Annotated in this window: 47 protein-coding genes (1 of these 47 running past the window's edge); 19 read left to right on the top strand and 28 right to left on the bottom strand. The window is 31.3% G+C overall.

Going from position 1 to position 57,671, the window contains the following annotated elements:
- Window positions 1–470, bottom strand: the 5' portion of a protein-coding gene (dapF, locus tag KA468_RS00930) for a diaminopimelate epimerase (RefSeq protein ID WP_291241078.1). 310 nt of this gene lie to the left of the window's left edge; 470 of the gene's 780 nt are visible here — the first part of the coding sequence; the start codon lies at window positions 468–470; the stop codon falls past the left edge of the window.
- A 244-nt stretch (window positions 471–714) separates the two neighbouring features.
- Here dapF and KA468_RS00925 point away from each other — a divergent pair, with 244 nt between their 5' ends.
- The 3 genes from KA468_RS00925 to KA468_RS00915 all read left to right on the top strand — a co-directional run bounded on the left by KA468_RS00925 (window position 715) and on the right by KA468_RS00915 (window position 4,356).
- On the top strand, window positions 715–2,100 hold the full coding sequence (locus KA468_RS00925) for a trypsin-like peptidase domain-containing protein (RefSeq protein ID WP_291241129.1): 1,386 nt from the start codon (window positions 715–717) through the stop codon (window positions 2,098–2,100).
- Between the two features lie 168 nt (window positions 2,101–2,268).
- Entirely contained in the window at window positions 2,269–3,717 is a 1,449-nt protein-coding gene (locus KA468_RS00920; RefSeq protein ID WP_291241077.1) for a glyceraldehyde-3-phosphate dehydrogenase, read from the top strand.
- A 234-nt stretch (window positions 3,718–3,951) separates the two neighbouring features.
- Window positions 3,952–4,356 (top strand): hypothetical protein, encoded by a 405-nt coding sequence (locus KA468_RS00915; protein WP_291241076.1) that lies wholly within the window; start codon window positions 3,952–3,954, stop codon window positions 4,354–4,356.
- A 49-nt stretch (window positions 4,357–4,405) separates the two neighbouring features.
- Here KA468_RS00915 and KA468_RS00910 read toward each other — a convergent pair whose 3' ends face one another.
- The 4 genes from KA468_RS00910 to KA468_RS00895 form a co-directional block, all read right to left on the bottom strand.
- Window positions 4,406–5,845, bottom strand: coding sequence for an amino acid permease (locus KA468_RS00910; RefSeq protein ID WP_291241075.1), 1,440 nt, complete (start codon window positions 5,843–5,845; stop codon window positions 4,406–4,408).
- A gap of 100 nt (window positions 5,846–5,945) precedes the next feature.
- Complete coding sequence (gene mltG / locus KA468_RS00905; RefSeq protein ID WP_291241074.1) at window positions 5,946–6,986, bottom strand: endolytic transglycosylase MltG; 1,041 nt, start codon at window positions 6,984–6,986, stop codon at window positions 5,946–5,948.
- 6 nt (window positions 6,987–6,992) lie between these two features.
- Complete coding sequence (locus KA468_RS00900) at window positions 6,993–7,517, bottom strand: GNAT family protein (RefSeq protein WP_291241073.1); 525 nt, start codon at window positions 7,515–7,517, stop codon at window positions 6,993–6,995.
- 58 nt (window positions 7,518–7,575) lie between these two features.
- Complete coding sequence (locus KA468_RS00895) at window positions 7,576–9,138, bottom strand: NAD(P)/FAD-dependent oxidoreductase (protein WP_291241072.1); 1,563 nt, start codon at window positions 9,136–9,138, stop codon at window positions 7,576–7,578.
- A gap of 95 nt (window positions 9,139–9,233) precedes the next feature.
- Here KA468_RS00895 and KA468_RS00890 point away from each other — a divergent pair, with 95 nt between their 5' ends.
- On the top strand, window positions 9,234–9,470 hold the full coding sequence (locus KA468_RS00890; protein ID WP_291241071.1) for a hypothetical protein: 237 nt from the start codon (window positions 9,234–9,236) through the stop codon (window positions 9,468–9,470).
- 75 nt (window positions 9,471–9,545) lie between these two features.
- Here KA468_RS00890 and recQ read toward each other — a convergent pair whose 3' ends face one another.
- Window positions 9,546–11,741, bottom strand: coding sequence for a DNA helicase RecQ (gene recQ / locus KA468_RS00885; protein WP_291241070.1), 2,196 nt, complete (start codon window positions 11,739–11,741; stop codon window positions 9,546–9,548).
- Window positions 11,742–11,862: 121 nt separating this feature from the next.
- On the opposite strand from recQ, the gene KA468_RS00880 reads away from it, so the two are divergent.
- The 5 genes from KA468_RS00880 to KA468_RS00860 all read left to right on the top strand — a co-directional run bounded on the left by KA468_RS00880 (window position 11,863) and on the right by KA468_RS00860 (window position 15,312).
- Entirely contained in the window at window positions 11,863–12,828 is a 966-nt protein-coding gene (locus tag KA468_RS00880) for a KpsF/GutQ family sugar-phosphate isomerase (protein ID WP_291241069.1), read from the top strand.
- Complete coding sequence (gene tatC / locus KA468_RS00875) at window positions 12,828–13,658, top strand: twin-arginine translocase subunit TatC (protein ID WP_291241068.1); 831 nt, start codon at window positions 12,828–12,830, stop codon at window positions 13,656–13,658. The genes KA468_RS00880 and tatC overlap by 1 nt, the downstream gene beginning before the upstream one ends.
- Window positions 13,658–14,011, top strand: a complete 354-nt coding sequence (locus KA468_RS00870; RefSeq protein ID WP_291241067.1) for a carboxymuconolactone decarboxylase family protein — start codon at window positions 13,658–13,660, stop codon at window positions 14,009–14,011. The genes tatC and KA468_RS00870 overlap by 1 nt, the downstream gene beginning before the upstream one ends.
- A 97-nt stretch (window positions 14,012–14,108) precedes the next feature.
- Window positions 14,109–14,879, top strand: a complete 771-nt coding sequence (lptB, locus tag KA468_RS00865; RefSeq protein WP_291241066.1) for an LPS export ABC transporter ATP-binding protein — start codon at window positions 14,109–14,111, stop codon at window positions 14,877–14,879.
- A 199-nt stretch (window positions 14,880–15,078) separates the two neighbouring features.
- Window positions 15,079–15,312, top strand: a complete 234-nt coding sequence (locus KA468_RS00860; RefSeq protein WP_291241065.1) for a DUF5808 domain-containing protein — start codon at window positions 15,079–15,081, stop codon at window positions 15,310–15,312.
- On the opposite strand, the gene KA468_RS00855 is transcribed toward KA468_RS00860, so the two are convergent.
- The 3 genes from KA468_RS00855 to KA468_RS00845 all read right to left on the bottom strand — a co-directional run bounded on the left by KA468_RS00855 (window position 15,305) and on the right by KA468_RS00845 (window position 17,654).
- On the bottom strand, window positions 15,305–16,147 hold the full coding sequence (locus KA468_RS00855) for a GH25 family lysozyme (protein ID WP_291241064.1): 843 nt from the start codon (window positions 16,145–16,147) through the stop codon (window positions 15,305–15,307). The genes KA468_RS00860 and KA468_RS00855 overlap by 8 nt on opposite strands.
- A 147-nt stretch (window positions 16,148–16,294) precedes the next feature.
- A complete protein-coding gene (locus KA468_RS00850; RefSeq protein ID WP_291241063.1) occupies window positions 16,295–16,882 on the bottom strand; it encodes a hypothetical protein in 588 nt (195 codons plus the stop codon).
- Window positions 16,883–16,919: 37 nt separating this feature from the next.
- Window positions 16,920–17,654 carry a CDP-alcohol phosphatidyltransferase family protein gene (locus tag KA468_RS00845; RefSeq protein ID WP_291241128.1) on the bottom strand — a complete coding sequence of 245 codons (735 nt, stop codon included), beginning with the start codon at window positions 17,652–17,654 and terminating at the stop codon, window positions 16,920–16,922.
- A 150-nt stretch (window positions 17,655–17,804) separates the two neighbouring features.
- On the opposite strand from KA468_RS00845, the gene KA468_RS00840 reads away from it, so the two are divergent.
- Both KA468_RS00840 and KA468_RS00835 read left to right on the top strand, forming a co-directional pair.
- Window positions 17,805–18,848, top strand: coding sequence for a PorV/PorQ family protein (locus KA468_RS00840; RefSeq protein ID WP_291241127.1), 1,044 nt, complete (start codon window positions 17,805–17,807; stop codon window positions 18,846–18,848).
- Between the two features lie 68 nt (window positions 18,849–18,916).
- Window positions 18,917–20,029 carry a DUF4105 domain-containing protein gene (locus KA468_RS00835; RefSeq protein WP_291241062.1) on the top strand — a complete coding sequence of 371 codons (1,113 nt, stop codon included), beginning with the start codon at window positions 18,917–18,919 and terminating at the stop codon, window positions 20,027–20,029.
- A gap of 61 nt (window positions 20,030–20,090) precedes the next feature.
- On the opposite strand, the gene KA468_RS00830 is transcribed toward KA468_RS00835, so the two are convergent.
- The 6 genes from KA468_RS00830 to ffh form a co-directional block, all read right to left on the bottom strand.
- Window positions 20,091–22,868 (bottom strand): bifunctional aconitate hydratase 2/2-methylisocitrate dehydratase, encoded by a 2,778-nt coding sequence (locus KA468_RS00830; protein WP_291241061.1) that lies wholly within the window; start codon window positions 22,866–22,868, stop codon window positions 20,091–20,093.
- A gap of 259 nt (window positions 22,869–23,127) precedes the next feature.
- Entirely contained in the window at window positions 23,128–24,081 is a 954-nt protein-coding gene (locus KA468_RS00825) for a MoxR family ATPase (RefSeq protein ID WP_291241060.1), read from the bottom strand.
- A gap of 44 nt (window positions 24,082–24,125) precedes the next feature.
- Window positions 24,126–25,508 (bottom strand): peptidylprolyl isomerase, encoded by a 1,383-nt coding sequence (locus tag KA468_RS00820; RefSeq protein ID WP_291241059.1) that lies wholly within the window; start codon window positions 25,506–25,508, stop codon window positions 24,126–24,128.
- An 18-nt stretch (window positions 25,509–25,526) separates the two neighbouring features.
- Window positions 25,527–27,497: a peptidylprolyl isomerase gene (locus tag KA468_RS00815; protein ID WP_291241058.1), complete on the bottom strand. Its 1,971-nt coding sequence runs from the start codon at window positions 27,495–27,497 to the stop codon at window positions 25,527–25,529.
- A gap of 158 nt (window positions 27,498–27,655) precedes the next feature.
- On the bottom strand, window positions 27,656–28,531 hold the full coding sequence (locus KA468_RS00810) for a tetrahydrofolate dehydrogenase/cyclohydrolase catalytic domain-containing protein (protein ID WP_291241057.1): 876 nt from the start codon (window positions 28,529–28,531) through the stop codon (window positions 27,656–27,658).
- A gap of 72 nt (window positions 28,532–28,603) precedes the next feature.
- A complete protein-coding gene (gene ffh, locus KA468_RS00805) occupies window positions 28,604–29,959 on the bottom strand; it encodes a signal recognition particle protein (protein ID WP_291241056.1) in 1,356 nt (451 codons plus the stop codon).
- Window positions 29,960–30,385: 426 nt separating this feature from the next.
- Here ffh and KA468_RS00800 point away from each other — a divergent pair, with 426 nt between their 5' ends.
- Window positions 30,386–30,889: a hypothetical protein gene (locus KA468_RS00800; protein WP_291241055.1), complete on the top strand. Its 504-nt coding sequence runs from the start codon at window positions 30,386–30,388 to the stop codon at window positions 30,887–30,889.
- 705 nt (window positions 30,890–31,594) lie between these two features.
- On the opposite strand, the gene KA468_RS00795 is transcribed toward KA468_RS00800, so the two are convergent.
- From KA468_RS00795 to argS, 10 genes are all read right to left on the bottom strand, one after another.
- Window positions 31,595–34,759 (bottom strand): S8 family serine peptidase, encoded by a 3,165-nt coding sequence (locus KA468_RS00795; protein ID WP_291241054.1) that lies wholly within the window; start codon window positions 34,757–34,759, stop codon window positions 31,595–31,597.
- A gap of 182 nt (window positions 34,760–34,941) precedes the next feature.
- Window positions 34,942–36,225: an NHL repeat-containing protein gene (locus KA468_RS00790; protein WP_291241053.1), complete on the bottom strand. Its 1,284-nt coding sequence runs from the start codon at window positions 36,223–36,225 to the stop codon at window positions 34,942–34,944.
- A gap of 331 nt (window positions 36,226–36,556) precedes the next feature.
- Window positions 36,557–36,748: a hypothetical protein gene (locus tag KA468_RS00785; protein ID WP_291241052.1), complete on the bottom strand. Its 192-nt coding sequence runs from the start codon at window positions 36,746–36,748 to the stop codon at window positions 36,557–36,559.
- Window positions 36,749–36,832: 84 nt separating this feature from the next.
- Window positions 36,833–37,291, bottom strand: a complete 459-nt coding sequence (locus KA468_RS00780) for a hypothetical protein (protein ID WP_291241051.1) — start codon at window positions 37,289–37,291, stop codon at window positions 36,833–36,835.
- A 47-nt stretch (window positions 37,292–37,338) separates the two neighbouring features.
- The gene (gene trxA / locus KA468_RS00775; RefSeq protein ID WP_291241050.1) at window positions 37,339–37,650 is read right to left on the bottom strand and encodes a thioredoxin; all 312 of its coding nucleotides are present in this window, start codon (window positions 37,648–37,650) and stop codon (window positions 37,339–37,341) included.
- Window positions 37,643–37,846: a hypothetical protein gene (locus KA468_RS00770; RefSeq protein ID WP_291241049.1), complete on the bottom strand. Its 204-nt coding sequence runs from the start codon at window positions 37,844–37,846 to the stop codon at window positions 37,643–37,645. The genes trxA and KA468_RS00770 overlap by 8 nt, the downstream gene beginning before the upstream one ends.
- Before the next feature lie 160 nt (window positions 37,847–38,006).
- Window positions 38,007–39,680 (bottom strand): MBOAT family O-acyltransferase, encoded by a 1,674-nt coding sequence (locus KA468_RS00765; RefSeq protein WP_291241048.1) that lies wholly within the window; start codon window positions 39,678–39,680, stop codon window positions 38,007–38,009.
- A 6-nt stretch (window positions 39,681–39,686) separates the two neighbouring features.
- Window positions 39,687–41,120 (bottom strand): GDSL-type esterase/lipase family protein, encoded by a 1,434-nt coding sequence (locus tag KA468_RS00760; RefSeq protein WP_291241047.1) that lies wholly within the window; start codon window positions 41,118–41,120, stop codon window positions 39,687–39,689.
- Window positions 41,113–42,570, bottom strand: coding sequence for a hypothetical protein (locus KA468_RS00755; protein ID WP_291241046.1), 1,458 nt, complete (start codon window positions 42,568–42,570; stop codon window positions 41,113–41,115). Before KA468_RS00755 ends, KA468_RS00760 begins: the two co-directional genes overlap by 8 nt.
- A 137-nt stretch (window positions 42,571–42,707) precedes the next feature.
- Window positions 42,708–44,516, bottom strand: coding sequence for an arginine--tRNA ligase (gene argS, locus KA468_RS00750; protein WP_291241126.1), 1,809 nt, complete (start codon window positions 44,514–44,516; stop codon window positions 42,708–42,710).
- Window positions 44,517–44,693: 177 nt separating this feature from the next.
- Here argS and KA468_RS00745 point away from each other — a divergent pair, with 177 nt between their 5' ends.
- Window positions 44,694–47,099: an outer membrane beta-barrel family protein gene (locus tag KA468_RS00745; protein WP_291241045.1), complete on the top strand. Its 2,406-nt coding sequence runs from the start codon at window positions 44,694–44,696 to the stop codon at window positions 47,097–47,099.
- 108 nt (window positions 47,100–47,207) lie between these two features.
- On the opposite strand, the gene KA468_RS00740 is transcribed toward KA468_RS00745, so the two are convergent.
- The gene (locus KA468_RS00740; RefSeq protein WP_291241044.1) at window positions 47,208–48,215 is read right to left on the bottom strand and encodes a 3-oxoacyl-ACP synthase III family protein; all 1,008 of its coding nucleotides are present in this window, start codon (window positions 48,213–48,215) and stop codon (window positions 47,208–47,210) included.
- A gap of 65 nt (window positions 48,216–48,280) precedes the next feature.
- On the bottom strand, window positions 48,281–49,204 hold the full coding sequence (locus tag KA468_RS00735; protein WP_291241043.1) for an ABC transporter ATP-binding protein: 924 nt from the start codon (window positions 49,202–49,204) through the stop codon (window positions 48,281–48,283).
- A gap of 173 nt (window positions 49,205–49,377) precedes the next feature.
- Here KA468_RS00735 and htpG point away from each other — a divergent pair, with 173 nt between their 5' ends.
- From htpG to KA468_RS00720, 3 genes are all read left to right on the top strand, one after another.
- Window positions 49,378–51,258, top strand: a complete 1,881-nt coding sequence (htpG, locus tag KA468_RS00730) for a molecular chaperone HtpG (protein WP_291241042.1) — start codon at window positions 49,378–49,380, stop codon at window positions 51,256–51,258.
- A gap of 83 nt (window positions 51,259–51,341) precedes the next feature.
- Complete coding sequence (locus KA468_RS00725) at window positions 51,342–52,424, top strand: hypothetical protein (RefSeq protein ID WP_291241041.1); 1,083 nt, start codon at window positions 51,342–51,344, stop codon at window positions 52,422–52,424.
- A 64-nt stretch (window positions 52,425–52,488) separates the two neighbouring features.
- On the top strand, window positions 52,489–53,361 hold the full coding sequence (locus KA468_RS00720) for a hypothetical protein (RefSeq protein WP_291241040.1): 873 nt from the start codon (window positions 52,489–52,491) through the stop codon (window positions 53,359–53,361).
- On the opposite strand, the gene KA468_RS00715 is transcribed toward KA468_RS00720, so the two are convergent.
- Window positions 53,348–55,468, bottom strand: a complete 2,121-nt coding sequence (locus tag KA468_RS00715) for a TonB-dependent receptor (RefSeq protein ID WP_291241039.1) — start codon at window positions 55,466–55,468, stop codon at window positions 53,348–53,350. The two genes, KA468_RS00720 and KA468_RS00715, sit on opposite strands and share 14 nt — an antisense overlap.
- A gap of 123 nt (window positions 55,469–55,591) precedes the next feature.
- On the opposite strand from KA468_RS00715, the gene KA468_RS00710 reads away from it, so the two are divergent.
- From KA468_RS00710 to KA468_RS00700, 3 genes are read left to right on the top strand one after another with little or no spacing between them, the layout of a single operon-like run.
- Window positions 55,592–55,993, top strand: a complete 402-nt coding sequence (locus tag KA468_RS00710; RefSeq protein WP_291241038.1) for a DUF2721 domain-containing protein — start codon at window positions 55,592–55,594, stop codon at window positions 55,991–55,993.
- A gap of 46 nt (window positions 55,994–56,039) precedes the next feature.
- Entirely contained in the window at window positions 56,040–56,936 is an 897-nt protein-coding gene (locus KA468_RS00705; protein ID WP_291241037.1) for a DMT family transporter, read from the top strand.
- A gap of 47 nt (window positions 56,937–56,983) precedes the next feature.
- Window positions 56,984–57,586, top strand: coding sequence for an alpha-ketoglutarate-dependent dioxygenase AlkB (locus KA468_RS00700; RefSeq protein WP_291241036.1), 603 nt, complete (start codon window positions 56,984–56,986; stop codon window positions 57,584–57,586).
- Window positions 57,587–57,671 lie beyond the last annotated feature (85 nt).

The raw sequence follows: 57,671 nt of genomic DNA, 5'->3' as shown, positions 1-57,671 counted from the left end.
TTTTTACCTGTGTTTTTTACATCAAAATCTTTTAAATCTGAAACTAATTGCACGTGATGAGGCGAACCTGTATATACAAAATCGTGTGTATTAAAATGCTTTACTTCTGATACATCAATCATTTGAAGTGCAATTAAATTGTTTTCAAATTTTGCAAAATGATAGCCGTCCGATGCTTCAAAATGAGCTTCGTTTTCGATGATACCTAATTGTTTTGCAAACGCCACTAAACATCGTCCTCCATTACCACACATAGTACTGGTGCTACCATCGGAATTATAATACACCATAGTAAAATCGTATTTTTTATGATTTTCTAATAAAATTAAACCATCGCCACCTATGCCAAAACGTCGGTCGCATAAAAATTCAATTAATTTGGTATTATTTTTGGGAAATGAATTGGTACGATTATCAATCATAACAAAATCGTTTCCTGTTCCTTGGTATTTGTAAAATTGTATTTGCATAGCACAAATATATTTATTTTTTTGCACAATATTGCATTAGGGAGTGCAGCGGCATCCTTTTTTATATGTTGACTGAGGTTCCCGAAGGCAACATATAAAAAAGATATAGCGGAAAGCCCGACCTGAAAGGAAATGCCCAAATACTAAAAAGTTGTTAAACATTGTTAATCGTTAGTTAAACGAGTTTGGATTTTTAAAAAACGTATTTATATTTACAGAGTAAAAAAATTAAAAAATGAACAAGATGAAAAATTTAGGAAGTCTATTTATTGTATCATTAATGAGTGGTGCCGTTACTTTGGGTGCCTATAAATTCATTGAAAACAGAAAAACTGAAAGTGATTCAATTATTACTACTTCGCCAAACTACAACAAAGCAGTGAGTTTTACTGGTGCAGAAAGTATTGATTTTACAACCGGTGCCGAAAAAGCCATTCATAGTGTGGTACACGTTAAAAATGTTTCTGTAAGGACTTACACCGATCCTTGGGCATCGTTTTTTTATGGCGGGGGTACGCAACAACACGAACAAATAGGTACTGGATCTGGAGTAATTGTATCTGAAGACGGGTATATTGTAACCAACAATCACGTAATACAAGATGCTAACGAACTGGAAGTGACTTTAAATAACAACAAAGCGTACAAAGCAAAATTAATTGGTACGGATAGCAAAATGGACATTGCCTTGCTAAAAATTGACGCTGATGAAAAGTTGCCATTTATTGTATTTGGTAATTCTGATAATATTAAAGTGGGCGAATGGGTTTTAGCGGTTGGTAATCCGTATCAATTGAATTCTACTGTCACTGCGGGGATTATTTCGGCAAAAGCCAGGAATTTAGATAAAGCAAGTATTCAATCGTTTATACAAACTGATGCTGCGGTAAACCCTGGAAATAGTGGAGGTGCTTTAGTGAATACGAATGGAGAATTGATTGGAATTAACACGATGATTTCTTCGCCAACAGGAAGTTATGCAGGATATTCATTTGCCGTTCCATCTAATATTACAAAAAAGATTATTGAAGATTTAATGAAATTTGGTAATGTACAACGCGGTATTTTAGGTGTTGAAGGTGGCGAATTAAATGCAGAAGCTGCCAAAAAATATGGAATCAAACAAACTGAAGGATTTTACGTAAACAAAGTCAATAAAAATTCTGGTGCTGAAAAAGTAGGAATTGAAAAAGGCGATGTAATTTTAAAATTAGATGATACTAAAATTGCTTCATCCGCAGAGATGGCAACAGTTATTAATACAAAAAGACCAAATGACATTGTTAAAGTTACCTTATTAAGAGATGGTAAAAACTTAGCTTTAAATGTACCGTTAACAAAAAAAGAACTAATTGCATACGAATTTAATGGTATTGAATTTGAAGAGTTAGATGCGAACGACAAAAAACGATTTAACTTAAAAAGTGGTATAAAAATTAAACAAGTAACCAATGAAGATTACAAGGAATATGCTGAATATTTAAAAGGTTCTATTGTAACGCAAGTGGATAATATGCGAGCCGTTGATATGGAAAGTGTTTCTGCTTATTTAGCAAAAAAAGAAGTAACCGAAAAAACACATTATCAAATTTTAGCAAAAAACGGACAGATCTATCGTTTCTTTCTATAAATAAAAATTTGAATGTTTATAAATTAGATTCGCAAAGTAATATTTATTTTGCGAATTTTTTTTGCTTTTTTTCTAAAAAATAATACGAAAAAAAAATCGTAAAAAACTTTACGAAAACGATTGAAATCTATACTTTTGCATGAAATTAGTAACACAATCTATATTTTCATGAACAACAACACCATTTACGAAAAAGAAATAGCTTTTCAGGCAGACAGAAGAAAAGCATGTGTAGAATTTGTAAAAATTATAAGCGATTTATGGTTTGACAAATCTATTGAATTGGTATTATTTAGAAATCAATTAATTGACAGAAATGTTTCTGACATTATCAACTTACACGAATATGCAGTTGCTTTTGTTGAAAAACCAATCAATATTTTTGATACTGTAGAAATTGCAAGAGCCATTGAAAATTTAGATTTACCACCATCTCGAATAGATATTGGAAAATTAACCTATGAATATCATTTGGAAGATGACAAATATAATGACGCTAAAGCATTTGTAATTGATAAATTAAAATACGCAAAAGATACTTCTGAAATTGTACCTAAAGATGTTGTTTTATATGGTTTTGGTCGTATTGGTCGTTTATTAGCTCGTGAAATGATGAGCAAAATTGGAAAAGGGCAACAATTACGTTTACGTGCGATTGTAACTCGCGATAAAAATGATGCTGTTTTATTAGAAAAAAGAGCATCATTATTACGATATGATTCGGTTCACGGAGATTTTGAAGGTTCGGTTTCTGCAGATCCAGAAAATAATGCCTTAATTATTAACGGAACAACTGTACATATTATTACAGCTAATTCTCCAGAAGAAATTGATTATACCACATACGGAATTAATGATGCTTTAGTAATTGATAATACTGGCGCTTTTACAACAGAAGAAGCGTTAGCCAGACACTTGACTTCTAAAGGCGCAGATAAAGTGTTATTAACCGCTCCAGGAAAAGGTGTGCCAAATATTGTTTATGGTGTAAATCACGAAGATTACAATCCAGATGAAGTAGCCATTTATTCTGCCGCTTCTTGTACAACAAACGCTATTACACCAATTTTAGCCGTTGTTGAAGAAACGTTGGGTGTTGTAAAAGGACATTTAGAAACCATTCACGCGTATACAAACGACCAAAATTTGGTTGATAATATGCACAAAAAATACCGTCGTGGAAGAGCTGCGGGTTTAAATATGGTAATTACAGAAACCGGCGCAGGAAGTGCCGTAGCTAAAGCATTACCAAGTTTAGCAGGAAAACTAACATCGAATGCAATTCGTGTTCCGGTACCAAATGGTTCTTTAGTAGTTTTAAATTTAGAGGTTGGAAGAGCTACTTCCGTAGAAGAATTAAACAATATTATGAAAACCTATGCTTTAGAAGGTAACTTAGTAGAGCAAATTAAATATTCGGTAAGCAACGAATTGGTTTCTTCAGATATTGTTGGAACGGCTCAACCTTCTATTTATGACAGTAATGCGACAATAGTTTCTGGAGATGGAAAAAATATTGTACTATATATATGGTACGATAACGAATATGGATATAGTCACCAAGTAATACGATTGGCGAAATATATTGCCAAAGTAAGACGCTATATGTATTATTAATGCTTAATTATTTATTATTTAATGCCTTTTCTAGTAGAAAAGGCATTTTTTTTAATATCAAAAAAAGTATATTCACAACAAAAAACACATATATTTAACAATTTAAAAACAATTTAGTTAAAATTAACATATATACATTAAATTGTTGTGATTTTTTTAACTAAAACTAAATTTCATACATCTTTTAGGCGTAATTTTATATTATAATAAAGTAACCACTAAATCTAATGTATTATGAAATGTTTTACAATTAGCATCTTATTACTTTGTAAAGTAATGTTTGCACAAGGAAATTTAGTTGAAACGTATAGCTACGGTCAAAACAGTATTGAAGTAATTTCAACATCTAATGAAGGTACAATTATTGTGAGTACTTTTAATGCTAAAATGAACATTAGGAAAGAAATTGCTGAAAAAATTCTTAATTTATTTATTGAAGATAAATTAAAAAGCAATTTCAACTATACTATTGAAGGAAGCGAAGTAAACGTTACTGGAAATTGTATAATTACCGTAAAAGACACTTTAACTTCAATTGATTTTTATTACGAAAAAGTAGAGTGGAAAAACGGAATTACTGAAATTTATATGGAACCAAAATTAAAATTACCTATTTCAAATGCATTAGCTAGAAATTAATTTTAATTTAAAAAGACCCAACCTATTTTGATAAGTTGGGTCTTTTTAATTATTCTTGTTTCTTTTGTGTGAGATAATAAATTGGTATCCCTAATAGCACTATAAACAAACCTAGTCCTGTGTTTTTAGTATCGTAAATTAATAATATAATACTAATAATTGAAATCAGTATTATATATAAAATAGGCACGAACGGATATCCAAAAGCTTTATAAGGTCTTGGTGTATCTGGTTCTTTTTTGCGAAGAATAAAAATTCCATAAATAGTTAAAACATAAAATAATAAGTTGGCAAAAGTAGCATACGTCAATAAATCGCCATATTTTCCTGACAAACATAATAGCGATGCCCAAATACATTGCATCCAAAGTGCTTTTTCTGGCACTTGATTTTTATTTAATTCTCCAGCGCTTTTAAAAAACAAACCGTCTTTACTCATCGCATAAAATAAGCGTCCGCCAGCTAATATTAAACCCGAATTACAACCAAAAGTAGAAATCATAATTAAACCTGCCATTATAAAAACGCCAGCATTTCCGAATATAACAGAAGCCGCACTCGCTCCTAACCTATCTTCATTCGCATATTTAATACCTTGTCCTAAAAAGTCATCGGCTAATGGATTTCCATTTAATGGTAATAATGAAAAATAAGCTAAATTGGCAAGTAAATAAACAATTGTGACAATTAATGTCCCTAAAAACAAACTCTTTGGGATGTTTTTCTGTGGCTCTTTAATTTCTCCAGCAATAAACGTAATATTGTTCCAAGCGTCAGAAGAAAACAACGAATTAATCATAGTGAAACCCAACATTCCAATAATTGCAAAGCCAGTCAAAACTTCTGTAGTAATTTCGCCATCAACAACAGTTGTTTTTGTAGCCGACCACATATCAGTAAAATTATTGGCTAATGTATCAGATTGTAAACCAACATATAAACCAAATACAATTAAAGCAAATAAAGCAAACAATTTAGCCGCCGTAAAAACAAATTGTAGATTTTTACCGCTTTTTACACCTTGATTATTAATTATTGTTAGCACAACAATACTCAAAATAGCTAACAATTGTTGATATTGAATTTTATAAGTACCAATTTCAAGCAATGTATCACTTAGAATAGGGAAGAAAATAGCGGTATATTTAGCAAAAGCAACTGCGACTGCTGCAATTACTCCAGTTTGAACCACTGTAAAAACAGTCCAACCATATAAAAAAGACATCATTTTGCCATACGCACGCTGAATATAAACATACTGTCCTCCGGCTTTTGGCATCATACCTGCTAATTCGCCATAACTTAATGCTGCGGCAAGCGTTAAAAATCCAGTTAATATCCAAGCTAATAAAATCCAACCTGCACCACCAATATCTCTTGCCATTATTGAGGTTACAATAAATATTCCAGAACCTATCATTGAACCTGCAACTAAACTTGTTGCATTTAACAATCCCAATTCTTTTTTAAATTCAGTTTTATTTTCCATATAAATTATAGTTTTGATAAAGATAAAAAAAGAAAGTAAGGAAAATAAAAAAAGGTGTAAAATTGTACATTCTACACCTTTTTCTAATTTACACTAAAAATTATCTTTTATAATTCTGCTTTTTTACCCAGTCTGCATATTTTGCGGCCACTTTTAAATGCGCATTATAATCTGTTGCAAATTCGTGATATCCAAATTTTTCCACACTGGCACAAAAATATAAGTAGTTGTGTTTTTCTGGATTTAAAACCGCATCAATTGCCGAAACATCTGGCATAAAAATAGGGCCTGGTGGCAAACCCGTGTTTTTATATGTATTGTAAGGCGAATTTACAATTAAATCATTATGCATTACGCGTTTTACTACTAAATTCCAATCATTTGATTTTTGTTTTAAAGCAAAAATTACGGTTGGATCGGCTTGTAATGGCATATTTCTGTTAAGTCGATTTAAATATACACCTGCTACTTTTGGTCTTTCATCTGCTTTTGCAGTTTCTTTGTGAACTATTGAAGCTAAAGTATACACTTGAGCTGGAGTTAAATTTAAGGCTTTGGCTTTCGCTAATCTGCCATCATTCCAAAATCTTTTATATTCTTTTGTAAGTTTCTCTGCAAATTCTTCAGGTGAAATGTTCCAATAAAATTCGTAGCTATTCGGAATAAAAAACGACATTACATTATCTTTATTTAAACCGTTTTCTTGTAGAAAAGTATCATTTGTGAAAATTTCATTCAATTTTGTAATATCTGGTTCAATTTGAGAGGCAATTCTCACAAATAAATCTTGAACTTTTTCTTGATTATTGAAAGCTAATTTCACAGGAGTATTTAATCGTAAGGCACGAACAATACTGAAACTGCTCATTCCTTTTTTAAGTAAAAATTTTCCTGATTTTACATTTGAATCATAATCTCTTTTTGAAGCGACCCAATCAATTTTGGATTGATTTTCAATATAAGGCGCTAATATTTTCTTTACATCTTCGTATTTTGAATCAGTTGGAACATATACAAAAACTTCCTCTTGTTCAAATTTTGTGTTACCTGTAAAGGCTTTATTTATTACATATCCACCACTAATAATTATAAGAGCCGCTCCTATACTTATAATTCTTAAAAATAATTTTTTCGCTTCCAAAATTTTTTATTTTACGTTTATGAATTGAAAAAGCGCTTCATCTACAAAAGCACCTTTTATATTGATCCAGTCTTTTTTAATGCCTATTTTTTGAAACCCAAAATTACTAAAAAGCAACAAACTGGCTTCATTATTTACAGTAATATTTGCAAATAATTGATGTAAATTTAAATATGTGAAAGCATAATTGGAAATCAATTGCAAGGTTTCTTTTCCAATACCTTGATTTCTATAGTTTTCAGAAATTATTATACCAATTCCAGCACGACTATTTTTCGCATCAAAATCAAATAAATCTATGCATCCAACTGTTTCATTGGTTTCTGAAAGCACAATTACCAATCGCAATTGTTTTGCTTCATAAATATCCAAATGTGCGTTTTCTAAATAGTTTTTCAACACCCATTTACTGTAGGGTGTTTGCGTATTGCTCACTTCCCAAATCGATTCGTTGTTTTCTATTTCGTATAGAAAATCTAAATCTTCGGGTTCGAGAGCTCGTAAATGAATATTTTGTCCTTTTAATGTCATAGAGTTTTTTTTTTACCGCAAAGACGCTAAGGTTTTCGCAAGTTTCGCAAAGTTTATTTTAATTACTTAATGCCTCTGCAATTTTCAATGCACATTTTTCGCCATCAATAGCAGCAGAAATAATTCCACCTGCGTAACCCGCGCCTTCTCCGCAAGGATATAATCCTTTAATTTGAACGTGTTCTAATGTAAAGTTATCCCTTGGGATTCGAACTGGTGAGGATGTTCTGCTTTCTGGTGCGTGTAAAATGGCATCATTTGTTAAATAACCTTTCATAGATTTTCCAAATGCAGAAAAACCTTCACGAAGCGTTTGTGTTAAAAACGTCGGAAAAACTTCGCCTAATTCTACAGAGGTTGTTCCCGGAACATAAGATGTTTTTGGGATAGCTGCCGAAACTTTTGTTTGTGTAAAATCAATCATTCTTTGTGCGGGAACTTTTTGTGTTTTTCCAGCCAATTGCCAAGCTTTTTGTTCAATAGCTTTTTGAAATTCCATTCCTGCTAAAGGGCCAAATTTTTCAAAAGGTTTAAAATCTTCTAAACGTAACTCTACTACAATACCCGAATTGGCTGTTGCTTGATCTCTTTTACTTGGGCTCCAACCATTTGTAACTACTTCACCTTCAGCAGTGGCACAAGGCGCAATAACGCCCCCCGGGCACATACAAAACGAGTACATTCCACGTCCATTTACTTGTCTTACAATAGAATAAGGTGAAGGCGGTAAAAACTCGCCACGGAAATCACAAGAATATTGAATTTTATCAATTAACTCTTGCGGATGTTCCGCTCGAACACCTAATGCGAACGGTTTTGCTTCAATGAAAATATCTTTTTTATGAAGCAATTCAAAAATATCACGTGCCGAATGTCCTGTTGCTAAAATGATTTTTTTAGCATAAATCGTTTCTCCGTTTTGCGTTACAATTCCGTCTACTTCATTATTTTTAACTAAAATATCTGTAACTCGTGTTTCAAACAAAACTTGTCCGCCACATTCGATAATTTTCTCTCGAATATCTTGAATAATTTGAGGTAATTTATTGGTTCCGATGTGTGGATGTGCTTCAACTAAAATTTCTTCGGTTGCACCAAAAGCTACTAATAATTGTAAAATTCTATCTACATCACCGCGTTTTTTGGAACGTGTGTATAATTTTCCGTCAGAATACGTTCCTGCTCCGCCTTCTCCAAAACAATAATTAGAATCCGCGTTTACAATTCCATCAACATTTATTGCTTTTAAATCTCTACGTCTGCCTCGAACCTCTTTTCCGCGTTCTAAAACTATTGGTTTTAAACCTAATTCGATTAATTGCAAAGCAGCAAATAATCCAGCAGGACCTGCACCAACAACTATAACTTCTTGTTTATTAGTGACATTAGGATAATTTGGTAATTCTATTTTAGATTCAGTAAACACCTCATCTTTAAAATAAATATTTAGTTTTAAATTAAATTTTATGGCTTTTTGACGCGCATCAATTGAACGTTTAAGTATCACAATTTTTTGTAAATCGGATACAGAAGTATGTACCAATTTAGAAACATATTGATATAACATTTGTTCGTTATTCGCCATTTCTGGAGAAACTTGAATAAGTAGTTCGCGAGGCATTTATTTTAAACTTAAATTATAAGGCAAAAGTACGAATTTTATTAAGGAATAGAAATCTATTTGAAAAGCGCTAAAATGATTTGTAACTTTGCTAAATGAGACAAATAAAACTAATTTGGGATTTTCGTGGACAAGCTGCTGCTAAAACTGCGGAGCATCACGAAATTCATCTGAAAGAATTTTTAGATAAAGAAAATTACATATTAAAAATTACTGGCTTTGAAATATTAAACGAAATGTACGCTATTGCCTATTTAGTTGTAGAAGAAGCCGATATGATTATTTTTAGAGATGCTTTACGACCACATCGAGGTGAAGTTTATTTAGTCTAAAGTCGAAGTTCGAAAGTCGAAAGTAAATCTATAAGTTACTTTATGACTTTCGAACTTCGACTTTTGACTACATTTTTAATTCGCTACTTCGCTTATAAATTTGATTCGCATTAATCGTAATTCTTCCGTATCATATTCACCATCAAACTCTTTAAGTGCATTTTCTATGTTGTCCGATTCGGATTCCATAAAATATTCATGAATTTCTTCTTGTTGCTCTTCATCTAAAATATCATCAATCCAATATTTAATATTTAATTTGGTTCCAGAAAATACAATTTGTTCCATTTCTTTTAATAAATCGTCAAATTTTAATCCTTTAGCTGAAGCGATATCATCTAAGGCTAATTTTCTATCGATATTTTGAATAATGTATAATTTATTTATGGAATTGGCTCCTGTAGATTTTACTACTAAATCATCTGGACGAATAATATCATTTTCATCTACATATCTTGAAATCAATTCAATAAACGGGTTTCCGAATTTCTTTGCCTTACCTTCTCCTACACCGTGAACGTTGCTTAACTCGTCAATGGTAATTGGATATTTAAGGGCCATATCTTCCAAAGAAGGGTCTTGAAACACTACAAAAGGTGGCACATTATGCTTTTTGGCTTCTTTTTTACGTAAATCTTTTAGCATAGACATTAATACTGCATCGGCAGTTCCTGTTGCTTTTGCTGCTGCGATGATATTTTCGTCTTCTTCTTCACTAAACTCATGATCTTCTGCCACCATAAATGAATATGGTTTTTCAATAAAATCTTGTCCGGCATGTGTTACTTTTAAAACACCATAACTTTCAATGTCTTTTGAAATTAATCCTGCCACTAAAACCTGACGAATTAATGCCATCCAGTATTTTTCGTCATGCTTAGCACCACTTCCAAATGTTTTTAAGGTATCAATTTTTTGTGCTTTAATAATGGCATTAATTTTACCTACTAAAGCCATTATGACTTCTTTAGATTTAAATAACTGTTTCGTATCGTTAATGACTTTTAGCAATGTAACTATTTGATTTTGAGCTTCTGTTTTAACTTTTGGATTTCTAACATTATCATCCATATCGGCTCCTTCGCCATTAACCTCGTCAAATTCTTCTCCGAAATAGTGAAGTAAATATTTTCGTCTCGACATAGAAGTTTCTGCATAAGCTACCACTTCTTGTAATAAAGCATAACCAATTTCTTGTTCAGCAATTGGTTTTCCAGACATAAATTTCTCTAACTTTTCAATATCTTTATACGAATAGTACGCCAAACAAATTCCTTCACCATCATCTCTTCCTGCTCTTCCTGTTTCTTGATAATAACTTTCTAATGATTTTGGAATGTCGTGATGAATTACAAATCGTACATCTGGTTTGTCAATTCCCATACCGAAAGCGATAGTGGCCACCACCACATCAACATCTTCCATAAGAAACATATCTTGATGTTTGGCACGTGTTTTCGCATCTAAACCTGCATGATAAGGCACTGCAGAAATTCCGTTTACCTGAAGAACCTGTGCAATTTCTTCCACTTTTTTTCTACTTAAGCAATAGATAACACCTGATTTTCCTTTGTGTTGCTTGATAAATCGTATAATATCACCTTGAACATTTTTTGTTTTCGGACGTATTTCGTAATATAAATTTGGTCGGTTAAAAGAAGCTTTAAACGTATTGGCATTTGGCATATCTAAATTTTTCAAGATATCTTCTTGTACTTTCGGAGTAGCCGTTGCAGTAAGTCCAATAATTGGCACATCACCTAATTGCTTAATAATACTTCTTAAATTTCTGTATTCTGGTCTAAAATCATGTCCCCATTCTGAAATACAATGTGCTTCATCAATGGCTACGAAGGATATTTTCACTGTTTTTAAAAACTGAATATAATCCTCTTTAGTTAATGATTCAGGGGCTACGTATAGCATTTTAGTTTTTCCAGATAATATATCTGCTTTTACCTGATTGACTTCTGTTTTATTTAATGAAGAATTTAAAACATGAGCTACGCCAACATCAGACCCCATACTTCTGATGGCATCTACTTGATTTTTCATTAAAGCAATAAGTGGAGAAACCACAATAGCCGTTCCGTCTAAAACCAATGCAGGCAATTGATAACATAATGATTTACCTCCACCTGTTGGCATAATTACAAAGGTATTATTACCAGAAATAATACTTGTAACTACTTTTTCTTGTAAACCTTTAAATTGTGAAAATCCAAAGTATTTTTTTAACTCTTTGTATAAATCTATATTCTGTTCTTTCATGAAATAATGGGTTGAACTTATAAACAAATAATTTTAGACAATTATTATTTGAATTTTGTCTAAATTTGCAATCATAAAGATACAACTATTCTTTAAAAACAAAAATATAATTCATTTAATTTTGAATACAACACAAACTATATTAGAAAACGCAAAGCAATCTATCCTGTCTCAAAGTGAAAGTATTGCGAAACTTACACAATATCTTACTGAAGATTTTGCCAAAACGGTTCAATTAATTTTCGATTCCAAAGGACGATTAGTAGTTACTGGTATTGGAAAAAGTGCCATTATTGCTCAGAAAATTGTAGCCACATTAAATTCTACAGGCACACCATCTATATTTTTACACGCTGCTGAAGCCATTCACGGCGATTTAGGAATGATTCAAAAAGGCGACGTTGTTTTATGTATTTCAAAAAGTGGAAATAGCCCTGAAATTAAAGTTTTGGCGCCAATTATCAAAAATTTTGGTACTACTTTAATTGGAATGACGGCTAATCCAAGTTCTTTTTTAGCTACTTCTTCCGATTTGGTTTTATTAGCTCACGTAGATGAAGAAAGTTGTCCGCTTGGTTTAGCTCCTACAAATAGCACCACTGCGCAATTGGTTTTAGGTGATGCCATAGCAATTTGTTTGATGAAAATGAGAGGTTTTCAAGCCGCGGATTTTGCCAAATATCATCCCGGTGGTGCCTTAGGAAAAAAACTATTGTTGCGTGTAAAAGACATGTTAGATACAACACACGCACCACAAGTGACTCCTAATGCTTCCATCAAGAAAGTAATTATGGAAATATCCGAAAAACGATTAGGCGTTACTGCTGTTGTTGAAAATGACGTTGTAATAGGTATTATTACAGATGGTGACATTAGACGAATGTTAACTGATAGAGAATCTTTTTCAGACTTAACTGCACAAGATATTATGACCAAAAACCCTAAATCAATTGCTTCAACGGTTTTGGTTGCAGAAGCTTTAGATGTATTGGAAGATAATAAAATTACACAATTGATGGTAATTGATAATGGAACCTATAAAGGCGTGTTACATTTACACGATATTTTAAAAGAAGGAATTGTATAATGGCAAAAAAGAACAAAAAAAACATTAACGAAATGACTTTTTTAGATCATCTTGAGGAATTAAGATGGTTGTTAGTGAGAAGTTCGGCTGCTATTTTAACAGGAGGAGCAATTGCTTGGGTTTTTAGTGATTTTATCTTTCAAACGATCATTTTCGGACCTATGAAAGGTGATTTTATTACCTATCAGTTTTTTTGTGATTTGGCAAATAAATATGATTTAGACAAAAGTTTTTGCGATGCTACTTTGAATTTCAGTATTCAAAACACCGAAATTGAAGGGCAAATTTCTTTATTAGTTTGGACGTGTATTACTGCAGGATTTATCATAAGTTTCCCTTATATTTTATTACAATTTTGGAATTTCATTAGTCCAGCATTATATAAAAAAGAAAAAAGAAATGCGGTAAAATTTATAGTTATTTCCTCTTTGTTATTCTTTTTAGGCGTGTTATTTGGTTATTTTGTGTTAACACCCTTATCGTTGAATTTTTTATCAACATTTACCGTTTCTGATGTAATTAAAAATGATATTAATGTCAATTCTTACATCGGAACTGTAAAAACTACTACTTTAGCTACTGGTTTAATTTTCGAATTACCAATCATAATTTATTTCTTATCAACTTTAGGGTTGGTAACCCCTTCTTTTTTAAGAGAATACAGAAAATGGGCATATGTAATTATCTTAATTATTGCTGCAATAGTAACACCGCCAGATGTAATTAGCCAAGTTATAGTCACAATCCCGTTAATTATACTTTACGAAATTAGTATTTTTATTAGTGCTTTTATCTTTAAGAAAAACAACAAATCAATAACCACAATATAATGAGTGATTTAATTTCCGAGTTTAACGACTATCGTGCTAAAATGAATGAAAAATTATTAGCCGATGATAATAAAGTAATTAAAAGAATTTTCAACTTAGACACCAACGCATATAGCGAAGGTGCACTTGATGTGAAAACTAAAGAATTATTAGGATTAGTAGCTTCAGCGGTTTTACGTTGTGATGATTGTATAAAATATCATTTAGAAACGGCTTATAAAAACGGAGTAAATCGTACAGAAATGATGGAAGCTATGAGTATTGCTACTTTAGTTGGTGGTACAATCGTAATTCCGCATTTGCGTAGAGCTTATGAGTTTTGGGAAGCGTTGGAAGAAGCAGGAACTAAATAATTGTTAATTTGTATAATCGTTTATTTGAATATTCGTTTATTTGTAAAAAATAACTTAGCCACTTTGTAACTTAGTTACTTTGAAACTCATAGAAAAAATGAAATTAAGAGCCGAAAATTTAGTTAAAACATATAAGAAAAGGAGCGTTGTAAAAGGCATTTCTGTTGAAGTAAACCAAGGCGAAATTGTGGGTTTATTAGGCCCAAATGGCGCTGGAAAAACGACTTCTTTTTATATGATTGTAGGTTTAGTGAAGCCAAATAGCGGAAATATTTATTTAGACGATATGAATATTACCGATTATCCAATGTACAAACGTGCCCAAAACGGAATTGGTTACTTAGCGCAAGAAGCATCGGTTTTTAGAAAATTAAGCATTGAAGACAATATTTTATCGGTTTTACAATTAACAAATTTAACCAAAGCCGAACAAGAAGCCAAAATGGAAAGCTTAATTGAAGAGTTTTCATTAGGTCATATTCGTACAAATCGTGGCGATTTATTATCAGGTGGCGAACGAAGAAGAACTGAAATTGCACGTTGTTTGGCAACAGACCCAAAATTTATTTTATTAGATGAACCGTTTGCAGGAGTTGACCCAGTTGCAGTTGAAGATATTCAAAGAATCGTAGCACAATTAAAAAATAAAAACATCGGAATATTAATAACCGACCATAACGTACAAGAAACATTAGCCATCACAGATAAAACCTATTTAATGTTCGAAGGTGGTATCTTAAAAGCAGGAAAACCAGAAGAATTAGTAGAAGACGAAATGGTAAGACGTGTATATTTAGGTCAGAATTTCGAATTAAGAAAAACAAAAATCGACTTCAATGCTCCGAAAGAAGTTGAATTAGATAAATAACTAAACACATAGACAAATAGAATTTATTTTTCACACCACGTTTGTCACGCTGAAAGCGTCTCAATTGTAATTGCAAGAATGTGTTTAATTCGTCATTAAGACGCAGGGAAATATCTTCCTTATACAAATTTAAGTAAATGCAATGATTAAAAAATCTGTATAAATCGATTAAAACCCATATTATCCGCGTACCTATCATATGAAAAATCCATCAAAAGAACAATTAGAAGCTTGGCGCAAAGACCCAAATAATTGGAAATGTGGCGTGTTTTATTATAATCCAGAAGATGAAAGATTATTACCGCCAAAAAGAGAAGCTTGGATGGGCTGGACCACTAACTTTGCCAATTCAAAATCTGTTGCGTTATTAATTGCTATTATTTTTTTAATCGTATTTTCTATGGCATTTTTACCCAAAAAATGGATTATTTAATACACACTTTCTTTAAATCCTCAACGTTTCCGTTGAAAACATTGACATCAACTAATTCATTAACGCCGTGAAGTTTTGCTTTCTCAGTAAATTGCCACATTAAATAATCATCTTCAATTTTTTCTTTCCAAGGATTGTAGTTTGCTATCCAAAATAAGTAGTCTGGGAAATCGTCTCGCAAAAAATCTTCATAATATTTTTCACCCGTATATATTATCGGTTTCACTCCGTACTCTTTTTCTACTAGTGTTAACCAATTTTGTAACCCTTTCTTTAATTTGTCCATCGATTGCCCTTTAGGCATTTTTTCGATATCTAAAATTGGTGGCAAATGTCCTTTTCGTAATTTTACATTCTTAATAAAATTATTGGCTTGATCGGTTGAATTTTCATCTGGACGATAATAATGATAAGCACCCTGAATATAAACAGTTGATGATAAATTTCTCCAATTTTTTTTGAAGTTTCTATCTGCTTTTTTACTTCCGGCTGTTGCCCGAACCACAACAAACTTAATTTCAAATTGCTCCTCAATAGCTTCAAGATTTCCCCAATCAATAGTACCTTGATACTGAGAAACATCAATGCCGAAAATTTTACCTTCGTGATTGGCAACGATATCATTTATGCGTTTATCTTCTAATTTCCTCTGATTTGCAGTTAATTCGGTGTTTTTAGTTTTAAATCCCAAATAATATAATAACATATCTTTTTTCTGGTACACGAAAACAATCGTACATAATAACAAAAAAAGTCCAAGAATCCATTTGAAAGATTTCGGACTAATTAAAGTTTGTTTTTTTCTTTTAGAAGTATATTTTCTTCTTGTTGCCATTATATTAATAATTTAATTTGTTTAGTGTCTTAAAGAAGTGACGAAACACCAAAACCAAGAATTCTCAAAAATAAACAAAACTTAATATTAAAAATCGTAAAACTCAAACCTCACCATTCCTTGAATTAGTTATCATTTGTAGTAACTTTATTCAAGTTCAATCTTTTCAACTGTGTCGGTTTCAATTTTAGTTTCTCCTTTAAAATTTATTACCTTGTGTTTATATTGAACTTTATTATTTAAAAGTTTTATATCGCTTTTTAAAGATTCCAATTGTCCTTCTATTTTAATTATTCCATAATACTTTTCAAATATCAAAAGTTTATTTTCTACTATTTCATATTGGCAACAAGCCCCTAAAAACCCATTGAAAGATGAATAAACTTTTAAATTTTCTTTCTGATATTTAATTTCTTTTGGATAAACAAGTTTCAGAAATATTGAAGTTAATATTCCTAAAAAAATTCCTCCGAAAATATAAAATAGAATTCCTGTTAAAATTGAAATAAAGTAATAGAAATAATATACCGCGAGTTTCTTGAATGGTTTTCTATTGAGAAAAAATAATGTGAACCCACTAACATATATCAGGAGCTTTAAAATAAAAATTAGACTACTATTAATTCCGAAATTCGTTATTAATTGTACCAAATAATTTAAAATGACAAAGCTCAAAACGAAAAAATGTATTTTGAATATAATTCTATTAATATTTGTCATTCTCTTATTTTTCATAACTATATTTCAAAGTACTATTGATATGTGATTTTTTCTACACTTTCTTAGCAATCGCATTATTCACAACCGATAAAATCACATATAACAAAATGATAATTGGGATGGCGATAAATTCTAACAAGATTAATAAAATTAAAGAAAGGATTAAAAATACGACTTGCATTTTATATTTTTCCCAGCTAAAACTTTTTACTTTTAAAGAAAATAAAGGAATTTCTGCATTTAATAAATACGAACTTAAAACTGTAATTCCAACTAAAACATAAGGATTACTTAAAAAATCAACCAACCATTCAAATTCTGAATGAAACTGAATCATTGGAATACTCATAATTAACAAAGCATTTGCTGGTGTTGGCAAACCAATAAACGAATCCGTTTGACGCGTATCGATATTAAATTTAGCCAATCTGTAACAAGATGCTAAAGTGATTAAAAATCCTAAATATGGTACAACACCCATATAATACGTGTCTTCTGTTAAATTATATTGCGATTGGTTTTCCTGAATATCTGCTAACATTTTATACATTACCAATCCTGGCACCACTCCACTTGTCACCATATCTGCTAAAGAATCCAATTGTAAACCAATTGGACTTTGTACTTTCCAAATTCTGGCAAAAAAACCATCCCAATAATCGAAGAAAATTCCCAAACAAACCAATGAAAAAGCTTCATTATAATTCCCGTTAAATGCGTGAATTAATGACAGCAAACCTGCTAATAAATTCAACAAAGTGATGGTATTTGGAATGTGTTTTTTGATACTCATTAAGTAATGTTTTTTTTTATTATGAATTTTCTATAGCAAATGTAAACAATAAATTGAAAGAATTTGAGTTTATTAAAGAAGAAATTATGATATTTGTTGTTAGATTTAAATGATTTGAAAAAAATAATAGTATTCATCGGGTTGCTGACTTCCACGTCATTTTTCGGACAAACTATTCGTAAATATTCCAACGAATTTTTAAACATTGGAGTGGATGCGGCGGCGTTAGGAATGAGTAATGCGGTAACTGCACAAACCTCGGATGTAAATTCAGGATATTGGAATCCAGCAGGAATTTTACAATTGGAAGACAAACAAATTGCTTTAATGCACGCGAATTATTTTGCAAATATTGCGCAATATGATTACGCCTGTTTTGCTATGCCAATTGACGACAGAAGCGCTTTCGGAATTTCTTTAATTCGTTTTGGGGTAGATGATATTTTAAATACCACTCAATTAATTGACAGTCAGGGTAATATTGATTATAATAGAATTTCTCTTTTTTCAACTGCCGATTATGGCGTTACGTTTTCATACGCCAGAAAATTACCCGTTCAAGGTTTTAATTATGGTGTGAATGCCAAAGTAATTCGAAGAATTATTGGCGATTTTGCCTCTTCTTGGGGTTTTGGATTTGATGTAGGCTTACAATTTCAAAACAAAAACGATTGGAAATTTGGTTTAATGTTACGAGATATCACGACAACATACAACACTTGGACCATCAACGAAGAAGAATATGAAAAAATAAAAAATGCGGTTCCAGGTGAAAACCAAGAATTACCTGAAACCAGTGAAATTACGTTACCAAAAGCACAATTTGGATTGTCAAAAAAATTCGAATTTCATTACGATTACACCTTAACAACCGCAGCCAATTTGAATATGGAATTTGCACAAACAAATGATATTATTTCTACAAGTATGGTAAGCATTAGTCCTGCAGTTGGTTTGGAATTCGGATATATTGATTTGGCTTTTTTACGAGCTGGTATTGGGAATTTTCAACAAATCACACAAATTGATAATACAAACAAAGTAAGTTTTCAACCAAATATTGGTTTAGGTTTTAAATACAAAGGCATTCAAGTAGATTACGCCTTAACTGATTTAGGAAATCAAAGTGCGGCGCTATATTCTAATGTCTTTTCTGTAAAAGTGGATTTAGGAATTTTTAGAAGATAATTTTTTGAGAATATAGAGAATAGAATATAGATATTAGACTTTTATTAGTCGTTAAAAACACATATAATATGCTAAAAAAATTACTTTTCTTATTACTTCCCATTATTGGTATATCTCAAAATGTAATTTTGTCAGACAATGCGAAAGTTAGTATTTTAACTTGCGGAACGGCGCCTGTTTCTTACGCAATGTATGGACATACAGGAATTCGAATTACAGATAATGTAAATCAAATTGACGTGGTGTATAATTATGGTGCTTTTGATTTTTCGACACCAAATTTTATGATGAAATTTGTAAAAGGTGATTTACAATATTTTGTAACAAGCGAAAATTACTACGATTTTGAATATAATTACAAATTAGACGGCAGAAGTATTGTAGCACAAGAATTAAATTTAACTACAGCACAAAAACAACAACTATTGAATGAACTCAACAGTAGTTTAACTTCCGAAGAACGCTTTTATACCTATAAATTTATTGATAAAAATTGTACTACAATGGTTGTAGATAAAATCAATAAAATTTTAGGCGAAGAAATTCTAAAACAACCGAAATCAGAGCAAAGTTACAGAGAAATTTTATATCCGTATATGTCGGATTTTTATATGAAATTAGGGATTCAAATTATTTTTGGAACTAAAGTTGACCAATCCGCGACTCGCCTATTTTTACCTTTAGAATTTGAAAAAGTATTAAATACTGCCACTCAAAATGGAAAAAAAATCGCAAAACCTTCCGAAATTTTAAATAAAGAAACCATTACAAAGCCATTTTCCTATATAAATTCTATTTATTCTTTATTAGCTGCGATTGTAATTTTGATTTTAATAAACAAAAAAGGCATACAAATTACCTATTTCATTTTTGCAGGGTTTTTAGGATTGTTTTTCAGTCTAGTAGGATTTTATTCGTTACACGAAGAAATTCTATGGAATTACAACATCTTATTATTCAATCCGTTACTATTGTTGTTTGCTTATTTTTATTGGAAAAAGAATACTCGAAAAACCATTTTATTTGGTCAAATTTGTATGGCGCTCACAATGGTTTATTTAGCTTATATTGTAAACAAAGTGCAAGTATTCATAGTACTACCAATCATCGCATTGCACCTGTTTTGGTTGATTAAGATTGTAATAAAATATAAAAAGATAAAACTCAATAGTTTTTCATAAATTATTAAATAAAAAAACGCCAAGCTTTCACTTGGCGTTTTTCGTTTATATGTACTATAAATTAATTCGTTAATAATTTATGCGAAGGCGCAAACTTAGTTAAGTTAATACCTTCTACTGCTTTTTTGTATTCTTCAATGGTTGGCGTTCTTCCTAAAATTGTTGATAAGACTACTACTGGAGTTGAAGACAATAAAGACTCTCCTTTTTTCTCAGCAGTATCTTCCACTACTCTTCCTTGGAATAAACGAGTTGAAGTAGCCATAACCGTGTCTCCTTTTGAAGCTTTTTCTTGATTACCCATACAAAGATTACAACCTGGTCGCTCTAAATATAACATATTTTCGTATTCTGTACGAGCTGCACCTTTTGGAGCATTATCGTCAAATTCGAAACCAGAATATCTTTGAAGAACTTCCCAATCACCTTCTGCTTTTAATTCGTCAACAATATTATAGGTTGGTGGAGCAACTACTAAGGGTGCATTAAATTTAACTTCTCCTTTTTGTGCTTCCACATTTTTAAGCATTTGAGCTAAAATTTTCATATCTCCTTTGTGTACCATACAAGAACCGATAAATCCTAAATCTACCTTTTTTGTTCCTCCATAAAAAGATAATGGACGAATCGTATCGTGTGTATATCGTTTAGAAACATCTTTATTGTTTACATCTGGATCAGCAATCATAGGCTCTGCGATTACATCTAAATCTACAACAACTTCTGCGCTATATTTTGCATTTGTATCTGGTCTTAAAGCTGGTTTATCACCTGATTTAATTTCTGCAATTCGTTTATTTGCTTTATTAATTAATCCTTGAAGTACTTTATTATGATTGTCCATTCCTTTATCAATCATAATTTGAATTCTTCCTTTTGCAATTTCTAACGATTCAATTAAAGTATCATCTTCAGAAATACAAATAGATGCTTTGGCTTTCATTTCTGCTGTCCAATCCGTAAATGTAAACGCTTGATCAGCCGTTAAAGTTCCTAAATGTACTTCAATAATTCTACCTTGGAATACATTTTCACCACCAAATTGTTGTAGCATTTGTGCTTGAGTAGCGTGAACCACATCACGGAAATCCATATATGATTTCATAGTACCTTTAAAAGTAACTTTTACAGATTCTGGAATTGGCATTGACGCTTCACCAGTTGCTAAAGCTAAAGCTACAGTACCAGAATCAGCACCAAAAGCAACACCTTTAGACATACGCGTATGCGAATCTCCACCAATAATAATGGCCCATTCATCAATGGTTATATCATTAAGAACTTTATGAATAACGTCTGTCATTGGATGATAAACGCCTTTAGGATCACGAGCCGTAATTAATCCGAAATCGTTCATAAATTGCATTAATTTCGGAATATTTGCTTGTGCTTTTTTATCCCAAACTGACGCAGTATGACAACCCGATTGATACGCACCATCTACAATTGGAGAAATTACTGTTGCAGCCATAGATTCTAATTCTTGAGCTGTCATTAAACCCGTTGTATCTTGCGAACCTACAATATTTACCTCTACACGAACATCTGAACCCGCGTGTAATACTTTTTTAGAAATAGTACCAACAGCATTTCTATTGAATATTTTTTCAACAGCAGTAAGACCTTGTCCGTCAATTGAGATTTCTTTTGAAGGCGCATATACTAATGGCGCTTCGACACCAAGTGTTTCAGCTGCAAAAGTTTGAATTTTCTTCCCAAAAACAATAGCATAAGAACCACCGGCTTTAATAAATTCTAATTTTTGAGGTGTGAAGGCTTTAGAAATATCAATTAATTCTTTATCGCCATTATATAATTTCTTTGTTTTTGTATTGATAGTAAGTACCGTTCCTGTTTCCACAGAATATACGTGTTCTAAAACAGGGTCACCACTTTCATTACGAATAACTTCTCCGTTTGAATCCGTCTTTTTAACCCAGTTCTTTAAATCTAAACCAATTCCACCCGTAACATCAACTGTCGTTAAGAAAATTGGAGAAATTCCGTTTGTCCCTGCAACAATTGGCGCAAAATTTACAAAAGGAACATAAGGGCTGGCTTGTTTACCTGTCCAAAGCGCCACATTATTTACACCCGACATACGTGATGAACCTACACCCATTGTACCTTTTTCGGCAATTAACATTACAGATTTGTCTGGATGTTGAGCTTGTAAGGCTTTAATTTCTTCTTGTGCTTTAGGTGTAATCATACACTTTCCGTGCAATTCTCTATCAGAACGTGAATGGGCTTGATTTCCCGGAGAAAGTAAATCTGTAGAAATATCACCTTCACCTGCTATAAAGGTCACTACTTTTATTTCTTCTGCAATTTCAGGAAGTTTCGTAAAAAATTCTGCCTTAGCATAACTTTCTAAAATTTCTGTAGCAATTGCATTTCCATTTTTATACGCTTCTTTTAAACGATCTGTATCTGCATCATATAAATATACTTGCGTTTTTAAAACGTTTGCAGCTTCTTTTGCAATATCTAAATTGTTTCCTAAAGCGATATCAAGCAACACTTTTATAGAAGGCCCACCTTTCATATGAGATAATAACTCAAATGCAAATGCAGGAGTAATTTCATTAACTACAGATTCGCCAAGAATTATTTCTTTTAAGAAATTTGCTTTTTCAACTGCTGCACTTGTAGTACCTGGCAACGTATTGTAGATAAAAAACGTAAGTGAATCTTTTCTATTTTCGTTTGTTACATCTTTTATTTGAGAAACGATCGCTTTAAGTAAATCAGCACCATCAATTGGTTTTGGATGCAATCCCTGACCTTTACGTTCTTCAATTTCTTTAATGTACTCTTTATAAATATTCGTTTCCATATCAAAAATATTATGATAATTTATTAATCTGTTTTAAAACTGATACAAATTTAACCAATTCTTTTTAGATTAAAAAATTTATAATAAAAAACGATATTCCCGAAATTATTATTTGTAATTATTCTATTTTAATGAATTTAATTCAAAAATAAAACACAAAAGGGGTGATTATTTAGGAATTCTTAATTTAAGTAAATTAAACTACGAAATTCGAAAAAAACGGTAGTGTATTTTGTCAAATTAACAAAAAGGCCTGTTGTTAAAAAAGTTTTCTGATGATGTCTTCTTCTGAAATTCCTTCGGCATCAGCTTTGTAATTTTTGACAATTCTGTGGCGTAAAATTCCGAAAGCAACAGCTTGAATGTCTTCAATATCTGGAGAAAATTTTCCGTTAATAGCTGCATTAGTTTTTGCTGCTAAAATTAAATTTTGAGACGCACGAGGACCTGCTCCCCAATCTAAATAATTTTTAACAAAATCAGGCGCTAAAGGATTATTTGGGCGGGTTTTTGAAACCAATGTTACAGCATATTCAATTACATTATCTGTGACAGGAATTTTTCTAATTAAATTCTGATAAGAAATAATTTCTTCCGCAGTAAACAATGGATTTATTGTTGTCTTCAAATCTGAAGTTGTGGCTTTCACTACTTGAACTTCTTCTTCAAAAGTTGGATAATCTAAATTTATGGCAAACATAAAACGGTCTAATTGCGCTTCTGGCAACGGATAGGTTCCTTCTTGCTCAATAGGGTTTTGAGTTGCTAAAACAAAAAATGGTAAATCTAATTTAAAACTTTGACCTGCAACTGTAACCGATTTTTCTTGCATCGCTTCTAATAATGCGGCTTGGGTTTTTGGTGGTGTTCTGTTAATTTCATCCGCCAAAATAATATTGGAAAAAATCGGACCTTTTATAAATTTAAAATTTCGTGTTTCATCTAAAATTTCACTTCCTAAAATATCTGAAGGCATTAAATCTGGCGTAAACTGAATGCGTTTAAAATGTAACCCTAATGCTTCGGAAATAGTATTTACCATCAACGTTTTTGCTAATCCTGGCACACCAACTAACAAAGCGTGACCACCAGAAAAAACACTCAAAACAATTTGATTTACTACTTCATCTTGACCTACAATAACTTTAGCAATTTCTTGTTTCAATTGCTTTTGTTTGCTTACTAATTTTTCAATTGCTGCTACGTCTGACATCTTTTTGAGTAAAGGGTTTAGGGTAAAAGGTATTTGGTAAAGGGTTATTTTTTTAACCAATTATTTTCAAAAGTACATTCTTTATAATCGTTACTTACTTTTATATAGTTTTTTTCGATTTTTTCAGCCATCCATTTTCCAATTTCTTGATATTGTTTATCAGAAAGTGCTAATTCTTTAATTTTGATGTAATCTGTACCGTAATCTGCTTTATGTTCTTCCGTTTTTTTATTTACTTTAAGTATTTTAAAAAACTTTGTTCCTTGTCTTTCTTGATCTAAAAGTACTTTAGACATTTCACCTTGAACCAAACCATTTATTTGATTATATAAAGCAGGATCTAATTTTGAAATTTCAAAACGAGGTTCTGAAGTACGCGGATTAAGTAAAAGTCCACCGTTATTTTTTGTTTCTTTATCATCTGAAGAAGCTTTGGCAGCATCTTCAAACGTAATTTCACCTTTTTGAATTTTTTCGCGGATTCCATCAATTTTATCTGAAGCCTCTTTAACAGCTTTAGATGTTACTTTTGGACTCACTAAAATATGACGCAATTCTATATCTTGACCAATAATTTTTTCTACAAAAATAATATGAAAACCAAACTCTGTTTCAAAAGGTTCTGATATTTCTCCTTCATTCATACGAAAAGCGACATCTTTAAATTCCTTTACAAACTGCGTTTTTTTATTCATTTTATAATATCCACCGTTTGAGCTGGAACCCGGATCTTCAGAATAAATTACAGCTTTACTATAGAAACTACCGCCGTTATTAATTACATCGTTTCTAATTTCTTTTAATTTATCTATCGCTTTTTGCTTGTCTTCTTTAGAAATTACTGGTTTCACAACAATTTGAGACAATTCAATTTCTGCGCCAATAGTTGGAATTTTATCGGCAGGAATTTTATTGAAAAACTGTTTTACTTCATCTGGTGTTACTGTAATATCATCAACAATTTTACGTTGCATTTGCGACGTTAATTTGTTTAATTTGATAATTTCGAAAAAATAACTTCTAAAGTCTTCTTCGTCTTTTTTCTTATAGTATTCAAATAATTTTTCTTTAGAACCAATTTGTTCCACCATAGTATTCATTTGGCTATCCATAAAAGAATTTATTTCTTCATCAGTAACCACAATACTATCTTGTACTGCTTGATGTGCATATAACTTATCTTCAAGTTGTTTTCCCAACAATTCGCAACGTGTAATTTTTTCAGTATCTACTCCTTGTGTTTTTAATTCTAATAGCATTAAATCTATATCAGAATCTAATACTATGTAATTTCCTACAACGGCTGCAACACCGTCTACTTTTTGCTTTTTTTGCGCAAAAGTAATTGTTGAAAAAAGTAAGAAAGCAAACGCTAAAAGATTGGTTTTATTTGTGAATTTCGAAATCATTGTTTGTATTGGCATCATTGTTTATTTCTGTTTTTATTATTTTAATTGCTGTTTTACATTTTCAAAAACTGCGGTATTGATATTTATTTTAAATTCTTTTTTTAACTCATCTACCCAAGTAGACTCTAAATACTGTTGGTAATCGTTAATTACTTTACTTTTGCAGTCTTCAAGGGCTTTTGTCTCTGCAGGTTTGGTGCTTTTTACATGAACTACAAAACTATAATTTGCATCTTTATACGTGTTGTTTGCACCTACCGTTAGATTTTGAATTTTATCTAATATATCATAATTTTTCTCAAATAAACCAGATTTCACCATAATGGCTACTTTATCATTTTTATTTAATTTCGATTTGATATATTCAATACTTTTTCCTTTTTGAAGCATTTTTTGAGCAGATTCAATCACGGTTTCATCAGTTGACGACAAAATATCTACATCAAATCTTTCTTTCCAATTGTATTTAGATTTATTTAAATTATAGAAGTTTTGAAGCCCAATAGTATCTGTTTTTGATTTATCCCAGATTTCTTTTTCCATTAAATCAAACAATAGTAATCCATCTCTGTATTCGTCCATAACATTTTTGAAATCAATGAATTCGTTTTCTAAATTATCGGTATAATAGGCTATCAATTGCTCGCCTTTCCAAGATTCAAATAATTCAGAAACTAATTTCGTAACCGGTTTAGTCGAAAGCTTATTTTTTTGTTGCGATTGAATATAGCTTGCAAACGACAAAGTAGGCACTTTTTTGTTTTTAGCAATAACAAGTAAATCTTCCTTAATTGAAAGATCTTCTTTTGGAAGCTCCCAAGTTTGACTATAAATGGCATCAGTTACCGTTTTTTCAATATTCTTATATTGCGTTTTGTTTACTTCTTGAGTATATTTTACTTTTAATTTACTTGCCAAAGTATTCGTAATAATTATTGAACGCTCATCTCTTTTAATTTTATTTTCTAATTCAGATTTTGAATCCGCATAAGATTTTACTGGATGTTTCTCAATTAATTTTACAATATGCCATCCAAAACCCGATTCAAATGGTTGCGAAATATCTCCTTTATTTTCCAATGAAAACGCAACACTTTCAAACGCATCAGAACTTAATTGTCCTGTTCCAAAACGTTGCAAAACTCCGCCTTTAACTGCAGTAGACTTATCTTCCGAAAATTGACTTGCTAATGCTTCAAAACTTTCGCCTTGTTGTAACTTTTTCGAAATATCATCGATCGTTTGTTTCGCTTTTAACTTGGCTTCTTCTTTAGCATCAGAAGGATTTAAAATCATAATATGAGCGACAGTTACTTCACCTTTATTGTCTCTTTTATCGGTAACCTTTATTAAATGATATCCAAAACGAGTTCTAACTGGATTAGAAATTTGCCCAACTTCTGTTTTGTAAGCTGCTGATTCAAAAGGATGCACCATTCTGAAAGCTGAAAAATAACCCAAATTACCTTTGTTATCTGCAACAGAAGGATCTTGAGAATTAGCCAATGCTACCGTTTCAAAACTTTCCCCTTTTTCAATTTGTTTTTTTAACGCAAGTGCTTTATTATAAAACGCCAATGTATCTGCACCTTTAATGCTTTCATCAAATGAGAGCAAAATATGCGATGCTTTTACTTCTTTTACACTTCTATTGTAGGCTTCTTCAATTAATTGATTGGTAACTTTTGAATCATTTAAATACGATTTAGAAAGTTGATTTCTGTAAGAATTTAATTCGCTTTGATACTTTGTATTATTTTGCAATCCTAACTTATAAGCCTTATTTACTTTTAATTTATATCCAATAAATAATTCTAAATATTGATTTAAATCTTTTTGCGAATCGTCTTTAACTAAATCTAAATTTTTAAGATAAATTCTTTTAAATTCATCAATTTTATATTCGTTTGAATCAATAGTAAAAAGCACGTCTTTCGTCGTGTTTTGAGCTATTAAATTAAAGCAAATTGTTAAAAATAAGACTAAAAAAAAGTTTTGAATTTTCATTTTTTTAAATTGGTTTTGTTTGCAACAAGCAAAAATAGGAAATGATTACAATTAAACAACAAATTGAAGATATATTAACTAAATTTTTAGATTTTCAAACCTAAATAACATAGTTTTAATTAAAAAAAAATCTCAACTTAAAATTGAGATTTTTTTTATTATTTTCTATTTTCTCTTGCTATTAATGTGTTTTTCAACAACATCGCAATTGTCATAGGACCTACTCCACCTGGAACTGGAGTTATAAACGATGCTTTTTTAGAAACATTTTCAAAATCAACATCACCTACAATTTTATATCCTTTTTCAGTTGTTTCATCTGCTACACGAGTAATTCCTACATCAATAACCACTACATCATCTTTTACCATTTCTGCCTTTAAATAATTTGGCACTCCGAGAGCTGAAATAATAATATCTGCTTGTGAAGTAATTTGAGTGATATTTTTAGTGTGTGTATGCGTAACTGTCACTGTTGAATTACCCGGAAAACCTTTTCTTCCCATTAAAATACTCATAGGACGACCCACAATATGACTTCTTCCAATTACAACAGTATGTTTTCCTTGCGTTTGAACATTGTATCTTTCCAATAATTCTAAAATTCCGAATGGTGTAGCTGGTATAAACGTACTCATATCTAAAGCCATTTTTCCGAAATTTTCTGGATGAAAACCATCTACATCTTTTGATGGATGAATGGCCATAATAACTTCCTGAGTATCAATTTGTGGAGGTAAAGGTAATTGCACAATAAAACCATCAATATTTGAATCTTCGTTTAATTCAGCAATTTTTTTAAGTAATTCTTTTTCCGAAGTCGTACTTGGCATTTTTATCAAAGTAGATTCAAAACCTACTCTTTCACACGCTTTAACTTTACTACCAACATACGTTAAACTTGCTCCATCATTTCCTACAATAATTGCAGCTAAATGAGGAACTTTTTCGCCATTTGCTTTCATTTTTGCTACTTCAGCAGCAATTTCTTCTTTAATATCTTCTGAAACTTTTTTTCCGTCTAATAATTGCATGGTTGTTGTTTTTATAGTTGAAAAGTCGAATGTTTTAATTAATTTTTAAAACATTCGACTTTAATATAGTTCTTATTTCATTCCAGGCATTGAAGGCATTCCTTTCATTCCGCCCATCATTTGCATCAGTTTTTTTCCGCCGCCGCCTTGCATCATTTTCATCATTTTACTCATTTGGTCGAACTGTTTCATTAACTGATTCACTTCTTCTATTTTTCTACCAGCTCCTTTTGCAATTCTTGTTTTTCTCTTCACATCAATTATTGCTGGTTTGCTTCTTTCTATTGGTGTCATCGATTGTATAATGGCTTCTACGTGTTTAAAAGCGTCATCCTCAATTTCTACATCTTTTAACGCTTTTCCAGCTCCAGGAATCATTCCTACAAGGTCTTTCATACTTCCCATTTTTTTGATTTGTTGTATTTGCGCTAAGAAATCATCGAAACCAAATTCATTTTTAGCAATTTTTTTCTGAATTTTTCTGGCTTCCTCTTCGTTATATTGTTCTTGAGCTCTTTCAACCAAAGAAACCACATCACCCATTCCTAAAATTCGTTCCGCCATACGAGAAGGATAAAACACATCAATTGCGTCCATCTTTTCTCCTGTACCAATGAATTTTATAGGTTTATTAACTACCGATTTAATTGAAATAGCCGCTCCACCACGAGTATCACCATCTAATTTTGTAAGAATTACACCATCGAAGTTTAATCTATCATTAAACGCTTTTGCTGTGTTTACTGCATCCTGACCCGTCATAGCATCTACCACAAATAACGTTTCGTGAGGCTGAATGGCTTTGTGAACGTTTGCAATTTCGTTCATCATTTCTTCATCAACAGCTAAACGACCAGCGGTATCAATAATTACAACATTAAAACCATTTGCTTTTGCGTGCTTAATTGCATTTTCGGCTATTGAAACAGCATTTTTATTTTCAGGTTCAGAATACACTTCCACACCTATTTGATCTCCAACAACGTGCAACTGATTAATTGCCGCAGGACGATAAATATCACAAGCTACTAAAAGTGGATTTTTAGATTTCTTTGTTTTTAAAAAATTAGCTAATTTACCAGAGAAGGTCGTTTTACCAGAACCTTGTAAACCAGACATTAAAATAACGGTTGGGTTTCCAGATAAATTAACTCCTGCAACATCGCCACCCATTAATTCGGTCAATTCATCTTTAACTAACTTTACCAATAACTGACCTGGCTGTAATGTAGTTAATACATTTTCTCCAATAGCTTTATCTTTAACTCGTGTAGTAAAATCTTTAGCAATTTTAAAGTTCACATCGGCATCTAACAATGCACGACGTACTTCTTTTAAAGTATCGGCTACGTTTACATCCGTAATTTTTCCGTGTCCTTTTAGTATATGGAAGGCTTTATCTAACTTATCGGTAAGATTATCAAACATAATAATTGAGCTTTTTTAATGAAATGCAAATATAAGGTAAAGTTTTAAAAGTCGAAAGTGATAAAGTCGAAAGTTGGAAAGACTTTAAGTCAAAAACTCATTTTTATCCGATTAAAACCAATAGATTCAATTTAATTTACTGAAAAATAATTAGTTAAAATTAATTATACTATTTTTCTGAAATTTATTTTTACTAATGCTTGAAAAAAATTAGCCAAGGATTTTAAGGATTAACACAGATTATATCCGTTACATCGGCAAAATTCGTGTGCCAAATTGTCCTTAAATTTTATTTATTTTTTATCGGACAATAAAGTCAAAAATTATAAAAAAAGTTAAATTTTTCATAATAAATATGTGGTATAAGCCAAATTATTTTTAATTTTAATTTACAAAAAAATATTGTTTAATTTAACCAAATCTAACATGCCATTTACCAATTTTGACAGCAGACACTTTTCTGCAACAGAGAAAACCTCAGTAAACACAGCAGTTGCCTCACTTGAAACTGCATTAGCAACAAAACTTGCCAATTTAACTGCAGACGAACGACTACAATATGGTAGCGTGAACGAACAAAACAAGCTTATTATTAACAAGGTTAAAGATTTTAGAGACAGCCAACCCACACTAAGCAGCACCGATGTGGACTGGGTGGAGTTTATGAATGACTACGACACCAGAACTTTTTTACAAACCACCATGCAACGGCTTCAAAGCCTAATAGATGGACTTAGCAGTGCTAAAATTTTGCACGATTGGGACAATTATCAAGCGTCGCTTACCGATTATGATTATTCAAAATATAAAGCGTCTGCTGGAGCAACGGGATATCAAACTAAAGTTGCAGAAATTGGGCAGTTTTTTGCAGGAAGACCAGTAGGGAGCACCAACAAAACATCAAATGGCGATACGCCACCAACTGAATAAGTTTTATATTTCTGTTGTTTATTAAGGCTGTCCAAAAAGACTGAATCTTGTCAAGCTGAACTGGTTTTAGCTGCAATAAATGTTTGATTTTTAAAAACATTTAGATTCCGAAATAAATTCGGAATAACAAGATTTAGACTTTTAGGACAGCTTTTTTTATGTGCCTATTTTGATACATTGTATATTACTTTTAATACATTAGCATACGTATTAAAATACGTTATTTGTTGGTTTTAATACTTAGGCATACGTATTAAAATACGTTATTTGTTGGTTTTAATACGTAAGCATCACATTAAAACACGTTGTATCCTACTTTTAATACGTAAAAATAGGTATTAAAACAGGTAGTTTATTATTTTTAATACGCTACTTACCCTATTAAAAGTGCCAAGTAACCTGTTAAAATAGGGTTTTTCTATAAATTTTACTATTTGCATTACTTACAACGCAATCTTTGTCATTCCGACGCAGGAGGAATCCCATTTATTACTTACGTTATGTGATTTCTCCCGTTGGTCGAAATGACAAAAAATATGTATTAATCTGTGTTAATCCGTGGCAAAAAAAAGAAACTGCTTCGCCAGTTCGTTATTACTCGTATAGGTATAACAATGACAACCAAGTAGTAAAATTTGGAGTAAAATAAAATGGCTCCGAATTTCGGAGCCATTTTGTGTTTAATTGTACCAAGTGGTAGCTAAGCTATTCCTTTATTAAAGTTTTTGCATCAACAATTTGACCATTTACCACTAAAGCAACGGTATAAAACCCATTGGAATAGTTGGAAACATCGAGTGTAGTTTCCGACTGGTTTACGTCTAAAATATAATTATTTGATGTAGCAGTAGTACCATAACCACCTAAAACCATTACATACGCATTTCCGCCTTCGTTAATTTTATAACCAATAGTAACCGCACTTGTTGCAGGATTTGGCGCAATACTACTTAAAACACTTGGTTTTAAGCTGACTTCTACTTCGGTATAATCTTTAAAACCATCTGCTGTGGCTATTACTTCTAATTTATATTTTTGGGCAGCAGCATTACTTATTGTTAAATCTTTACCCGTAAAAACTAAATTACCCGCACTATCATACCAATTGTATATGGCGGGTTCATTTATATCTTCCGCAGTTATGGTTATTACCTCTGCTTTATCTTTTGTTATATCATCACCAGCATCTGCAACGAAGGAAGCACGTAATGGCTTTTCAATTTCTATAGTGGCTCCGTTTACAATTTCGTTAGTAACTTTATCGCGCATAATAAGGTTATATGTATATAATGTTTTATCTGTAATTTCTTCCGTTAAAAAATTAAACGACAAAGAAATGTTACCAAATTCGTTGGCATTAAAGTTTACATTATCTAAAATTACATTTTCATTAGTAACCCTTTTTATTTTCAAATCAGAAGTGGCATTCATATTTACTTGTTGTGCTCCTCCACGCGTCCATGCCTGAAACACTTCTTCACTCATTTTTAAATCTACTTCCGCTTCTTTATAAATGGCTTTTTCATCATTTCCTGTATCTTCAATTAGCTCAATTTTATAATTTTTATTGGTATTTTGTATATTACCAAATGGTATATTTCCCGATTTATAAGTAGCTAATATTTCCGTTGGTGTGAATATTGGAAAAATTCTAACACAATTTTTTATGGCAATGTTGTTGTGATTTTTTGCTAATGTTAAAGTATTTCCTAAAGTTATAACAGGCGTAGTAGTTTCCGCAAAAGGTATAATTTGTGCAATTAAATTGATACTAGCACTAGATATTAGTGGACTATGCCCCGTGTTAAAAATAGGTGTTATAGGCATCATGATTATCCTTTCTTCTCCTGGTTGTAAAACAGGAATTGGTTTTTGATTTAACTCTATTATTCCTGAATATACATCTTCCAATCCCCAAGTATAAACAGATTGAAATAATCTAACAAGATCTTTTGGGTTAGATGCCACACAGCCTTTGTTTTGTACCTTAACATACACATAGTTTATACCTGAACCCGCGTTTTGATGTGTGGTTCCGTTATCTGGGCTGTTGCGCAACCAAATATTTGGGCTGTTCCATAATGTAGAGGTGGTGGTGTTAGGTTCTATCCCCAAATCAATGGTATTATCCTTAACATACAAATCGGTTACAGACGAATACATTTGCTGTGCTTTTAGCACTGCCGCGTGAGCATCTAGCAAGCCATACCCCATTTCTTTATGCCAAGTACCGTTGGGTCTGTCCACTGTTGTTGCATAAGTATAGCCACCCACTTTTTGTGCCGTTTGCTCAATAATATCTCTAATTTGTTGCCCCGTTAAACACGGGTTTACCGACAACATTAACGCCGCTACTCCCGAAACATGCGGTGCCGCCATTGAGGTACCTTGAGAATAGGTTTGGTCAATACTACCATTTGGATCCACTGCTTGTACAGAAGGCATACTTGGGTCTGCGATTGTGGCTCCTGGTAATATATTAACAATTAAACTTCCAATATTTACACCCGGTGCCACTACATCAACCGTTCTGTTTGATGTAGTAACCACATCATACGACGAAAAACTAGCACGTTGCCCAAAGGTATCTGAAGCACCAATGGTTAAAATACGTGCATCAAAACTAGCAGGATAATTAATACCCGCCACATCAGTATTACCTGCTGCAAAAACAAGAATACCGCCTTTACCTTCTCTACCGTTTTCAATAAAATCAATTATAAAAGATTCTAATAATGTGGTGCTAAAGGGAGTTTCAGTGGTAGGGTTAAGGGTTTCATCATAATGCCACGAACAATTGATAACTTCTGCACCTTGTAATTTTGCCCAGTTAATTCCATAACCAAGCCTTTCTGTATGGTTGATGGAAAAACCCTCAAATTGTAAAAAATGGCTTATGCCCATTAGGGTGCAGTTAGGTGCTACCCCGCTAAACTTTATACCATTATTGCCTTTTGCCCCAATAATACCTGCCACATGGGTGCCGTGGTTAGACATGATATTGCTATACTGAGACGAAATATACGAAGGATGTGGCGTTAATTGGCTTGGCGAGGTTAGGGTTTCGGCATTGTAACTTAATGGATATATATTTGCTGCTAAATCGGGATGATCTAGCTTTATACCGTTGTCTAACACCGCCACTTTTACCCCAGTGCCTGTACCTATTGTCCAGGCTTGGCAGGCATTAATGTCGGCATTGGGTGCGGTTGTTCCGTTTAGTGCCCACTGTCCGCCAAACAAAGGGTCATTAGAACAGGAGGTTGTGGTAGTGTTACTTGTAGTACTGCTGCTATTGCTTTCCATTTCTACATTAGCAAATGGCAATATAAAACCAGGGTCTACATTGGCAAAACCCGCCTCGTAAAAATAATTGCTTAGGGCTACCGATGTTTCTACCGATTTGTTTGTTAGCTGCAAACAATACCACAAACTGTTTGCCAGTTGGCGCAAAATGGTTACGTTTTTTTGGGCTGCCTCGGTTTGCAACACCGCATATTGTTCGGGGTTTTTAAGCTGCACATAAAACAAATTACTGGTACCCACGCTTTTGTTGTTTTTGGCTTTGTAATACAAGCCCACACTGCTTATGTTTTGGGTGTTTTTTAGCTGGTTTATTTTCTGATACAATTGCATTTCGCTTAGTGTTTCAGGAAACACCACCGTGCCCCAAGTGCTACTTTTTTGTTGGTAGGGCAAGGGCGAAACGGCAGCCACTTGGCTGGGGCTAAATGCCGCGTTGGTAAACACATTTACTTTGCTGGTTTCTAGCAGCAAGGCTTGTTTTTTGCCTTTGTAATAATAATAGTGGTTTTGCGCAAAGGTTACCATACTTATGGTAAAAAGCAAAAAGGTTAACTTTTTTTTCATAGGGGATTTATTAAAATTTTATACCTACTTTCAGTATTTTACATCGCTGTTTCGGTTTTTCCGATTTTTAAAAATGTATTATTATTAAACATTTTTATTATTTTAGTTTTAGAGAAGATTATTTTTCACATTTTCGAAATAGCATATCCACGTTTTGAGGTATTACAAATAAAAAAATTACATTAGTTTATAAGTAATTTATGGCAACTCGTTTTATTATCGAAATGTACCAGTACCATATAGCAGCCTTTGCTTAAATTATGGTTTATTATTGTGTGTGTATTTAATAAATTGTTTTGATGAAAAACTGGTTTACCTAGCAAATCTAAAATTTCTACTTTATTAAAAGGAAATGTGCTAGTAATGGTAAACTGATTGTAGCTTGGGTTAGGAAAAATAGTAAAATTAACCGTGTTATTAAAACTTTCAGCAGGCAAAACATTGGTGATTTTTCGTATTTTACCATAATTTTGTTGCAACACATATAAACTGTTATCTGCTGCTATACAAATACCAGTTGGTGATGAAAATCTTGCATCGGTACTATAACCATCAATATCACCACCTGAACCTGATGAGCTCATTCCTGCAGGACCTGCGTAGGTAGTAACATTACCATCAGCATCAATTTTTCTTATGTTGTTACTTACAGAATCTACAACAAATACAATGTTTAACGAATCTATACACAAACTTTGTGGATTTCTAAATTGTGCTATATTAGCTGGTCCGTCGGCGCTACCAAAACTAGAACCTGCATAAGTGGTAACCATACCATCGGGTGTTATTTTTCTTATTCTATAATTACTTGCAACATATACATTAAAATTGCTATCTACACAAACACCCCAAGGCCAATAAAATTGTGCTGTTGCACTAGGTCCGTCTAAATACCCTTCTGTGGAGCCTGCTAAAGTTGTAACAATCAAACTACCTGTTGCAATTTTTCTTATTTTATTATTAAAAGTGTCTGCAATGTATAAATTACCTAAAGTATCAATACAAATATCATGTGGGTAATAAAACTTTGCAGCGGTTACAAAACCATCAACAAAGCCAGCTGTTGAACCTGCAAAAGTGGTTACCAAACCTGCAGGGGTTATTTTGCGTATGCAGTTGTTGTTACTATCTGCTACATACAAATTGCCTAAAGCATCTATGCAAATGCCTGCAGGCTGATTAAATTGTGCTGCAGTACCTAAACCATTAGCAAAACCTTCTGTAGAGCCTGCAATTGTAGTAACTATGCCTATGGTACTTATTTTTCTAATTTTATGGTTGAACCTATCAGCCACATACATATTACCATCGGTATCAAAACAAGCAGCGTCGGGGGCATTAAATTGTGCAGTTTGTAAAGGACCATCTTGGTAACCCGAAAAATTAAATCCAGCAAAAGTGGTTACTTGCTGTGCGGTAGCTAGTGTGGTAAAAAGAGTGAGTATTAGAAGTAAAATTTTTTTCATGTTTTTTGTTTTAGGTTACAAAAGATACTGGGGTTGCTTACGTAAAAGTATTAAAAAAAAATAGTCTAATGTATTTATTTGGTTCTTAATTAGCTGGTTATATGTTAATTTTATACCTACTTTCAGTATTTTTACCTCGCTGTTTCGGCATTTCCGATTTTTAAAAATGTATTCTTCAGAATTTATTATAATAATTAAAAAAAAAGTGATGTGTTTCCGCTTTCTAATAGAACTAAATATGAAAGTAAGGCACGTGCAAAATTTTAAATTTTAAAAATAAAAAAACCGTTCAGAAAATTCGGAACGGTTTTTTTAACTTATGTAAAACATATTATTTTTTAGAACAACATGATTTTTTTTCAGTTGAAGCACAAGATTTTTTCTCTGCTGCTTTTTTATCTGAACAACATGACTTTTCAGTTTTCTCTTTTTTCTTTTCTTTTTCTTTTTCTTTAAAGTTTACTACAGAAGCAGAAGAAACCATAAATGCCATTAAGGCAACAATTGACAATACTTTTTTCATGATATTTATTTTTATTTGTTATACGTATTATTTTACTATATTCAAAAGTACTAATTTTTTTAATACTTAAATGATAAATTTTTCTTAATTTTTTTCGAAGGTTAAATAATCTGTTCCGCCGTTACCTCCACTCACATCAATCAATTGAATTTTTGTATCTGTTCTTGAAACAATATCCCAGTCATCTGTTAAATCTACAAAATTAGCTGGTGTGGTAAAAGCAATATTAAAATCTAAATCGTTTAATGTGTCATCATTACTATTTGAATCAGTAACCGACCAAGTTCCTGATGTAGTTAATCCGTTTCCTACTGCTGTAAGCACATTATTTGATGCGAAAGTAAAGTTATAACCTGTAAAATTAGCGGTTTCATTTACTCCTGAATCCACATAATTTGTAATACGCCAAGTACCTGAAATAACAGCATTAATTACTTGTGTTTGATTTACATTTGTAGGCGTATCATCATCATCGCTACACATAGATGCCACATTAAGGACGAATAAAAGTGCTAAAACTGAAATTATTTTAATTTTTTTCATAATCTTTTTATTAATAATTTAAACAATTTTGAAAATCAAATATATAATTATTTTTTTATATCATAAACTTTTTGTTTCACAATACTAACAATTTCATTTTTAGAAACCACGCCAGATTGTCTCCATAACATTTTCCCATTTTGAAACAACATCATAGTCGGCACTCCTTTTACTTGAAAATGAGCAGCAATTTCTTGGTTTTTATCTACATCAATTTTAATGATATTAACAGCATCTCCTAACTCTTCTTTTGATTCTATTAAAATTGGAGCTAAAGCTTGGCAAGGACCACACCAAGTGGCGAAAAAATCAATTAAAACGGGTTTGTTTCCATTAATTAATTCTTGAAATTTACTCATCTTCTCTGTTTTTAGTTGGAACATTACAACCTCTGGGGCCACAACCTAAATTAAAAACCGCTTGAAACAAAAAGAAAACACCAAATGGAACAAATACCCATTGATTTTCCTCATATGCGGTGTAAAAACAAAATAAAGCAATCGCAATTCGGAAATAGCGCATAAAATGCCAATTGTTAAAGAATATATTTTTCATATATGTAAAATTTATTTTTTAGCGGTCATATATGGTATCGCCTTTTTATTTATAAGTGTTTGCTTACGCAAACTTGTAGTCAATGGCGATTTCATAGTTTAAAACTTTAAGCAAATGTACTAAAGTTAAAATCACTACTATGTAACAAATATTACAGAACTTAAAACTGGAAATAAATAAATGGCTGCGGACCTGCAGATGCAGTGGCATAAACCAACCAAAAAACCAATCCTAAAATAATAGCGCGAGTAATTAAAGGCATAGCTTTAAAAACATCTTGAATGGCGATGGTGACTTTTTCGGGAATATAATGCCAAAAATATCCTAAAAACATCAAAATAAATACATTTTGATAGCCTTGAATTATGGTAAACCACTGATTGAAATCGAAAGTTACTTTTCCGATATTCTGAATAATTTGTAATGCAATTGTAAAGTCTTTTGCTCGAAAGAAAATCCAACAAAAAGCTACAAAATGAAAGGTTACAAGAATTCCAATAATTTTTAAAAACGGCGTTAAAAAGAATATTTTACGCTTTGACGGCGGATAATATTCTAAAAATATTTTATGAATAGCAAGAGCCATACCGTGCAAAGCACCCCAAATTATAAATCGTAAACTGGCACCGTGCCATAAACCACCTAAAAGCATAGTTGTCATTAAATTTACGTTGGTGTACATCGTTTTTTCTTTTTCTCTTGAAAATAAAAAAGTAAAAACAAAGACTATAGTTGATGCTACAGCTATTAGTAATGGTATATTACTTGTTTTAGAAAAAGAAATACCCCATACAATGGCACCTATAAAAAACAAACTTGGAAATAAAAATCCTGCAAACGTTCCGTACCGATTTCCTCCCACAGAAATATATAAAAAATCCTTTAACCAAGTAGATAAAGAAATATGCCAACGTCGCCAAAAATCTGTAATAGAAGTGGATTTATATGGCGAACGGAAGTTGGTTGGTAATTTGAAACCTAACAATAATGCTACACCAATTGCCATATCTGAATATCCAGAAAAATCGCAATAAATTTGAATCGTATAGCCATAAGACGCCATTAAATTTTCGAAAGGTGTGTAACTATTTGGTAAATCGAAAACACGATCTACGAAGTTTAACGAAATATAATCCGAAATTACCGTCTTCTTAATCAATCCACCAATTATCAATAGAAACGCACGATTGATATCGTCTTGCGTTACATTTAATTTTTGATAAATTTGAGGTAAAAAATCTTTTGCTCTTACAATAGGTCCTGCCACTAATTGTGGGAAAAAGGAAACGAAAAACAAATAATCTACAAAACGTTTAGTAGGTTCAATTTCTTTTCGATAGACTTCAATAATGTAACTTATAGATTGAAACGTGTAAAATGAAATTCCTACAGGTAAAATCACGTCAAAAAACGCAAATTTTTCTCCAGTAACGGTGTTGGTAATGTCTACTAAAAAATTACTGTATTTAAAGTAGCCTAAAAATCCTAAATTTAGAATAATACTAAATGTTAAACATAATTTTTTATAAAAAACACTTGAAGTACGATGTACTAAATTTCCTAAATTATAATCAACAACTGCCGAACCTAAAAGTAATAAAAAATAAATTCCGCTTGACTTATAATAGAAAAATAGTGAAAATAAAATTACATAAACCATTCGCATAGTGTCTGCTTTTTTCAGTAAAATATACCAAAAATAAAACACCAAAAACAGACCTAAAAATAAGCCCGTATTAAAAAGCAATGGTTCTTTTTCATTGTAAACAAACCATTTTTCAATTACTTCAGGTGTAATTTTACCTATATTTTTATAAAACCATTCTTGCAACACAATCTCTTATTTTTCAGATTTATATAATTCGTACGATTGAATAAACGCATCGAAAAACAATTCGCCTTGTTTATCATAACCGGTATTAGAATAATGCACTTTATCTCTTGCCATTAATCCCATTCTTGAATTCATTATAATATTTTTATTTCCACCAAAAACATCTAATAAATTCCAAACTGCATAGTTTTCAGTAGCTGCCATTTCAATAATTTTTTCGGCATATTTTTCTATGTAAATATTTTGAGATTTTCCGTGCAACACAGAAGGTGGTGGCGTAGTAAGTAAAATCGAAGCTTCTGGACATTTTAATTTAATGCCGTCAATCATTGTTTTTAAGTTACCAAAATAAGTAGGAATATCTTGCTTATCAAAACTTTCGTTTGTTCCCAAAGAAATTACATACAAATCGGCTTCAAGCGCTGGTAATTGTTCGAAAAACAAAGGAAACTTATTAAAATCGCTGCTTTTTGCACCATTTACACCAATAGATGAATAGGTAACACCTGCATTTTCATTTTCTAAAATCAAACCATTTAACGCAAATTCAGAATTATTTTCATTTCCAATAATGGTAATTTTATCAATAGGTTTTTCGGAAGTATAGGAATTGTATAATGGTGTGTTTTCTAAAACAGTCGGTTCATAAATATACTTTACAGTTGAAACAGTTTTGTAAGTGGTTACTGTTTTTCCGCCAGGAATTTTTAAAGTTTTTCCATCTCTAATATTATCCGATGTCAACCCATTAGCTGCTTTTAATTGTTTTAATGAAATGTTATATTTATTTGCAATTCCGCCTAAAACTTCACCCGGTTTTACTATATGAGAACTTATTGCTGGTGTTTTAACAGCTACTTTTTCTTGCGTAGTAAAACTTTTTTTAGCAAAAGAAACATTAAAAATATTTTCGTTTTTAGGCGAAATGACTTTTAATTTAGTGAAATCAAATTGCGAATCTTTTACTAACATATCAATATGAAAGGTTTTTTGCTTAGGTTCAAATGATATCCCACTCACGCCAACAGGTTTTGAAGTATCAGCATATAAATTTCGCGAAGCAGAAAATCCGCCAGAGCCAGTAAATTTAATAGGCGAACTATTATTTGTATTTGCTAAACTATATGGAAATGTAAATCCGAAACCAGCATTTCCAAAAATTTGCTGCATACGATATCTGATTTTTCCAGTAAATAAATCCGCTTGTATGTGCGAATCACCTATATGAACTATTCGTACTTTTCTATCTTGGTTTTCTTCTAATTGATATAATTTTTCAAAAATAGTTGTTAGTGCTTTTTCGTTAGAAATTACATTATTAAACGCTTCAAAATTAGCCGTATCAATAGCAACTGTAGCACTATCAATTTCTACTTTTACAGAATCAATTTGCGAAAAACCAAGTGTAGTAAAAAATAATATGTATATAAATTTATTCATTTAAAGTGTCTTTTGTTACTGGTACCGAATCTAATACCTTTGGTTTGGGTTGTTTTTTTTGCTTAGCTAAAGCACGTAATCGTTTGTACTCAATGTAACCCGTATCTATTTGTTTATAAATAAGTTTTGCAATTTCTTTAGCACCTCTATGATTAAAGTGTGTATAATCTTTATTGGCTTTTGCTGGTACATTTTCTACCCATTTCACCATAGAACCATCTCCTCCCATTAGAGTATATAAATTTACTAAGCCGGCTTCTGATTTAACTGCATATCGTTTCTGAGCCATAATTAATGGAGCAACGGCAGAATCTGATTTCATTTGCATATCGTACTTTGTAGATTTATCTGCAGTTGTTATAATTAAAATTGCAGCACCTGGAAAACATTGTTTGATATGGTTTACAACAGAAGTCATTTTTCTTTCGTACCAAGAATAATTTAATGAACCGTAATTTAAAACGTTCGTTCCAAATTGTAGAATAATTAAATCATACCCTAATTTTTGTTGAAATGCATTCATTAAATCTATATTGAATGAACCTAACGGTAAACCAGAGTTACCTCGAGAAGAAAAATTATCAACGTGAATTCCTTTTCCATTATCAAAATTAAATCCGTAAAACGGAATTGAATCGGCATTGATAAAATTTACTTTAACTTTATTTACAGCACTTCCAATTTGTGTGGTATTTAAAATAGAATTTGGAGAAAGTTTTTTATAAACAGTATCTTTTCCAATAACTTGACGCAACATTCCTTTTTTATTTTTAGAACTTCCATAAAAAAGAGTGGGATTATTTAAAGTCGTTGAAAAACGATTTCTTCCAGCTTTATATTTTACCCAAGTAGGGTTTGCCGTATCTTTTGCAAAGAAAACAGCACCATTCACACCAAATGAACGCAATGGGCTTTTTGTTTTTAAATACGATTGCGATTTCCAATTGGGAGAAAATTCGTGAATAACCGAACCTCTTGAACCTGCTGATTCTGATGAAATGTTTACAAAACCAACGCCTTCTCCACCAAAAACACTTTGAAATTGAGTACGTACATCTTGAACAATAAGGTCGCCATCCGTCATTGAATCACCAAAATAAGCAATTCGGGCTTTTCCTTTTTTATTGGTTTCTAATTGGTATAATTTTTCAAAAAAGGGAATTAGGTATTGATATCCTTTATACTGTTCGAATTTTTCACTTGAAAATTTTATTCCTAACGGATTTGAAACAAAAGAAATGGTTTTGTTTGTTAAAGTGTCTTCTTCAGAAAGATTTCCGGCTTCAGCTACAGCTTCTAACATCAAACTATCCACTACAATATTTTTGCTATTTGTTGCAGTATCTGGAAATAATTTTTTAGGTAAAAACGATTTAAACCCAATAAAAGAAAAAATTGCAATTACTACAATTAGCCAGGATTGAAAAAAATATGATTTGTTTTGTTTCACTTTAATTATTTATATTTTTATTTTTTAGTTCTGATTTACAGATTATTTTTGAAATTTATTTATATTAATGTTGACTTCGAGAACCTCAGTCAACACGAGAACCTAAACCAATAAAAAGGTAACTGAGGCTCTCGAAGTTACATACGTTCAGGAACGCTAATTCCTAATAATCCGAAAGCATTTTTAATTACTTGGCTTACCGAATTTGAAAGTTGTACTCTAAATACTTTTTTGTCTAAATTATCTTCTCCTAAAATCGATACATTTTGATAAAACGAATTGAATTCTTTTACCAAATCGTAAGTATAATTCGCAACTAATGCTGGGCTATGATTTTCAGCGGCACTTTGAATTACTTCAGGAAATAATTGTACTTGTTTTATTAACTCTTTTTCTTTTTCGTGTAATTCCAAAAGTTTTGATTCGGAACTATAATCGAAAGTTGCTTTTCTTAAAATCGATTGAATACGAGCATAAGTATATTGAATAAAAGGCCCTGTGTTTCCGTTAAAATCTACTGATTCTTCTGGATTAAACATCATTTGTTTTTTCGGATCCACTTTTAACATATAATATTTTAAAGCACCCAAACCAATTGTGTTGTACAAAATCGCTTTTTCTTCTTCAGAATAGCCATCTAATTTTCCTAAATCTTCAGAAATTTGTTGTGCTGTTGTAGTCATTTCAGCCATTAAATCATCTGCATCAACTACAGTTCCTTCTCGCGATTTCATTTTTCCAGAAGGTAATTCTACCATTCCGTACGATAAATGAAATAAATTTTCAGCCCATTCGTACCCTAATTTTTTTAAAATTAAGAACAATACTTTAAAATGATAATCTTGCTCATTTCCAACGGTATATACCATACCGCCAATGTCTGAAAAATCTCTAACTCGTTGAATTGCCGTTCCGATATCTTGTGTCATATAAACAGAAGTACCATCTGAACGCAATACAATTTTTTCGTCTAAGCCATCTGCTGTTAAATCAATCCAAACCGAACCGTCTTCTTTTTTAAAGAAAACACCGCGACTTAAACCTTCTTCCACAACATCTTTTCCTAACAAATACGTATTACTTTCGTAATAATAACTATCGAAATCTACTCCTAAATTTGTATACGTTACGGAAAATCCATCGTACACCCATTGGTTCATTGTTTTCCAAAGTTCAATAACTTCTGGTTTGCCATTCTCCCAATCTAAAAGCATTTGTTGGGCTTCTAAAATAAGTGGCGCTTGTTTTTTGGCTTCCTCTTCTGTTTTTCCTTGCGACATTAAAGCAGCAATTTCAACTTTATAAGCTTTATCAAATTCCACATAAAAATTACCAACTAATTTGTCGCCTTTTAAACCTGTTGAAGTTGGTGTTTGTCCGTTTCCGAATTTTTGCCAAGCCAACATCGATTTACAAATATGAATTCCTCTGTCGTTGATAATTTGAGTTTTATATACTTTTTTTCCAGATGCTTTTATAATTTCAGCAACAGAATAACCCAATAAGTTATTTCTAATATGACCTAAATGCAGGGGCTTGTTTGTATTTGGTGAAGAATATTCTACCATTACTGCTTTTTGTCCTTCCGTAGGCGTTACAAAGCCATACGAATTATCATTTTTTATGCTATTGAAATAAGAAATATAATATTTATCTGAAATTACTAAATTTAAAAAACCTGCAACTACATTAAATTTTGATACCTCAACAACATTTTCTACTAAATACTCCCCTATTTTAGTTCCTATTTCTACAGGATTTAGCTTCGCTCTGTTCGGCATTGCCTCGAGTCCATTAATTTGTTTCACCAACGGAAAAACCACCATAGTAATATCGCCCTCAAAATCTTTTTTTGTAGATTGAAATTCAACTTTTTCAATAGAAATTTGAAATAGTTTTTCAACGGCATTTTTTATAGGTTCTAAAAGAATTTCTTGTAATAACATCATCGTATTTTTAATAGCGTGCAAAGATAGAATTTTTAACCAATTGAAAAGTTCATTTGTAACAAAAATGCACAAATTTTGTCTAATGTACAAAATTCATATTCTACGTCGTAATTTCTCTTCCATTTTTTGAGAAATAATTGAGGTAATATATTCGTTCAAAACATTAAAAAAATTATGAGATTAAAACACATTTTCAGCGCTTTATTAGTTGTATTTTCAACTTTAACTTTAGTAGCTCAGCAAAACAATCCTGGAATTATTAGAGGGAAAATTATTGATAAAACATCAAACGAACCAGTTGGATATTCTACCGTTAGCGTATTAGAAGGTCAAAAACCTATAGCCGCCATTTCAACAAAAGAAGACGGAAGTTTTGAAATAAAAAATTTAGAATTGAAAAGCTATATTTTAAAAGTCAACTTTATCGGATATATGGACGCGTCAAGAACGATTACTTTATCGGAAGAAAATAAAGAAATTAACCTTGGAAATATTACTTTAGAATCCAATGCGAATACTATTGAAACCGTATCTATTGTAAAAGAACGCTCCACTATTGAACAAAAAGCAGACAGAAAAGTTGTGACTATTGGTAAAGATTTAATTGCCTCTGGAACTACCGCATCGGAAATTTTTAATAACATTCCAACGGTAAGTATTGATCCACAAACCAAGGAATTAAGTTTACGTGGAAATAGTAATGTTCGAGTATTAATTGATGGAAAACCTACCAATATTGATGCAGGACAATTATTGCAACAAATCCCATCAGCTTCCATAAAACAAGTGGAATTAATCACCAACCCATCTTCTAAATACAATCCAGAAGGAAATAGCGGAATTATTAATATCATTTTAAATAAAAACACACAAAAAGGATTTAACGGAAATGTAACTACTGGGTATACATTTGGAATTACGCCAAAAACTAATCAGTCGTTAAACTTAAATTATAAAGTGGGAAAAGTAAATTTTTATACAAATTATGGTTTCAATCACGGAAGAAATAGAAGCTTTGGTTTTGTAGAAGCAGACCGTCCGAATTTAGAAAACAGACAAGATTTCAATTTCACCAATACCAACACGTCACATTTGGCTAAAATTGGAGTGGATTATTACATAAATGACAACAATACTTTATCGTTTTTCACAAACTGGAATATTGCAGATGGAAAAGGAAATTCAAATACAAATATAAATTATTATAATAATACTACGTTTGCAGATGAACTTCAAACCAATACCAATAACAGCGGAAACATTACACAAACCTACGATTTAAACTTTAAACATAACTTTAAGAAAAAAGGCGAATTAATTGAGTTTCAAGCAAATTATGCCAAGACTTCAAGTGAAGATATTTCCTACTTTAGAAATAACGGTATCTTGCGATTAAATGACATAGATAGCAAAACGAATTATGCCCAGTTTAATATTGATTATACGAATCCAATAGACGAAAACTCAAAAATTGAAATTGGTTTTGAAAGCAGAATTCAAGATGGGCAGAATAATTTCTATAATGAATCGTTAAACTTTTATGGTTACAATCCGTTTACTTTTAACAGAAACATTCACGCGATTTATACAAATTATAGCAAATCATTTGGCAAATTTAGCGCACAAGTTGGCGTTAGAATCGAAGAATATACTTTAGATGCGAAATTTGAAAGAAATGAAAAAAATCCAAATTATTTTGAATCCACTTCGGTTGCAGATGAAATATTTACAGCGTATCCATCTGCGTATTTATCTTATAAATTAGATGACAAAAACACCTTTAATTTAAACTATACCAGAAGAGTAGATCGCCCGAGTATTGGACAAATAAATCCTATTAGAGAATGGACCACACCTTTATTAGAGTCAAGAGGTAATCCAGCATTGGAACCTCAATTTACCAATTCATTCGAAATTAATCATACTAAAATCTTCAGTTTAGGAAGTGTAACTTCAGCAGTATTTTACAGATTAATTAATGCTGAAATTTCAAGAGTTATTTTTCCAAATCCATTAAACAACATTCAAAATATTATGTCGTTTGATAATTTTGACAATAACAGTCAATTGGGTGCAGAAATTAATGCTAATTTAAAATTAGCAAAATGGTGGTCAACCAACGCAAGTGCAGATGTATATTACAAAACCGTTCGTGGAACTGTTACAAACATCAACACCAACTTACCAGAAAATAAAGAAATAAATGTAACCACTTTTAATACGCGATTAAACAACACATTCACTGCTACAAAAAAATTACGATTTAATTTATTTGGAATGTACAGAAGTCGCGATTTAGGATTGCAATATTTAAGAACGCCAATGTATCGAGTAGATTTTGGAGCAAATTATACTGTTTTAAGCGGAAAAGGAACCCTTTCTGCAAGAATGAATGATATGTTTAGAACACAATTTTTCGGATTCAATGGAAACATTCCTTTCCGTCAAGATGGTGAATTTAGATTTGAAAGCCGAACTTTTTACGTAGGATTCAATTACAATTTTGGAAGCGGTAAAAACAAAGAACTACAACGCAAACAACGTGAGAAAAACGAAACCCAAGGTGGTGGAATGTTTTAGGTTTTGGGTGTTGGGTGTTGGGCTTAAGGTGTTAGGCAAAAAAAGCGTTCAGAAGTTTCTGAACGCTTTTTTTATAATCTATATTCTATTTTCTATACTCTAAAAAAATTACCATCTAATAATCACGCTTCCCCAAGTAAAACCAGAACCAAAAGCAGCTAAAACAACTACATCGCCGCTTTTAATTTTACCTTTTTCCCAAGCTTCTGTTAAAGCAATCGGAATAGATGCAGCGGTCGTATTTCCATAATTCATTATGTTATTGTACACTTGGTCGTCAGATAATTTAAATTTTTGCTGAATAAACTGAGAAATTCTCAAATTTGCCTGATGTGGTACTAATAAATCAATATCTGAAACTTGTAAATCATTGGCTTGTAAACCTTCATTAATGACTTCACTAAAACGAACTACGGCATTTTTAAATACAAATTGGCCATTCATATAAGGAAAATAACTTTCATCATTTGGATCATTATCTGCAATAATATCCGTAACCCAGCGTTTTCCCATTCCTGGTGCAATAAGAGCTAATTCTTCTGCGTGTTGCCCTTCAGAATGTAAATGAGTTGATAAAATTCCTTTATTCAAATCTTCTTCTCTTGAAAGTACTGCTGCTCCTGCTCCATCTCCAAAAATCACTGAAACACCTCTGCCTTTATCAGACATATCTAATCCGGTGGAGTGTACTTCGGAACCAATTACTAAAATATTTTTATACATCCCTGTCTTGATATATTGGTCGGCAATTGAAATCGCATACACAAATCCAGAACATTGATTTCTAACGTCTAAGGCCCCAACTGTCTTTAAACCTAAATCGCGCTGCACTAACACACCAGGTCCTGGAAAATAATAATCCGGTGAAAGTGTGGCAAAAATTACAAAATCAATATCTTCTTTAGCAACATTTGCCCGTTGTATGGCTATTTCTGCAGCTTTTACACCCATAGAAGTAGTGGTGTCTTCACCTCTGATAATATGACGACGCTCTTTAATTCCTGTTCTTTCCTGAATCCATTCGTCATTGGTATCCATTATTTTGGATAAATCATCATTTGTTACAATGTTTTCTGGCACATAATAACCTAAGCCCGATATTTTTGAATGGTACATTTTATTAGATTTATTAAGCAAATTTAATAAAAATATGCTACAATTTATTATTTATATTATGGTAATTATTCCTTAATTTTAAGATTGATGATACTGTGTTTCTCAATTTTAAATTCTGACTCAAAAAATACAAGTTGATTTTCAAATTTGGCTTCAATTAAATAATATTTCCCTTTAAAATAGGAAGAAATTACCTCAACTTGAATGTCAGATTTTTCTACAATTTGCAATTGATTGGGATAGATTAACTGCATTTTTCCATTTATTTCAATTTCATTTACTTCACCAAATAAAGCCGCAGTATATGGATATTTAGGATGGTTATATAATTCAAGAGGGGTTGCTTTTTCTAAAATAGTAGTATCTTTTAAAACAATAACATCATCTGAAAATGACAACACATCGTTAATATCGTGACTTGCAACAAGGGTTGTAATTTGTTTTTCTTTTAAATATTGAAATATTTTTCTTCTTAATTTGTTTTTTCTGAAATTATCAATGTGCGAAAATGGCTCGTCTAAAAGTAATACTTCTGGTTCTTGTGCTAAAACTCGTGCCAATGCCACACGCTGCATTTGTCCGCCACTTAAAAACTTAGCTTTTACATGTTTAAATTCAGACATTTCTACCAAATTTAAAAGCTCATCTATTCGATCTTGTTTTTCTTTTGGATAAAAATTTGATAAAAATTTTCCTACGTTTTCCCCAACTGTTATAAATGGCATTAAATCGAAATCTTGTGCTAAATATTTCATAAAAGACATTCCTGGTACAAGATGAAATTTTGGACCTAAAACAGGTTCTGACTTCCAAGAAATATTACCTTCATCGCAGTCATATAATCCGTAAATTAATTTCAATAAAGTACTTTTTCCGCAACCACTTTCTCCAATAACGGCTAATCGTTGTCCTTCATCTAAAGTAAATGTTAGATTTTGTAATATAATTTTTTCTTGATAAGAAAAAGAAGGAATGTTTACTTGAAGCATTTGCGAATAGTAAGAAAATAATTCTAAAAATAAAGTGTAAATATATTACTTTAAATGTAACCAAAAAAATATGATGTTTTTAATGAAATAAAAATGTCAATTTGTCAGCAAAAACAAAATTGGTACTTAATTTGACTATTCATTATCATTAATTTAATTAAAACAAACATCATATGACATCAGGAAAAATTAATGTTTCGGTGGAGAATATTTTCCCATTGATTAAAAAATTTTTGTACAGCGATCACGAGATTTTTCTACGTGAATTAATTTCTAACGGAACCGATGCCACTTTAAAATTAAAACATCTTACCAGCATTGGTGAAGCAAAAACGGAATACGGAAATCCGATTATAGAAATTAAAATTGATAAGGAAGGTAAAAAACTTCACATTATCGACCAAGGTATTGGTATGACTTCAGATGAAGTGGAAAAATACATCAACCAATTGGCGTTTTCAGGTGCAGAAGAATTTTTAAATAAATATGAAGATTCTGCTAAAGATTCTGGAATTATTGGACATTTTGGTTTAGGATTTTACTCTGCTTTTATGGTAGCGTCTAAAGTTGAAATTTTTACAAAATCATTTAAAGACGAGCCAGCTGCGCATTGGACTTGCGATGGAAGTCCTGAATTTACTTTAGAACCACATACTAAAACCGATAGAGGTACCGAAATTGTATTACACATTGCAGAAGATTCATTGGAGTTTTTAGAAGAGTATAAAATCCGTGAATTACTTACTAAGTACAATAAATTTATGCCGATTCCAATAAAATTTGGAACTAAAAAAGAAGCATTGCCAAAACCAAATGATGCTGGAGACGATTATAAAGAGGAATATATTGATGTAGATAATTTCATAAACAACCCAAATCCAGCTTGGACCAAACAACCAAGTGAATTATCTGATGAAGATTATAAAAGCTTTTATAGAGAATTGTATCCATCACAATTTGAAGAACCTTTATTTCACATTCATTTAAATGTAGATTATCCTTTTAATTTAACTGGGATTTTATATTTTCCAAAATTAGGTTCCGACTTACAAATTCAGAAAGACAAAATTCAACTATATCAAAATCAAGTTTTCGTAACGGATAATGTGGAAGGAATTGTACCCGAATTTTTATTAATGCTCAAAGGCGTGGTAGATTCGCCAGATATTCCTTTAAACGTTTCACGTTCTGGCCTACAAGCCGATAGTAATGTGAAGAAAATTTCAAATTATATTACACGAAAAGTGGCCGATAAATTGAAATCGTTATTTAATGAAAATAGAGAAGATTTTGAAGCTAAATGGAGCGATATTAAAATTGTTTTAGAATACGGAATGCTTTCTGAACCAAAATTTTATGAAAAATCGGGTGATTTTGTTTTATATCCTACAACTGAAAACAAATATTACACGTTAGCAGAATTAAAAGAAGCAACTAAAGATTTACAAACAGATAAAGATGGAAAATTAGTTGTTTTATATGCGTCTAACAAAGAAACACAACACAGTTACATTGATATCGCCACAAGCAAAGGATATCAAGTATTACTTTTAGATTCTCCAATTGTGTCGCATTTAATTCAGAAATTAGAAGCCGACAATGAAAATTTAACTTTTGCTCGAGTTGATGCGGATCATATTGATAAATTAATCAATAAAGAAGAAACTCAAATTTCTAAATTATCAGATACTGAAAAAGAAAACTTAAAAACTTCTTTAGAAGCAGTAGTTCCTAAAGCGTATACTGTTCAATTAGAATCGTTAGACAGTGATGCTACGCCATTTATAATTACGCAACCCGAATTTATGCGTCGTATGAAAGAAATGAGTCAAAGTGGCGGCGGCGGAATGTTTGGAATGAGCAATATGCCCGAAATGTATAATTTAGTGGTAAATGCCAATTCAGAATTAGCTACTTCTATTTTACAAGCTAATGAAGAAAATCAAAAAGAATTAGTTAAAAACGCTTTAGATTTAGCTAAACTATCACAAGGGCTATTAAAAGGTGAAGAATTAACAGCTTTTGTAAAAAGAAGTTTTGAAACCTTAAAATAATATTTAATACTACATTTATAAATCCTGACAGTTGATTTTTTCTGTCAGGATTTTTTTATATATTGCAAGATCATATTTCAATTATGAAATTAGCAAAACAAGCTATATTATTTTTTTTAGTTCTACTTATGTTTTCTTGTAATAAAGAAGATAATAGTGACTTGTATACTGCTATATCGCCTGTAAAAATGGATTTAACCCAAGTTCCATTTGTAAAACTTTCAGACTATAATTTTTTTCAAGGTGAACTTAAAAATCAAGAGCCTGTTTTAGGTGTTATACCATACAAACCAGAAAGTGAGTTATTTACAGACTACGCCGAAAAGAAAAGATTTGTTTGGATGCCTATAGGTTCAAAAGCAACCTATGTTAATGATTTTTCTATATTAGAATTACCTATTGGCAGTGCATTAATAAAGAGTTTCTACTATAACCATGTGTTACCTTCAAATACTACAAAGATCATAGAAACACGAATAATGATTCGAAAAGCAAATGGTTGGATTTATGCAAATTACATTTGGAATGATGAGCAAACAGAGGCGTATTTAAATTTAAATGGTAATACAAAGCAAATTACATGGATTGATAATAATGCTGTTACAAGAACGATAGATTACGATATTCCAAATGAATTGAAATGTGCGGGTTGTCATACTATTTCAAACGAAAAAAGACCTATTGGAATAAAACCTCAAAATTTAAACGGTAATTACAATTATACTGATGGTGTTTCAAACCAATTGGCAAAGTGGAAATCTCTCGGAATACTTGAAAACAATACTCCTGCGAATATAAATACCGTGGTAGATTACAAAGACACATCTAAACCGTTAGAAACAAGAGTACGGTCTTATTTTGATGCTAATTGTGCACATTGTCATCAAACAGGTGGTTATGCGTCATTTTTCAATTTAAAATTCGGATTTAATGAAACATCAAACTTAACAAGTATGGGCGTTTGTGTTTCACCTAATCATATTGTTCCTGGTATGGAAGGAAGAATTGTAAAACCTGGAAATGTAACACAATCACTTTTATATTACAGAGTTACTACGAATGACCCTTTTTATAGAATGCCCTTTTTAGGAAGAACAATTGTACATGATGAAGGTGTTGCCTTAATCGCAGAATGGATAAATTCTATTACAGAATGTCCTAATTAGAAATAATTATCAATTATTACAGAACTCTTAAATGAAAAAATTTTGGTTACATATTTTGAAAATCATGCTGCCAATTTTTATTTTCTTTTTGGTTTTAGAAATTGCACTTCGGAAAATTCCAAACGATTATAATCTAAAAAAATCCTATTTAGATAAAAACGCTTCAAAAATTAACACTTTAATAGTAGGAAGTTCTCATACTTTTTACGGAATTAATCCGAAATATTTTTCTAAACACACATTCAATGCTGCTTATGTATCGCAAACTTTGGATTTAGACGAAGAACTTTTACATCATTACAAGGATAAATTAACGAATTTAGAAACAGTGATTATTCCTATTTCATATTTTAGTTTGTTTGAAACCTTAGAAACTGACGTTGAAAAATGGCGTTTAAAAAACTACATCTTGTATTATGGTTTTGAAAATAAGTATCATTTTACAGCTAATTTTGAAACTTTAAATCCTGATATTTTACTTAATTTAAAAAAAGTAGTAAAGCATTATGCTTTAAATAAATCATTTATAACCTCTACTAATTTAGGATGGGGAACTAACTTTAACTCAAAAGAAAGAAAAAAATTTGAAGGTCAATATACTGCAAAAAAACATACTACAAAAAACTTTAAATTATTTGATGGAAATATAAAAAGTCTTCAGAAAATTATTGAAATGTGTCAAAATAAGAATATTAAAATTCTATTTATTACCACGCCTACTCATCTTTCTTATTATAAGAATTTAAACCAAATCCAATTATCTAGAACAATTAAAACTATAAATGAATTGGTTCAAAAAAACCAAAATTGCAGTTATTTAAATTTATTGAAATCTGACAAATTTATAACAGCCGATTTTTATGATGCTGACCATTTAAATGATATTGGTGCAAAAAAGTTATCTTTATTACTTGACAAAAAAATTAATTCCCAATAACTGTTCCTTCTTCCTTTTTCTCGTCTTTAAGTATGTTTTGTTCTATTTTTGCTGCCTTATTTTTTGTTGGTAATTTGTAATTTATGGTAAACCCAAATTTTCGAGTATCACTTTTATTATAAGATAATAATGGATCGTTTATTGGTCGGAACAAACTTCTATTCATATTAAAAATATCATCTCCAAAAATAGTTACCGTTAATTGATCTTTTAGGAACTTCTTGCTAAAAGTCATATCTAAATAATTATTAAATGGTTTGTCGGCAACAAAATAAAAGTAATTTCCGCCTGAAGTGATGAATCCAAATTCGGTAATAAATTTAATATCTTTTGGTAAAATTATTTGCGACATTAAATTTAAATTCCAAAAACCTTTTGTTTCTAAATTGGGAATTTGATGCAATTGATATCCTGTATAAAGGTATAAAAAGTTGATTTTATCTGGATTAAAATCAAATTTCATCGTTTCTTTTAATCCTTTTGTAAATAGCATATATGGCAAAGGAAGTGCAAAATTAAAATTATGTATTTTAACTTCCGACACATTAAAATTAGTGCTTTGAACTAAATTTCCATTTAAACTAACTTGTTGTACCACTTGATTTTTCGCACTACTTAAGTTGTAGCCAACATAAGCATAATCAAAAGCACTAATTTTAACTTCAAAATTATCAAATATTGTAGGTTGTAAATTTGGATTTCCAACCGTATTTAAATTCTGATTTTGATACGTGGTGTTGTTCGGATTTAATGCAGAAGTAGATGGCAATGTAATTTTCTTGTTGTAATTCATATTTAAGAAAATTTGTGGCGAAATATTATATTGTACCGTAGCGTTTGGAAACCATCTAAATTGGTCAAACGGAATCAAATCAGCAGTGGTGGTTTTCCCATTAATTTCATATTTTTCGGCTCTGGAACCTAAAATAAAATCGAACTTATTGTATTTTGCTTGAAACTCTAAATAAGTAGCAGCTGTTGTTCTTTGGTAGTCTAAATTTATGCTTCCGAAATTTTTAGCTTCAAAAAGTAGTTTTTCGTACAAAGCACCAAAACTAACTTTTCCTTCATCTAAAATTTTTAAACCTTGTGAATAGTCAAATTTTCCGTTGTAATAATTTTGGTTCGAAAAATTATCCAAAACTGCATTTCTAAAAACGTTTGAAAAGAGGTTAAAATCATTTTTATTGTTGTTATAATTAAAAACAAAATCTAATTTTTGACTTTTATCATCAAATCTTTTCTGATACGTTATTGTAGCATCTTGTCGAGTATTATGAGATTTTCCTTTGTCTGATGTAATAAACCCTAAACCAAAACCTTCTGTTTCACTATTGCTATTTCCCAAATTAACATCATAGTTTAACAACAACCTATCTTTATTAATATCAAAAGTAATCCCAGATTTTAAAAACTGCGATCTATTTATTTTATCACTTTCTACCTTTGATAAAATAGTGTTAGAACTGGTATTTAAAAATTCGGACCAAGTGGCGTTTTCACGATAATTTTGTCCAAAATTTAATTGCCACCCAAAATATTTATTCTTAGCATTTAACAACACACTATTATAAGTTTTAAATCTTATTTTGTCGTAAGAATTAAAATTTGAACTACTGGTATAAGTAGCACTTAAATATTTTTTTGCGTTTCTATTTGTAATAATATTTAAAATAGCACCACCCGAGGTAGCAGGGAATTCAGCTCCTGGTTGCGTAATTACTTCAATTCGTTCTACTGAATTAGCAGGCATTCCTTCTAAAAAAGAATTTAATTCTGCACTTGAAATATTTAATGGTCTTCCATCTAAAAAAACTTCTAATTGTTTTCCTTGATACAACATTCCAGCCACATCTGAAGAAATTAATCCTGGCAACTGCTTGATGGTTTCCATTAAAGTTCCCGCGTTTAAATTCGGTTGATCCGAGATATTAAAAATAGTTCGATCTGGTTTCTGTTCGATAGCTTTTTTCTGTTTTACAATTTTTACTTCTTCAATCTGATTTTCTTTTTGAATTTCGTCTTTTTTTACTTTAGTAGTATCTTGAGCAAAAGCAAAAAGAACAAAACAAGCAGAGAACAAGAAATTTAGAATAAGTTTTTTCATAAGAAATAAATAATTATTTGAATTTAATTACTTGTAAGACGAAAAAATGAGCAAAAAGTTACACTATGTTTTACATAAAAAAGTATCTTTAAACTTTATTAATTTAAATTAAAATTACTTCTGATGAATCTTTCTATTGAAACTCCAGCATTATTGTTTTCAGCTACATCATTAATTTTATTAGCCTATACCAATAGATTTTTAACCATTGCTCAGATTGTAAGAAGTTTAAAGAAAAACTACGACCAAGACCAAAACAAATCTATTTTAGTTGAAATTAAAAACCTCAACCAAAGAATCACATTAATTAGATATATGCAACTTTTTGGCGTGTTGTGTTTGTTTTTGTCTGTTTTTGCGATGTTTTTACTGTTTTTAAACTATGAAACTGCCGGAATTTATATTTTTGGCATCAGTTTATTGTCGTTATTAATTTCATTAGGTATTTCATTTTGGGAAATTAGCATTTCTGTGAATGCGCTTCGAATTCATCTTAAAGATTTAGTTGAGGACGAAAAAAATTAATCGTCATTTTTATAACTACCTTTGTTGACTTTATAAAAACAGATTAATGAAAAATAATGTACTAAAAGGTGTTTTTCTTGTCGCATTAGGCGCTACCAGCTATGGAATGTTAGCTACGTTTGTAAAATTAGCCTACAAAGACGGCTTCACAACGGCTGAAGTAACTTCTTCACAATTTATCTATGGAATACTTGGCGTGCTTTTAATCAATTTATTCCAAAAAATAGTTAATAAAGAAAAAGCTCAAAAAGCAAGCTCAAAAAATATTTTCCAACTAATGGTTGCAGGAACTTCATTAGGAATGACAAGCGTATTTTACTATTTATGTGTAAAATATATTGCTGTTTCAATAGCTATAGTACTTCTTATGCAAACCGTTTGGATGGGTGTTTTATTAGAATGGATATTAGATAAAAAACGCCCTTCCAATCAAAAAATAATTTCGGTAGTAATTGTATTATTTGGAACATTTTTAGCTACAAAATTATATGAATTTACAATTCAATTAGATTGGAGAGGCATATTTTGGGGTATTTTAGCTGCAGCTTCATTTACCACAACTATGTTTACAGCAAATAAAGTAGCTTTGGGAATTTCATCCGCACAGCGAAGTTTATATATGCTATTAGGTGGCGCAGTAATTGTATTTACTTTTTCAGCCTTTACACAAGTTGGATCTTTAAACATTGAAATTTTCAAGAATTACGGATTATTTTTAGCGCTTTTCGGCACAATTATACCACCAATTTTACTAAATGCTGGTTTTCCAAAAACAGGATTGGGTTTAGGAAGTATTGTGGCCTCTTTAGAATTACCGGTTTCAGTTCTTATGGCGTTTTTAATATTAAATGAAAAAGTGGTTTTTTGGCAATGGAGTGGCATCGCATTAATTATTTTAGCCATTGTGATTATGAATCTTAATTTTTCAAAAAAGGAACACTAATTCCAAAAAATAGCAATAAATTAGCGGTGTAAATCATCGCTTTTTTTATGCTTAATTTATTTGATAAAGAACCTATATTTTTAAATTTACCTGATGCCGAGTTTATTTATTATCCAAATTTTTTCTCTAAAGAAAAAGCCGATTTATTTTTAGAAACCCTATCTAAAGAAATAGCTTGGCAACAAGATGACATAACCATTTTTGGAAAAAAAATAGCACAACCCAGATTAACTGCTCTTTATGGAAATGACGGAAAATCCTATGGATATTCCAATATTGTTATGCAACCTCATCCGTTTAATAGCGTTTTAACCTTCATAAAAGAAGAAATTGAAAGTACTATAAACGAACACTTTACAACAGTTTTACTAAATTATTATAGAAACGAAAGAGATAGCAATGGTTGGCATTCCGATAACGAAAAAGAATTAGGCAGAGATCCTGTTATTGCTTCCGTGAGTTTTGGAGAAGCAAGAATGTTTCAAATAAAACACAATACAAAAAAAGAGTTCAAGCAGTCTTTATTATTAGAACACGGTAGTTTATTAGTAATGAAAAATGGTGCTCAAATTCATTATAAACATCAAATTCCAAAAGCCACGCAACAGAAAAACCCAAGAATAAATTTAACTTTCAGAAAAATTCTTTAAAAAAAGCCTCTATTTTTTTGCTTCAAAATATTTTTTTTAATAATATTGAATAATAAATTAAAAATAAGATAGAATAATTAACAAA

The sequence above is a fragment of the Flavobacterium sp. genome, from assembly GCF_017985075.1.
Taxonomy (GTDB): Bacteria; Bacteroidota; Bacteroidia; order Flavobacteriales; family Flavobacteriaceae; genus Flavobacterium.
Note: the sequence above shows the minus strand (reverse complement) of the source record. Positions and strands in the feature narration are given on the sequence as shown.

What these genes read in the sequence shown, in the direction of transcription:
- KA468_RS00795 (WP_291241054.1), bottom strand. Translation starts at nt 34,759, where the DNA reads ATGAAAAAAAAGTTAACCTTTTTGCTTTTTACCATAAGTATGGTAACC.
- KA468_RS00810 (WP_291241057.1), bottom strand. Translation starts at nt 28,531, where the DNA reads ATGCAATTATTAGACGGAAAAAAAGTTTCAGAAGATATTAAAGAAGAA.
- KA468_RS00770 (WP_291241049.1), bottom strand. Translation starts at nt 37,846, where the DNA reads ATGAAAAATATATTCTTTAACAATTGGCATTTTATGCGCTATTTCCGA.
- KA468_RS00785 (WP_291241052.1), bottom strand. Translation starts at nt 36,748, where the DNA reads ATGAAAAAAGTATTGTCAATTGTTGCCTTAATGGCATTTATGGTTTCT.
- KA468_RS00700 (WP_291241036.1), top strand. Translation starts at nt 56,984, where the DNA reads ATGCTTAATTTATTTGATAAAGAACCTATATTTTTAAATTTACCTGAT.
- KA468_RS00900 (WP_291241073.1), bottom strand. Translation starts at nt 7,517, where the DNA reads ATGACATTAAAAGGACAAAATATTCATTTACGAGCTCTCGAACCCGAA.
- KA468_RS00820 (WP_291241059.1), bottom strand. Translation starts at nt 25,508, where the DNA reads ATGATGCCAATACAAACAATGATTTCGAAATTCACAAATAAAACCAAT.
- lptB (WP_291241066.1), top strand. Translation starts at nt 14,109, where the DNA reads ATGAAATTAAGAGCCGAAAATTTAGTTAAAACATATAAGAAAAGGAGC.
- KA468_RS00890 (WP_291241071.1), top strand. Translation starts at nt 9,234, where the DNA reads ATGAGACAAATAAAACTAATTTGGGATTTTCGTGGACAAGCTGCTGCT.
- KA468_RS00790 (WP_291241053.1), bottom strand. Translation starts at nt 36,225, where the DNA reads ATGAAAAAAATTTTACTTCTAATACTCACTCTTTTTACCACACTAGCT.
- KA468_RS00715 (WP_291241039.1), bottom strand. Translation starts at nt 55,468, where the DNA reads ATGAAAAAACTTATTCTAAATTTCTTGTTCTCTGCTTGTTTTGTTCTT.
- KA468_RS00925 (WP_291241129.1), top strand. Translation starts at nt 715, where the DNA reads ATGAAAAATTTAGGAAGTCTATTTATTGTATCATTAATGAGTGGTGCC.
- KA468_RS00920 (WP_291241077.1), top strand. Translation starts at nt 2,269, where the DNA reads ATGAACAACAACACCATTTACGAAAAAGAAATAGCTTTTCAGGCAGAC.
- KA468_RS00800 (WP_291241055.1), top strand. Translation starts at nt 30,386, where the DNA reads ATGCCATTTACCAATTTTGACAGCAGACACTTTTCTGCAACAGAGAAA.
- KA468_RS00855 (WP_291241064.1), bottom strand. Translation starts at nt 16,147, where the DNA reads ATGGCAACAAGAAGAAAATATACTTCTAAAAGAAAAAAACAAACTTTA.
- KA468_RS00830 (WP_291241061.1), bottom strand. Translation starts at nt 22,868, where the DNA reads ATGGAAACGAATATTTATAAAGAGTACATTAAAGAAATTGAAGAACGT.
- KA468_RS00835 (WP_291241062.1), top strand. Translation starts at nt 18,917, where the DNA reads ATGCTAAAAAAATTACTTTTCTTATTACTTCCCATTATTGGTATATCT.
- tatC (WP_291241068.1), top strand. Translation starts at nt 12,828, where the DNA reads ATGGCAAAAAAGAACAAAAAAAACATTAACGAAATGACTTTTTTAGAT.
- KA468_RS00825 (WP_291241060.1), bottom strand. Translation starts at nt 24,081, where the DNA reads ATGTCAGACGTAGCAGCAATTGAAAAATTAGTAAGCAAACAAAAGCAA.
- argS (WP_291241126.1), bottom strand. Translation starts at nt 44,516, where the DNA reads ATGTTATTACAAGAAATTCTTTTAGAACCTATAAAAAATGCCGTTGAA.
- KA468_RS00895 (WP_291241072.1), bottom strand. Translation starts at nt 9,138, where the DNA reads ATGCCTCGCGAACTACTTATTCAAGTTTCTCCAGAAATGGCGAATAAC.
- KA468_RS00725 (WP_291241041.1), top strand. Translation starts at nt 51,342, where the DNA reads ATGAAATTAGCAAAACAAGCTATATTATTTTTTTTAGTTCTACTTATG.
- KA468_RS00915 (WP_291241076.1), top strand. Translation starts at nt 3,952, where the DNA reads ATGAAATGTTTTACAATTAGCATCTTATTACTTTGTAAAGTAATGTTT.
- KA468_RS00710 (WP_291241038.1), top strand. Translation starts at nt 55,592, where the DNA reads ATGAATCTTTCTATTGAAACTCCAGCATTATTGTTTTCAGCTACATCA.
- recQ (WP_291241070.1), bottom strand. Translation starts at nt 11,741, where the DNA reads ATGAAAGAACAGAATATAGATTTATACAAAGAGTTAAAAAAATACTTT.
- ffh (WP_291241056.1), bottom strand. Translation starts at nt 29,959, where the DNA reads ATGTTTGATAATCTTACCGATAAGTTAGATAAAGCCTTCCATATACTA.
- KA468_RS00745 (WP_291241045.1), top strand. Translation starts at nt 44,694, where the DNA reads ATGAGATTAAAACACATTTTCAGCGCTTTATTAGTTGTATTTTCAACT.
- KA468_RS00860 (WP_291241065.1), top strand. Translation starts at nt 15,079, where the DNA reads ATGAAAAATCCATCAAAAGAACAATTAGAAGCTTGGCGCAAAGACCCA.
- KA468_RS00815 (WP_291241058.1), bottom strand. Translation starts at nt 27,497, where the DNA reads ATGAAAATTCAAAACTTTTTTTTAGTCTTATTTTTAACAATTTGCTTT.
- KA468_RS00740 (WP_291241044.1), bottom strand. Translation starts at nt 48,215, where the DNA reads ATGTACCATTCAAAAATATCGGGCTTAGGTTATTATGTGCCAGAAAAC.
- trxA (WP_291241050.1), bottom strand. Translation starts at nt 37,650, where the DNA reads ATGAGTAAATTTCAAGAATTAATTAATGGAAACAAACCCGTTTTAATT.
- KA468_RS00760 (WP_291241047.1), bottom strand. Translation starts at nt 41,120, where the DNA reads ATGAATAAATTTATATACATATTATTTTTTACTACACTTGGTTTTTCG.
- htpG (WP_291241042.1), top strand. Translation starts at nt 49,378, where the DNA reads ATGACATCAGGAAAAATTAATGTTTCGGTGGAGAATATTTTCCCATTG.
- KA468_RS00780 (WP_291241051.1), bottom strand. Translation starts at nt 37,291, where the DNA reads ATGAAAAAAATTAAAATAATTTCAGTTTTAGCACTTTTATTCGTCCTT.
- KA468_RS00850 (WP_291241063.1), bottom strand. Translation starts at nt 16,882, where the DNA reads ATGAAAAATAAGAGAATGACAAATATTAATAGAATTATATTCAAAATA.
- KA468_RS00870 (WP_291241067.1), top strand. Translation starts at nt 13,658, where the DNA reads ATGAGTGATTTAATTTCCGAGTTTAACGACTATCGTGCTAAAATGAAT.
- KA468_RS00735 (WP_291241043.1), bottom strand. Translation starts at nt 49,204, where the DNA reads ATGCTTCAAGTAAACATTCCTTCTTTTTCTTATCAAGAAAAAATTATA.
- KA468_RS00705 (WP_291241037.1), top strand. Translation starts at nt 56,040, where the DNA reads ATGAAAAATAATGTACTAAAAGGTGTTTTTCTTGTCGCATTAGGCGCT.
- KA468_RS00720 (WP_291241040.1), top strand. Translation starts at nt 52,489, where the DNA reads ATGCTGCCAATTTTTATTTTCTTTTTGGTTTTAGAAATTGCACTTCGG.
- KA468_RS00910 (WP_291241075.1), bottom strand. Translation starts at nt 5,845, where the DNA reads ATGGAAAATAAAACTGAATTTAAAAAAGAATTGGGATTGTTAAATGCA.